The 52,859-nt window shown below is 65.7% G+C and carries 47 protein-coding genes and 5 pseudogenes; 35 read left to right on the forward strand and 17 right to left on the reverse strand.

What is annotated here, in order from left to right:
- The 3 genes from A5658_RS12585 to A5658_RS12595 all read left to right on the forward strand — a co-directional run.
- On the forward strand, positions 1–668 hold a 668-nt coding region (locus tag A5658_RS12585), incomplete at its 5' end, for an SDR family NAD(P)-dependent oxidoreductase (protein ID WP_067334962.1).
- On the forward strand, positions 650–2,113 hold the full coding sequence (locus A5658_RS12590) for an NAD(P)/FAD-dependent oxidoreductase (protein ID WP_067334966.1): 1,464 nt from the start codon (positions 650–652) through the stop codon (positions 2,111–2,113). The genes A5658_RS12585 and A5658_RS12590, both read left to right, overlap by 19 nt.
- The gene (locus A5658_RS12595; RefSeq protein ID WP_067334969.1) at positions 2,113–2,991 is read left to right on the forward strand and encodes an alpha/beta hydrolase; all 879 of its coding nucleotides are present in this window, start codon (positions 2,113–2,115) and stop codon (positions 2,989–2,991) included. The genes A5658_RS12590 and A5658_RS12595 overlap by 1 nt, the downstream gene beginning before the upstream one ends.
- Positions 2,992–3,059: 68 nt before the next feature.
- Here the strand turns inward: A5658_RS12595 and A5658_RS12600 are convergent, their stop codons facing one another.
- Positions 3,060–4,166: an alcohol dehydrogenase catalytic domain-containing protein gene (locus A5658_RS12600; protein ID WP_067334972.1), complete on the reverse strand. Its 1,107-nt coding sequence runs from the start codon at positions 4,164–4,166 to the stop codon at positions 3,060–3,062.
- Positions 4,167–4,180: 14 nt separating this feature from the next.
- On the opposite strand from A5658_RS12600, the gene A5658_RS12605 reads away from it, so the two are divergent.
- Positions 4,181–4,651, forward strand: coding sequence for a thioesterase family protein (locus A5658_RS12605; RefSeq protein ID WP_197503108.1), 471 nt, complete (start codon positions 4,181–4,183; stop codon positions 4,649–4,651).
- A gap of 30 nt (positions 4,652–4,681) precedes the next feature.
- A complete protein-coding gene (locus A5658_RS12610) occupies positions 4,682–5,122 on the forward strand; it encodes an SRPBCC family protein (protein WP_067334976.1) in 441 nt (146 codons plus the stop codon).
- A 7-nt stretch (positions 5,123–5,129) separates the two neighbouring features.
- Here the strand turns inward: A5658_RS12610 and A5658_RS12615 are convergent, their stop codons facing one another.
- Complete coding sequence (locus tag A5658_RS12615; RefSeq protein WP_067334980.1) at positions 5,130–5,819, reverse strand: GntR family transcriptional regulator; 690 nt, start codon at positions 5,817–5,819, stop codon at positions 5,130–5,132.
- Between the two features lie 93 nt (positions 5,820–5,912).
- Here A5658_RS12615 and fadD5 point away from each other — a divergent pair, with 93 nt between their 5' ends.
- The 13 genes from fadD5 to A5658_RS12680 all read left to right on the forward strand — a co-directional run bounded on the left by fadD5 (position 5,913) and on the right by A5658_RS12680 (position 20,711).
- On the forward strand, positions 5,913–7,559 hold the full coding sequence (fadD5, locus tag A5658_RS12620; RefSeq protein ID WP_067334983.1) for a fatty-acid--CoA ligase FadD5: 1,647 nt from the start codon (positions 5,913–5,915) through the stop codon (positions 7,557–7,559).
- 305 nt (positions 7,560–7,864) lie between these two features.
- The gene (locus tag A5658_RS12625; RefSeq protein WP_156751437.1) at positions 7,865–8,581 is read left to right on the forward strand and encodes an ABC transporter permease; all 717 of its coding nucleotides are present in this window, start codon (positions 7,865–7,867) and stop codon (positions 8,579–8,581) included.
- Between the two features lies 1 nt (position 8,582).
- On the forward strand, positions 8,583–9,452 hold the full coding sequence (locus tag A5658_RS12630) for an ABC transporter permease (RefSeq protein WP_067334989.1): 870 nt from the start codon (positions 8,583–8,585) through the stop codon (positions 9,450–9,452).
- A gap of 6 nt (positions 9,453–9,458) precedes the next feature.
- Positions 9,459–10,760 carry an MCE family protein gene (locus tag A5658_RS12635; RefSeq protein WP_067335107.1) on the forward strand — a complete coding sequence of 434 codons (1,302 nt, stop codon included), beginning with the start codon at positions 9,459–9,461 and terminating at the stop codon, positions 10,758–10,760.
- The gene (locus A5658_RS12640; protein ID WP_067334991.1) at positions 10,757–11,797 is read left to right on the forward strand and encodes a virulence factor Mce family protein; all 1,041 of its coding nucleotides are present in this window, start codon (positions 10,757–10,759) and stop codon (positions 11,795–11,797) included. Before A5658_RS12635 ends, A5658_RS12640 begins: the two co-directional genes overlap by 4 nt.
- Complete coding sequence (locus A5658_RS12645) at positions 11,794–13,371, forward strand: virulence factor Mce family protein (protein WP_067334995.1); 1,578 nt, start codon at positions 11,794–11,796, stop codon at positions 13,369–13,371. The genes A5658_RS12640 and A5658_RS12645 overlap by 4 nt, the downstream gene beginning before the upstream one ends.
- On the forward strand, positions 13,368–15,008 hold the full coding sequence (locus A5658_RS12650; RefSeq protein WP_067334998.1) for a virulence factor Mce family protein: 1,641 nt from the start codon (positions 13,368–13,370) through the stop codon (positions 15,006–15,008). The genes A5658_RS12645 and A5658_RS12650 overlap by 4 nt, the downstream gene beginning before the upstream one ends.
- An 11-nt stretch (positions 15,009–15,019) precedes the next feature.
- Positions 15,020–16,177 carry a virulence factor Mce family protein gene (locus A5658_RS12655; RefSeq protein ID WP_067335104.1) on the forward strand — a complete coding sequence of 386 codons (1,158 nt, stop codon included), beginning with the start codon at positions 15,020–15,022 and terminating at the stop codon, positions 16,175–16,177.
- Positions 16,171–17,736, forward strand: coding sequence for an MCE family protein (locus A5658_RS12660; RefSeq protein WP_067335001.1), 1,566 nt, complete (start codon positions 16,171–16,173; stop codon positions 17,734–17,736). The genes A5658_RS12655 and A5658_RS12660 overlap by 7 nt, the downstream gene beginning before the upstream one ends.
- Complete coding sequence (locus A5658_RS12665) at positions 17,706–18,392, forward strand: Mce protein (RefSeq protein WP_067335004.1); 687 nt, start codon at positions 17,706–17,708, stop codon at positions 18,390–18,392. Before A5658_RS12660 ends, A5658_RS12665 begins: the two co-directional genes overlap by 31 nt.
- Complete coding sequence (locus A5658_RS12670) at positions 18,389–19,420, forward strand: RDD family protein (protein WP_067335008.1); 1,032 nt, start codon at positions 18,389–18,391, stop codon at positions 19,418–19,420. The genes A5658_RS12665 and A5658_RS12670 overlap by 4 nt, the downstream gene beginning before the upstream one ends.
- Positions 19,417–20,022, forward strand: coding sequence for a mammalian cell entry protein (locus A5658_RS12675; RefSeq protein WP_067335011.1), 606 nt, complete (start codon positions 19,417–19,419; stop codon positions 20,020–20,022). The genes A5658_RS12670 and A5658_RS12675 overlap by 4 nt, the downstream gene beginning before the upstream one ends.
- Positions 19,989–20,711, forward strand: a complete 723-nt coding sequence (locus A5658_RS12680; RefSeq protein WP_067335014.1) for a mammalian cell entry protein — start codon at positions 19,989–19,991, stop codon at positions 20,709–20,711. Before A5658_RS12675 ends, A5658_RS12680 begins: the two co-directional genes overlap by 34 nt.
- Before the next feature lie 93 nt (positions 20,712–20,804).
- On the opposite strand, the gene A5658_RS12685 is transcribed toward A5658_RS12680, so the two are convergent.
- The 4 genes from A5658_RS12685 to A5658_RS12700 form a co-directional block, all read right to left on the reverse strand.
- On the reverse strand, positions 20,805–21,926 hold the full coding sequence (locus A5658_RS12685) for a phosphodiester glycosidase family protein (RefSeq protein ID WP_067335017.1): 1,122 nt from the start codon (positions 21,924–21,926) through the stop codon (positions 20,805–20,807).
- Positions 21,927–22,000: 74 nt separating this feature from the next.
- Positions 22,001–23,299, reverse strand: coding sequence for an ABC transporter permease (locus A5658_RS12690; protein ID WP_067335110.1), 1,299 nt, complete (start codon positions 23,297–23,299; stop codon positions 22,001–22,003).
- A 90-nt stretch (positions 23,300–23,389) separates the two neighbouring features.
- Complete coding sequence (locus A5658_RS12695; RefSeq protein WP_067335021.1) at positions 23,390–24,109, reverse strand: pirin-like bicupin family protein; 720 nt, start codon at positions 24,107–24,109, stop codon at positions 23,390–23,392.
- A gap of 4 nt (positions 24,110–24,113) precedes the next feature.
- Positions 24,114–24,992, reverse strand: coding sequence for a MarR family transcriptional regulator (locus A5658_RS12700; RefSeq protein ID WP_067335024.1), 879 nt, complete (start codon positions 24,990–24,992; stop codon positions 24,114–24,116).
- A 61-nt stretch (positions 24,993–25,053) separates the two neighbouring features.
- Here A5658_RS12700 and A5658_RS12705 point away from each other — a divergent pair.
- Positions 25,054–26,198 (forward strand): annotated as a pseudogene (locus tag A5658_RS12705) (dihydrodipicolinate reductase).
- Here the strand turns inward: A5658_RS12705 and A5658_RS12710 are convergent.
- Positions 26,195–27,277: a sigma-70 family RNA polymerase sigma factor gene (locus A5658_RS12710; protein WP_067335028.1), complete on the reverse strand. Its 1,083-nt coding sequence runs from the start codon at positions 27,275–27,277 to the stop codon at positions 26,195–26,197. The pseudogene A5658_RS12705 and the gene A5658_RS12710 sit on opposite strands and share 4 nt — an antisense overlap.
- Between A5658_RS12710 and A5658_RS12715 the strand changes: the two genes are divergently transcribed.
- From A5658_RS12715 to A5658_RS28760, 8 genes and pseudogenes are all read left to right on the forward strand, one after another.
- Positions 27,225–28,064: an alpha/beta hydrolase gene (locus A5658_RS12715; protein WP_067335031.1), complete on the forward strand. Its 840-nt coding sequence runs from the start codon at positions 27,225–27,227 to the stop codon at positions 28,062–28,064. The two genes, A5658_RS12710 and A5658_RS12715, sit on opposite strands and share 53 nt — an antisense overlap.
- Positions 28,065–28,158: 94 nt before the next feature.
- A complete protein-coding gene (locus A5658_RS12720) occupies positions 28,159–28,908 on the forward strand; it encodes a DUF2786 domain-containing protein (RefSeq protein WP_067335035.1) in 750 nt (249 codons plus the stop codon).
- A complete protein-coding gene (locus A5658_RS12725; protein WP_067335046.1) occupies positions 28,905–29,402 on the forward strand; it encodes a TIGR04338 family metallohydrolase in 498 nt (165 codons plus the stop codon). The genes A5658_RS12720 and A5658_RS12725 overlap by 4 nt, the downstream gene beginning before the upstream one ends.
- Before the next feature lie 707 nt (positions 29,403–30,109).
- The gene (locus tag A5658_RS12730; protein ID WP_082993123.1) at positions 30,110–31,177 is read left to right on the forward strand and encodes a radical SAM protein; all 1,068 of its coding nucleotides are present in this window, start codon (positions 30,110–30,112) and stop codon (positions 31,175–31,177) included.
- A 23-nt stretch (positions 31,178–31,200) separates the two neighbouring features.
- Entirely contained in the window at positions 31,201–32,106 is a 906-nt protein-coding gene (locus A5658_RS12735) for an isocitrate lyase/phosphoenolpyruvate mutase family protein (protein WP_197503109.1), read from the forward strand.
- A gap of 38 nt (positions 32,107–32,144) precedes the next feature.
- On the forward strand, positions 32,145–33,137 hold the full coding sequence (locus A5658_RS27530; RefSeq protein ID WP_197503110.1) for an Ldh family oxidoreductase: 993 nt from the start codon (positions 32,145–32,147) through the stop codon (positions 33,135–33,137).
- 301 nt (positions 33,138–33,438) lie between these two features.
- Positions 33,439–33,798 (forward strand): annotated as a pseudogene (locus A5658_RS29365) (Gfo/Idh/MocA family oxidoreductase); the annotation flags it as partial.
- A 180-nt stretch (positions 33,799–33,978) separates the two neighbouring features.
- Complete coding sequence (locus A5658_RS28760; RefSeq protein WP_231997300.1) at positions 33,979–34,830, forward strand: hypothetical protein; 852 nt, start codon at positions 33,979–33,981, stop codon at positions 34,828–34,830.
- A gap of 121 nt (positions 34,831–34,951) precedes the next feature.
- Here A5658_RS28760 and A5658_RS12750 read toward each other — a convergent pair whose 3' ends face one another.
- Both A5658_RS12750 and A5658_RS12755 read right to left on the reverse strand, forming a co-directional pair.
- On the reverse strand, positions 34,952–35,608 hold the full coding sequence (locus tag A5658_RS12750) for a dTMP kinase (RefSeq protein WP_067335062.1): 657 nt from the start codon (positions 35,606–35,608) through the stop codon (positions 34,952–34,954).
- Between the two features lie 129 nt (positions 35,609–35,737).
- The gene (locus A5658_RS12755; RefSeq protein WP_067335113.1) at positions 35,738–35,881 is read right to left on the reverse strand and encodes a metallothionein; all 144 of its coding nucleotides are present in this window, start codon (positions 35,879–35,881) and stop codon (positions 35,738–35,740) included.
- Between the two features lie 115 nt (positions 35,882–35,996).
- Between A5658_RS12755 and A5658_RS12760 the strand changes: the two genes are divergently transcribed.
- The gene (locus A5658_RS12760; protein WP_067335065.1) at positions 35,997–36,650 is read left to right on the forward strand and encodes an O-methyltransferase; all 654 of its coding nucleotides are present in this window, start codon (positions 35,997–35,999) and stop codon (positions 36,648–36,650) included.
- Between the two features lie 4 nt (positions 36,651–36,654).
- Here the strand turns inward: A5658_RS12760 and A5658_RS28765 are convergent.
- The 3 genes and pseudogenes from A5658_RS28765 to ilvD form a co-directional block, all read right to left on the reverse strand.
- Positions 36,655–37,197, reverse strand: a pseudogene (locus A5658_RS28765) (MMPL family transporter); the annotation flags it as partial.
- Positions 37,198–37,200: 3 nt separating this feature from the next.
- Positions 37,201–38,067, reverse strand: a pseudogene (locus tag A5658_RS28770) (nitronate monooxygenase); the annotation flags it as partial.
- A gap of 15 nt (positions 38,068–38,082) precedes the next feature.
- Positions 38,083–39,786 (reverse strand): dihydroxy-acid dehydratase, encoded by a 1,704-nt coding sequence (ilvD, locus tag A5658_RS12770; protein WP_067335068.1) that lies wholly within the window; start codon positions 39,784–39,786, stop codon positions 38,083–38,085.
- 199 nt (positions 39,787–39,985) lie between these two features.
- Here ilvD and A5658_RS12775 point away from each other — a divergent pair, with 199 nt between their 5' ends.
- The 3 genes from A5658_RS12775 (at position 39,986) to A5658_RS12785 (ending at position 42,764) form a co-directional block, all read left to right on the forward strand.
- Positions 39,986–40,276 (forward strand): metal-sensitive transcriptional regulator, encoded by a 291-nt coding sequence (locus tag A5658_RS12775; RefSeq protein ID WP_067335117.1) that lies wholly within the window; start codon positions 39,986–39,988, stop codon positions 40,274–40,276.
- Between the two features lie 44 nt (positions 40,277–40,320).
- Entirely contained in the window at positions 40,321–41,559 is a 1,239-nt protein-coding gene (locus tag A5658_RS12780) for an MFS transporter (protein WP_369830518.1), read from the forward strand.
- Positions 41,560–41,687: 128 nt separating this feature from the next.
- Entirely contained in the window at positions 41,688–42,764 is a 1,077-nt protein-coding gene (locus tag A5658_RS12785) for an Ig-like domain-containing protein (RefSeq protein ID WP_067335075.1), read from the forward strand.
- Positions 42,765–42,783: 19 nt separating this feature from the next.
- Here A5658_RS12785 and A5658_RS12790 read toward each other — a convergent pair whose 3' ends face one another.
- Positions 42,784–44,769 carry a M13 family metallopeptidase gene (locus tag A5658_RS12790; RefSeq protein ID WP_067335079.1) on the reverse strand — a complete coding sequence of 662 codons (1,986 nt, stop codon included), beginning with the start codon at positions 44,767–44,769 and terminating at the stop codon, positions 42,784–42,786.
- A 132-nt stretch (positions 44,770–44,901) separates the two neighbouring features.
- On the opposite strand from A5658_RS12790, the gene A5658_RS12795 reads away from it, so the two are divergent.
- Both A5658_RS12795 and A5658_RS12800 read left to right on the forward strand, forming a co-directional pair.
- Positions 44,902–45,528 carry a hypothetical protein gene (locus A5658_RS12795; RefSeq protein ID WP_067335082.1) on the forward strand — a complete coding sequence of 209 codons (627 nt, stop codon included), beginning with the start codon at positions 44,902–44,904 and terminating at the stop codon, positions 45,526–45,528.
- Positions 45,525–46,214 (forward strand): hypothetical protein, encoded by a 690-nt coding sequence (locus A5658_RS12800; RefSeq protein ID WP_067335085.1) that lies wholly within the window; start codon positions 45,525–45,527, stop codon positions 46,212–46,214. The genes A5658_RS12795 and A5658_RS12800 overlap by 4 nt, the downstream gene beginning before the upstream one ends.
- Here the strand turns inward: A5658_RS12800 and A5658_RS12805 are convergent.
- The 3 genes from A5658_RS12805 to A5658_RS12815 are packed head-to-tail and all read right to left on the reverse strand — an operon-like array spanning position 46,211 to position 50,147.
- Positions 46,211–46,627: a CoA-binding protein gene (locus A5658_RS12805; protein WP_067335088.1), complete on the reverse strand. Its 417-nt coding sequence runs from the start codon at positions 46,625–46,627 to the stop codon at positions 46,211–46,213. The genes A5658_RS12800 and A5658_RS12805 overlap by 4 nt on opposite strands.
- Entirely contained in the window at positions 46,627–47,157 is a 531-nt protein-coding gene (locus A5658_RS12810; protein ID WP_067335091.1) for a hypothetical protein, read from the reverse strand. Before A5658_RS12810 ends, A5658_RS12805 begins: the two co-directional genes overlap by 1 nt.
- A complete protein-coding gene (locus A5658_RS12815) occupies positions 47,154–50,147 on the reverse strand; it encodes an MMPL family transporter (protein WP_067335094.1) in 2,994 nt (997 codons plus the stop codon). The genes A5658_RS12810 and A5658_RS12815 overlap by 4 nt, the downstream gene beginning before the upstream one ends.
- Positions 50,148–50,477: 330 nt before the next feature.
- Here A5658_RS12815 and A5658_RS12820 point away from each other — a divergent pair, with 330 nt between their 5' ends.
- Complete coding sequence (locus tag A5658_RS12820) at positions 50,478–50,996, forward strand: hemophore (protein ID WP_067335098.1); 519 nt, start codon at positions 50,478–50,480, stop codon at positions 50,994–50,996.
- A 19-nt stretch (positions 50,997–51,015) separates the two neighbouring features.
- Here the strand turns inward: A5658_RS12820 and A5658_RS12825 are convergent.
- Positions 51,016–52,059 (reverse strand): annotated as a pseudogene (locus tag A5658_RS12825) (YbhN family protein); the annotation flags it as partial.
- Positions 52,060–52,168: 109 nt separating this feature from the next.
- Here A5658_RS12825 and A5658_RS12830 point away from each other — a divergent pair.
- Positions 52,169–52,859: AI-2E family transporter (locus A5658_RS12830; RefSeq protein WP_156751435.1), on the forward strand; the 691-nt coding region annotated here is incomplete at its 3' end.

Below are 52,859 nucleotides of genomic sequence, written 5' to 3' on the forward strand. Positions count from 1 at the left end.
AGGGCCTGGCCATCACCCAACGGTTGCGCGCGGACGGGTTTTTCGTGGCGGCGTGCGACATCGAGGCGGTCGACGGTCTCGACGACGACGGGGTGATCGGAATACGGCTCGACGTGACGTCGGAATCGGGTTGGCAGCAGGCCGTCGCTCATACCGTCGACCGCTTCGGGTCGCTGACCACGCTGATCAACAACGCCGGCGTGCTACACCGCGCCTCAATCGCCGACGAGACGGCCGAGGCGTTCGAAAGGTCATGGCGGATTAACTGTTTGGGCGCATTCCTCGGTATCCAGGCCGCGCTGGAGCAGCTGCGCGCCGCCGACGGCGCGGCGATCGTCAACACCTGCAGCACGGGTGCGATCCGGCCGTTCCCCAACCACATCGCCTACGGGTCGGCGAAATGGGCGCTGCGTGGCCTGACGCAGGCCGCCGCCGGCGAGCTTGCTGCAGCGGGCATTCGCGTCAACGCGGTGTTTCCCGGGCCGATCGCGACACCGATGCTGGACGCGGACACCCAGTCTCGGCTGGCGGCCTCGGCGCCGTTCGGCCGGATCGGGGAGCCGTCCGAGGTGGCCGATGCGGTCGCGTTCCTGGTGTCGAGCCAGGCCTCGTTCATCACCGGCTCCGAGCTCGTTATCGACGGCGGCCAATGCCTCAAGATCCAATGAGGGTCGGCATCATCGGTGCCGGGCCCGGCGGTATCGCCTTGGGGATCTTGTTGACACGGGCGGGCTTTCACGACTTCACCATCTTCGATCGCGAAGACGGGGTCGGCGGGACGTGGCGGATCAACACCTATCCGGGGCTGGCGTGCGACGTCAAGTCGCACCTGTACTCGTATTCATTCGACCTGAACCCGAACTGGTCGCGGCTGTGGTCGGGTCAGCGTGAAATCCTGCAATACTTCGAACGCTGCGCGGTTGACAGTGGATTGCATCCCCATCTGCGGCTCGGCACCGAAATCCGTTCCGCGCATTGGCTTGAGGAGTCGCGCCAGTGGCGCCTCACTACGGCAGCGGGGGACCAGCACGACTTCGACGTCGTGGTGTCGGCGGTCGGACTGTTCACCCAGCCTGTGTCGCCTGACCTGGTCGAGCAGGAGCCGTTCACCGGGACGGTGATGCACTCCTCGCGATGGGACCATTCGGTCGATATGAGCGGCAAGCGGGTCGCCGTGCTGGGCACGGGGTCGACGGCCTCACAGGTGGTGCCCGAGTTGGTGGAGGTCGCCGAGAAGGTGTACTCGGTGCAGCGCTCACCCACCTGGATCTTGCCCAAGCCCGATCGGCCCTACAGTGCAAGGGAGCGTTGGGTATTCGCGCATGTGCCGTTTGCCAAGAAGATCTACCGCACCCGGCTGTGGCTGCGCAGCGAGGCCAATATTTCGGTGATCGAGCACGGCAGCGAGAAGACCCAGGACTTCACCGCGATCGCGCACCGGCTGTTGGAGAGTTCGGTTCCCGACGAGCGGTTGCGCCGGGCACTGACACCGGATCACCCGATGGGCTGTAAGCGGTTGGTGTTCTCGTCGGACTATCTCGCCGCGTTGACCCGGCCGAACGTCGAGGTGCTGAGCAGCCCGGCGCGGTATCTGCGAGAGCGCTCGCTGGTGATGGAGGACGGCACCGAACGCGACGTCGACGTGGTGGTGTGCGCCACCGGATATGCGGCCGCCGACTATCTCGGCGAGATCGACGTCACCGGCGAAGGTGGAGTGGCGTTGCGCGACGTCTGGCGCGACGGCGCACACGCGTATTTGGGCATGGCAGTGCCCGGGTTCCCGAATTTCTTCATGCTTTACGGGCCCAACACGAATGTCGGCTCCAACAGCGTGATCTTTGTGCTCGAGGCGCAGGCCCGCTATGTCGTGCGGGCGCTGCGCTACCTGCGGCGCAAGCGCAAAAGCTATCTGGCTGTTCGGCCCGAGGCGATGGCGAGCTTCCTGGCCAAGATCGACGAATGGATGCAGGGCACGGTGTGGACAACCCAGTGCAGCAACTACTTTCGAGCTGCCAATGGCCGGGTGGTGACGCAGTGGCCGCGCAGCGCCCGTGCGTTCTGGGGGATGACCCGCCGATTCAAGTCGGCCGACTTCACGTTCGAACCCTCGTGATGGACGAGCGGCTCGACCCCGTGCTGCGCGCCGTGGCGGCGACGCGTACCGACCTGTCGAACCTCGGCCCCGTCCGCGCCGGTCTGGACGAACGTCGCCGCGCCGCCGTCGCGGATGTCGACACCACGGGAGTAGCGATCAGCGATGACGTTGCCGACGGCGTGCCGGTGCGGATCTACCGCGGCGCGGCCTCGCCGGCACCCACCGTGATCTATTGCCACGCAGGTGCATTCGTCCTCGGCAATCTGGATACCGACCACCGACAATGCGTGGAACTGGCCCGTCGCGGGCAATGCACGGTGGTCTCGGTGGATTACCGGCTCGCGCCCGAACATCCATACCCGGCCGCGCTCGACGACGCCGTGCGCGTGCTCGACTGGTCGATCGCCAACGCCGACGACGCCTCGCGCGTCGCGGTGGCCGGCAGCAGCGCCGGCGGCGCATTGGCGGCGTGCCTTGCCCAACGCTATGCCGACAGGCTGGTGTTCCAGCTGTTGCATCAACCGGTGCTCGACGACCGGGTGACCGGATCGAAGACGGAGTTCACCGAGACGCCGGCGTTCGATGGGCCCGCCACCGAGCTGATGTGGCGCTACTACCTCGGGCCGACCGAAGCGTCGGCGGAATCCGCCCCGGCCCGGCGCGACCAATTGCACGGCTTACCAACGGCATTCATCAGCTGTGCGGACGTCGACCCGCTGCGCGACGAGGCGCTCGACTACGCGCAGCGGCTGCTGCGTGACGGGGTCGCCACTGAACTGCACGTCTTCCCCGGCACCTGCCACGGGTTCGACTCGCTGCTACCCGACTGGGAGGTCTCCGAGCAGCTGTTCGCCCTGCAGGGCCGCGCGTTGCGGCGGGCGTTCTACGGGGCATAACGGCGTCGAGTGTGAATGAGACGACGCGACACGCCGCGATGGCGTCGTCAGATTTACACTCGGCGGGCTCAGAAGCTGATCAACTGCCGGACGGCAACGCCGTCGGCCAGGTTGTCCATCGCCGAGTTGATGTCGTCGAGCGTGATCCGCGACGACACCAGCGACTCCACCGGCAGCCGCCCCGACCGCCACAGCTCGACGAACTGCGGGATGTCGCGATCTGGCACCGCTGAGCCCAGGTAGCTGCCGATCAGCGAACGGCCTTCGGCCACAAAACCCAACGGCGACACACTGATTCGCGCGTCCGGCCCCGGCAGTCCGACGGTGATGGTTCGCCCGCCGGGGCCGGTGAGCGCGATCGCCGTCTCCAGGGCCGCCGGGTGGCCGGCCGCCTCGACGACCACGTCCGCCTTCACGCCGGCGTCGGCGGCCTGTTGCGGCGTATAAGCCGCGTGCGCACCGAGAGTGATTGCACCGGTGAGCTTTTCGGGTAGCTGATCGACGCCGACCACCTGGACGCCCGCGTAGGACAGCGCGGTCATCACCGCCGCCATGCCGACGCCGCCGAGGCCGACCACCGCCACCGTCTGCCCGGGTTGCGGCTTGCCGACGTTGAGCACCGCGCCGCCGCCGGTCAGCATCGCGCAGCCCAGCAGCGCGGCGACCGGGGGAGGGACATCCGCGGGCACCGGAACGACGCTGGCCCGGTTGACCACCGCGTGCGTCGCGAAGCCCGACACCCCCAAATGGTGAAAAATGTTGTCGCCGCCGCGGGTCAGCCGCATTCCGCCGCCGAGCAGGGTGCCGGCATTGTTGGCCGCGCTGCCCGGTTTGCACGGCGTCAGCCCGTCGGTGACGCAGGCCGCGCAGTGGCCGCATCGCGGCAGGAACGTCATCACCACACGCTGGCCGACCACCACGTCGTTGACGCCGTCGCCCGCTTGCTCGATGATTCCGGCCGCCTCGTGCCCGAGCAGCATCGGCGTCGGGCGCACCCGGTTGCCGTCCACCACCGATAGATCCGAATGGCATACGCCGGCGGCTTCGATACGGATCAACAACTCGTCGGCGCCGGGCGGGGCCAACGCGACGTCGGCGATGGAGATGGGCCGGGATTGGGCATACGGCCGAGGCAATCCGATCTGCTCCAGTACCGCACCCCGGATTTCGAGCATGGTCGAATACAACCATGAGTTCGATTCCGCCCACACCCGACGGCCTGACCAGTCGTGACTTTCCCGTGCATTGGCCGGTGCTGACCCGATGGGCCGACAACGACATGTTCGGTCACCTGAATAACGCGGTGTACTACCAACTTTTCGACACCGCGATCAACGGCTGGATCCAAACAGGCGTCACGCTGGACCCGGTGACGACGTCGGCGCAGGGCATCGTCGCCGAATCGGGCTGCCGGTACTTCTCCGAACTGCACTTCCCGGAACGACTTGTCGTCGGCGTGGCTGTCACCCGGTTGGGCAAAAGCAGCGTGACCTATCGGCTCGGGGTGTTCCGCGGCGACGACACATCAGCGGCCGACGAGCCGCAGGCCATCGCCGCGGTCGGGCACTGGGTGCACGTCTACATCGACAAGGTCACCCGCCGGCCGACGCCGATCCCCGACGACATCCGCGCGCTGCTGTCCACCGCCCGCGTCACTTAGGCATCCGGGCGTTCTCGGTAAGCTCGGCGAATGCCTTTTGTCAGCAAGACCGTTGAGGTCGCCGCCAACGCCGACTCGATCCTGGCCATCGTCGGCGACTTCGAGCGCTACCCGGAGTGGAACGACGGAGTCCAGGGCCTGTGGGTGCTGGCCCGCTACGACGACGGGCGGCCCAGCCAACTGCGCCTCGACGCGAAATACGAAGCGCTCGAGGACAGTCTGATCCAGGCGGTCTACTACCCGAGCCCGACGCAGATCCAGACCGTGCTGCAGCAGGGCAATCTCTTCAAGAAGCAGGAGCAGTTGTTCAGCGTCGTCGACACCGGCTCGTCGTCGCTGCTCACCGTCGACCTGGACGTCGAACCGTCGATGCCGATCCCGGCCCCGATGGTCAAGCAGTTGGCCGGCAACGTCATCGACTACCTCGCCGAGAACCTCAAGAAGCGCGCCGAAGAGCTTGCGGCTTCCTAAATACCAGCTAGTCCCAGATCCCGGTACTGGCCAGCCGCTCGGTAAGGCGTCGAGCTCCGTCGTCGAACCCCCACGCGGTGTGCTCCACCACCGCGGCCGTGTCCCGGCGTCGCAGCGCCGCGATCACTTCGCGATGGTTGCGTATTGCGGCGGCGCCCCACTCCGGGTCCGTCGCGTAGACCATCAAGGGCATGTACCGGGCAACGTGAAGCAGAAACCACGCCAACTTGATTCGCCCGGTGGAGCGATTGAAGGTGCGGTGAAAGGCGAACTCCGTCGTTGCTATCGCTTCGACGTCGGCGGCGGCGACGACTGTGGTCAGCACATCGGTGAGGTGTTCGAGCTCCTCGATCTCGGCGTCGGTGATGAGCTCGGCTGCCGACTTTGCGAGCTCCCTGGCGATGGTCGACTGCACCCAGAAGATGTCGTCGACGTCCTGGCGGCTCAGCGGCAACACCACATGTCCGCGGTGCGGCTCGAGTTGCACCATGCCCTCGCCGCGCAGTTTCAGCAGCGCCTCGCGCACCGGCGTCGCGCTGACGCCCAGCTTGGCGGCGGTCTCGTCGAGCCGGATGAATGTCCCGGGCTTTAATACTCCCGACATGATCGCTGCACGCAGGTGGCCGGCGACCTCGTCGGACAACTGCGCCCGGCGCAGCGGGAGCCGCGTTGCGGCGAGTGCGCTCGGGGGTGTCACCGGGGTTGTCTTCCTGAAGCCAAGACCATAGTGTGACCCAGACAACACGAAGTTTTATCAAATATCAACTTCTAGGAGAGGGGAAGCGAGCAGTTGACCGCGCAGTTGACCGGCCACGGCGCCCATGACACCCACGACGCCGCGAGCGAGCAGCCATATCTGGCGCGACGGCAGAATTGGGTCAACCAACTCGAGCGGCATGCATACATGCAGCCGGGTGCGACTGCGTTGAGGTTCCTCGGTAACACGATCACGTGGGCCGGCCTGCGCGAGCGCGTCGCGAAGCTCGCCGGAGCCTTGACTCGACGCGAAGTCGGCCCGGGCGACCGGGTGATGATCCTGATGCTGAACCGGACCGAGTTCGTCGAATCGGTCTTGGCGGCCAACATGATCGGAGCGATCGCCGTCCCGGTCAACTTCCGCCTGACCCCGCCCGAGATCGCCTTCCTGGTCGACGACTGCGAGGCCCGGTTGATGATCACCGAGCCGGTCCTCGCCCCGGTGGCGTCGGCTGTTCGCGGTGTCACCTCGGTGCTCGAAACCATCGTGGTCGCGGGCGAGTCGGCCGACGAGGGTCTGCTGGCCTACGAAGATCTGATCAACGAACCGGGCGAGCCGGCCTCGCCCGCCGACGTTCCCAACGACTCGCCGGCGCTGATCATGTACACCTCCGGCACCACCGGCCGCCCGAAGGGCGCGGTGCTGACCCACACCAACTTGAGCTGCCAGACCACGGCCAACCTCTACACCCACGGGTTCGCCGCCGACGACATCGGCTTCATCGGGGTCCCTTTCTTCCATATAGCCGGAATAGGCAACCTGTTGACCGGAATGTTGATGGGGCTTTCGACGGTGATTCACCCGCTCGGGGCGTTCGATCCCGGACATCTACTCGATGTGCTGGCCGCCGAGAAGGTCACCGGGATTTTCCTGGTCCCCGCGCAGTGGCAGGCGGTATGCAATGCGCAGCAGGCCAATCCACGCGACGTGAAGCTTCGGGTCATCTCTTGGGGAGCCGCACCCGCGTCGGATACCCTCCTGCGACAGATGTCGGAAACCTTCCCCGGATCGCAGATCTTGGCCGCCTTCGGTCAGACCGAGATGTCTCCGGTGACCTGCATGCTGCTCGGCGAAGACGCGATCCGAAAGCTCGGCTCGGTGGGCAAGGTGATCCCGACGGTGGCCGCCCGCGTAGTCGACGAGGAGATGAACGACGTGCCAAGAGGCGAGGTCGGTGAAATCGTCTATCGGGCACCCACATTGATGAGCGGCTACTGGAACAACCCGGAAGCCACCGCCGAAGCGTTTCACGGCGGCTGGTTCCATTCCGGCGACCTGGTCCGGATGGACGACGAAGGCTATGTCTGGGTCGTCGACCGCAAGAAGGACATGATCATCTCCGGCGGCGAGAACATTTACTGCGCGGAGGTGGAGAACGTGTTGGCCAGTCACGCCGCGATCGTCGAGGTCGCGGTTATCGGGCGGCCGCACGAGAAATGGGGCGAGGTGCCGGTCGCGGTGGCGGCTGTCACCGACGCAAACCTGCGCATCGAAGACCTCGACGAGTTCCTCCACGAGCGGTTGGCGCGCTACAAACATCCCAAGGTGCTCGAGATCGTCGACGCGCTGCCGCGCAACCCCGCCGGCAAAGTCCTGAAGACCGAATTACGGACTCGGTACGGCGGCTCACCCGTCCCTCAAAGCGGTTCCGCATCAACGGATCCGGCGCAAGGCGGATGAAGCTGACATAACGGATAACCCGCAGGTCAACTAGACGAAAGGCTAATAACGCCGATGCCATGCACGCCCGCGAGCCCATCGGGTACAGTCCTGTGGTCCGCCTTACTACTTGCCAGTAGTGAGACAGAGGTCACACACCTAGGGACGGGGCAAGGAGGAGCTGTGCGAAACTATTCGCCGCTCCGCCGGACGGCGCAGGGTTGCATCGGGAGGGGGTGGCAGTGACCACAACGCAGCCGCGGGTTACTGACTACATCCGCGACCAAATCGGGCCGCCGCTCGTCCTTGTCGGTGGCTTCTTCCGAATGTGTGTCCTCACCGGAAAGGCGTTGTTCCGCACGCCATTTCAGTGGAAAGAATTCATCCTGCAGTGCTGGTTCATCCTGAGGGTGGCGCTGCTGCCGACCATGGCCGTATCGGTGCCGGTGACCGCGCTGTTCATCTTCACCTTCAACATCCTGCTGATCCAGGTTGGCGCCGCTGACATCTCGGGCGCAGGCGCGGGCATTGCCGTCATCACCCAGATCGGTCCGATCAACACCGTGCTGGTGATCGCCGGTGCGGTGTCGACGGCCATCTGCGCCGACCTCGGTGCGCGCACCATCCGCGAAGAGATCGACGCGATGGAAGTGCTAGGCATCGACCCGATTCACCGACTCGTGGTGCCCCGCGTGCTGGCCTGCGCCCTGTGCGGGATGCTGCTCAACGCCTTGGTTTCGATGGTCGGTCTGGTCGGCGGATTCCTGTTCGGGGTCTACATGCAGAACGTGTCCGCCGGTGCCTATCTGGCGACCCTGACGTTGGTCACCGGCCTGCCGGAAGTCGTCATCGCAACGATCAAGGCCCTCGCCTTCGGGCTCATCGCCGGCCTGGTCGGTTGCTACCGCGGGCTGACCGTGAGCGGTGGCTCCAAGGGACTGGGCACCGCGGTCAACGAGACCGTCGTGCTGTGCGTGGTCGCGCTGTTCGCGGTCAACGTCGTGCTGACCACCATCGGTGTGCGCTTCGGAACGGGGATGTGACGTGTCGACCGCTCAGGTACTCCGCAGCCGCTTCCCGCGGGCATCCGAAAACCTCGCCAGGTACGGCAGTGCGGCCAGCAAGCCGCTCGACGAGGCCGGCCGGATCGGCTGGTTCGCGGTCATCGGTGTGCGCGACATGGCGTGGGCACTCACTCGCTACCGCAAGGAAGTCCTGCGGCTGATCGCCGAGGTCGGCATGGGTACCGGCGCGATGGCGGTTGTCGGGGGCACCGCGGTGATCATCGCCTTCGTGACGCTCTCGGCCGGTTCGCTGGTCGCCATCCAGGGTCTTGCGTCGTTGGGCCACATCGGTATTGAGACCTTGCTGGGATTCGTCGCCGCCTTCATCAACGTGCGTCTGGTCGCACCGATCGTCACCGGGATCGCGCTGGCGGCCACGGTCGGGGCCGGCGCCACGGCCGAGCTGGGCGCCATGCGGATCAGCGAAGAGATCGACGCGCTCGAAGTGATGGGCGTCAAGTCCACGGCGTACCTGGTGTCGACCCGCATGCTCGCCGGCCTGGTGGTGATCATCCCGCTGTACTCGATTGGTCTGATCCTGTCGTTCCTGTCGCCGCAGATCGTCACGACGGCCCTGTACGGGCAGACCTCGGGAACCTACGAGCACTACTTCCGAACGTTCCTGCGTCCTGACGACGTGTTCTGGTCGTTCGTCGAAGTCATCATCATCTCCATCGTGGTGATGCTGTCGCACTGCTACTACGGGTACAACGCCAGCGGCGGTCCGGTCGGTGTGGGCGAGGGCGTCGGCCGGTCGATGCGTTTCTCGCTGGTGGCTAACCCCATCGTCATCCTGCTGGCCGAGATGGCGCTCTACGGCGTCAATCCCAACTTCAACTTCACGGTGTAGGTGGCGATGACGAGTCCACGAGGGAAGGTCAACAAGGCTCCGTTCCAGCCCTATCGGGTGGCCGGGTTCATCGTGTTCATCATCTTCGCGTTGGTGCTGTGGCTGGTCTATCTCCAGTACAAGGGTGACTTCACCGACAAGACCAAGCTGACCATGCTGTCCGACCGCGCCGGCCTGGTGATGGACCCCGGCTCGAAGGTCACCTACAACGGCGTGCAGATCGGCCGCGTCGACAAGATCGACGAGATCCAGCGCGACGGCAAGCCCGCGGTCAAGTTCACCCTGGACGTCTATCCCAAGTACCTGCACCTGATCCCGGCCAACGTGGATGCGAAGATCGTCGCCACTACGGTGTTCGGTGAGAAGTACGTGTCGATGACCGCACCGGAAAACCCACTGCCGCAACAGATTACGCCGTCGACAGTGATCGACGTGCGATCGGTGACGACGGAAATCAACACGCTGTTCCAGACCATCACCCAGATCGCCGAGAAGGTGGACCCGGTCAAGGTCAACCTGACGCTGAGCGCGGCCGCGCAGGCGTTGAGCGGACTGGGCGACAAATTCGGACAGTCGATCATCAACGGCAGTGCCGCACTCGACGATGTCAACCCGCGGATGCCGATCATCCGCCACGACATCCAGCAGTTGGCTCGGCTCGGCGACACCTACGCCAACGCATCGCCGGACCTGTTCGACTTCCTGAACAACGCCTCGACGACGGCGCACACCGTGCACGCCCAGGAAAAAGACCTCGACCGTGCGTTGCTGGCCGCCGCCGGATTCGGGGCCACGGGCGCCGAGATCGTCAACCGCGGAGGGCCCTACTTGGCACGTGGAGCTAAGGACCTGGTACCGACCGCTCAGTTGCTCGACACATACAGTCCCGAGCTGTTCTGCACCGTGCGCAATCTGCACGACGCCGAACCAAAGGTTGCGGCGTTCACCAGCCCGTACTCGCTGCGGTCGGAGAGCGAGCTCTTCTCCGGGCTCGGCCTGTCGCTGGGCTTGCCCGGCCTCGGCCTCACCCTGGCCACCGGGGGCCTACTCGCACTGGGCGGACTGGTCGGTGGCGCGCCGAACCCGTACATCTACCCCGAGAACCTGCCCCGCATCAACGCGCACGGCGGCCCGGGTGGCGCGCCCGGGTGCTGGCAGACCATCACCCGTGAACTGTGGCCCGCGCCGACGCTGGTGATGGACACCGGCGCCAGCCTCGCTCCTTACAACCACATCGATACCGGTTCCCCGTATGCAGTCGAGTACGTCTGGGGCCGCCAGATGGGAGACCACACGATCAACCCATGAAAATCACCGGAACCCTCGTCAGGCTCGGCATCGTCGCGACGGTGCTGCTGCTCTTCACCGCGCTCATCATCGTGGTGTTCGGCCAGATGCGCTTCGACCGGACGAACAGCTACACCGCTGAGTTCAACAACATCAGCGGGCTACGGAACGGTCAGTTCGTGCGGGCCTCCGGTGTGGAGATCGGCAAAGTCAAGAGCATCAAGTTGGTCGACGGCGGGCACCGGGTGCGCGTCGATTTCGACGTCGACCACGACGTCCCGCTGTATCAGTCGACCACCGCTCAGGTGCGCTACCTCAACCTGATCGGCGACCGCTACCTGGAGCTCAAGCGGGGCGAGGGTGAAGGCTCCGACCGGGTGCTTCCGGCGCGCGGATTCATTCCGATCTCGCACACGTCGCCCGCGCTGGACCTCGATGCGTTGATCGGTGGGTTCAAGCCGCTGTTCCGCGCGCTCGACCCGGAGAAGGTGAACAACATCGCGACGTCGATCATCACGGTGTTTCAGGGGCAGGGCGGCACGATCAACGACATACTCGACCAGACGGCCGCGTTGACGTCCAAGATCGCCGAGCGCGACCAGGCGATCGGCGAGGTGGTCAAGAACCTCAACATCGTCCTGGACACAACGGTCAAGCACCGCAAGGACTTTGACGAGACCGTCGACAATTTTGAGAAGCTGATCACCGGGCTGAACAACCACGCCGATGGTTTCGCGGCAGGCGTCGCGAACATCAGCAACGGCGCCGGAACGGTCGCCGAGTTGCTAGCCGACAACCGGAACCTGCTGCACAAGACGCTGAGCTATCTGGAGCCCATTCAGCAACCGATCATCGACCAGCAGGACCTCTACGACGACCAGATCAAGCGGACGCCGGCTGGGGTCAACATGGTCGGTAACGCCATCGGTAACTATGGCGACTGGATCAACTTCTACCTGTGCGACTTGACCCTGAAGACCAACGGCCTACAGGCCGGCGGCCCGGTCCGCACGGTCCGTATCTGGTCCCAGCCGACGGGTAGGTGCACCGCGCAATGAGGACGCTGGAACCCGCCAACCGGAAGCGGATCGGCCTGATGGGCCTGATCGTCACCGTGCTGACCGTCGCGGTCGGGCAGACCCTGACCAGCATTCCGCAGATCTTCGCGCAGCCCAGCTACTTTGGTCAGTTCACCGACTCGGGACAGCTGAACAAGGGTGACAAGGTCCGCATCGCCGGCGTGGATGTCGGCCAGGTCGAAAGCATCGACATCCGGGACGACCACGTCGTAATGAAGTTCTCGACCGGCAGCGACACCATCGGCACCGAGAGCCGGCTGGCGATCAAGACCGACACCATCCTCGGTAAAAAGGTGCTCGAGATCGAGCCGCGTGGCACCACGACGCTGCGTCCCGGCGGCACGCTGGCGCTCGGTCAGAGCACCACCCCGTACCAGATCTACGACGCGTTCTTCGACGTCACCAAGGCCGCGGCCGGGTGGAACATCGACACCGTCAAGCAGTCGCTAAATGTGTTGTCGCAGACCATCGATCAGACTTACCCGCACCTGAGTGCCGCACTGGACGGGGTGGCGAAGTTCTCCGACACGATCGGCAAGCGCGACGAGAAGATCACGCACCTGCTCGCCCAGGCCAACCAGATCGCCAGCATTTTGGGCGACCGTAGCCAACAGATCGACCGGTTGTTCGTCAACTCCAACAACCTGCTGGCCGCGTTCAACGAGCGCAGCCGCGCGATCAGCGCGCTGCTGAGCAACGTGGCCGCGTTCTCCGCTCAGGTGGAGAACCTGATCAACGACAACCCGAACCTGAACCATGTTCTGGAGCAGCTGCGCACGGTCAGCGACCTGCTGGACAGGCGCAAGGACGACCTGGCGGCTGTGGTAAAGACACTGGGCAAAACCGTTTCGGGTCTCAACGAAACCGTGGCGTCCGCGCCGTATTTCAAGGTGCAGCTGTCCAACCTGCTGCCGTACTGGATCCTGCAGCCCTGGGTGGACGCCGCGTTCAAGAAGCGCGGCATCGACCCCGAGGACTTCTGGCGCAGCGCCGGCCTGCCGGCGGGCATGTTCCCGGATCCGAACGGCACGCGGTTCCAGAACGGTGCGCCGCCACCGGCGCCGCAGCTGCTGGAAGGAACCGCGGATCACCCGGGTCCGGCTATCCCGCCGGGATCGCCGTGCTCCTACACGCCTCCGCCGGAGTTGCTGCCGCGGCCGGGCAACCCCATGCCGTGTGCGGGCATCAACCAGAACGTGGGTCCGTTCGGGCCGAACGGTCCATACCCGAACGCCGACATCGCGTCATCGCCGGCGAACCCTAACGGGCTGCCGCCGACCCCGGGCATTCCGATCGCCGGCCGACCCGGAACGGCCCCACCCGACGTGCCGGGCACCCCGGTGCCGATCGCCCCGGGTCCGCCCGGGGGACGCACCGAGCCGCTCGGACCGCTCCCAGGTCCGGCTCCGGCGAACCCGGCGGCGGCCCCGCCACCAGGGCCGATGGCGTTGGCCCCGGCACCGCCGGGACCCGGCAATAACCTGCCTGCGCCGTTCATCCCGGGCACGGGCGGAGCTGGAGGCAGCGGTGCGCAAGGAGGTAACCAGAATTGAGCACCGTCTTTGACTTCCGTAACCTCCGGATGCCGAAGGTGTCCCGGGCGGCGATTATCATCGGCACGCTCGCGATCGTGGCGGCGCTGGTGCTGGGCTACCTCGGCCTTCAGCTCTACAAGAAGCTGACCACGAACACCGTCGTCGCCTACTTCCCGGTGGCCAACGCCCTGTACAACGGCGACAAAGTCGAGATCATGGGCGTCAAGGTCGGCGCGATCGACAAGGTCGAACCGGCCGGCGACAAGATGAAGGTCACCTTCCACTACGCGAACAAATACAAGGTGCCCGCCGACGCGCAGGCGGTGATCCTCAACCCGACGCTGGTGGCCTCGCGGCTGATCCAACTCGAGCCGGTCTACAAGGGCGGCCCGGTGCTTGCCGACAATGCGGTGATCCCCGAGGAGCGCACCCAGGTACCCACCGAGTGGGACGAGCTGCGCAACACGATCACCCACGTCATCTCCAAGCTGGGCCCGACCAAGGAGCAGCCAAAGGGTCCGTTCGGTGACGTCATCGAGGCCTACGCCGACGGTTTGGCCGGCAAGGGCAAGCAGATCAACACCACGTTCAACGACCTGTCGCGCGCGCTGACCGCGCTCAACCAGGGTCGGGGTGACTTCTTCGCGGTGGTGCGCAGCCTGGCGTTGTTCGTCAACGCGCTGCACGCCGACGACCAGAAGTTCGTGGCGCTCAACAAGAACCTGGCGCAGTTCACCAGCAGCCTCACCGGATCTGATCAGGATCTGTCGAACGCGATCCAGCAATTCGACGGGCTGCTGACTACGGTGCGGCCCTTCCTGGGCAAGAACGCCGAAGTGCTGACGCATGACATCAACACCCTGGCCGACACGACCAATGCACTGGTCCAGCCCGATACCTTGACAGGACTGGAACAGAGCCTGCACATCCTTCCGACGGCGCTGGCCAACGCCAACCTGATCTACCACCCGGCGCACAGCGCCGTTGTCGCCCAAGCGCAGAGCTTGGAGACAATGGGCTTTGCCAATCCGATGGAGTTCTTCTGCAGCGCTATCCAGGCTGGCAGCCGGCTGGGATACCAGGAATCCGCCGAACTCTGCGCGCAGTACCTGGCGCCGATCCTCGACGCGATCAAGTTCAACTACCCGCCGTTTGGCCTCAACTTGTTCAGCCTTGCCGCGACTCTGCCGAAGGAAGTCGCCTACTCGGAGAACCGGCTGCACCCGCCGCCCGGCTACAAGGACACCACCGTGCCGGGAATTTGGGTTCCTGACACCCCCACGTCGCATCGCAATACCCAGCACGGCTGGATCACCGCGCCCGGCATGCAGGGCGTGAAGGTGGGACCGGTGACGGCCGGGCTGCTGACCCCCGACTCGCTGGCCGAGTTGATGGGTGGGCCGGACATCGCGCCCGTGCAGTCGCAGTACCAGACCCCGCCGGGCTACCCGAACGCCTACAACGAAGAGCCCGGGCCGGCGCCCTTCATCGGCGTGCCTGGGAACCCGGCACCGATACCGCCACCGCCGCCCGGACCGAACGTGATTCCCGGTCCCGTCGCCCCGACGCCGGCACCCGGACCGTCGCCGCTGGGAGCGCCGGTGCCGCCGCCCGGACCCCCGCTGCCCGCTGAGGCGCCAGGAGGAGGCCAGTGATGCGCGTGATGATGTGCAAAGTCCGCCACCGGATCTGGCAGGGCGTCGTATTGCTGGTCGCCGCAATGGTTTTGAGTTCCTGTGGCTGGAAAGGTATTTCCAACGTCGGGTTGCCCGGTGGTCCAGGTGGTGGTGACGGCGCCTACACGGTGTACGTGCAGATGCCCGACACCCTGGCCATCAACGGCAACAGCAAGGTCATGGTCGCCGACGTCTTCGTCGGCTCGATCCGCAAGATCGAGCTGAAGAACTGGGTCGCGACCTTGACGCTCGGACTGAACAAGAACGTCAAGCTGCCGAAGAACGCCACCGCCAAGATCGGCCAGACCAGCCTGCTGGGTTCGCAGCACATCGAGCTGGCCGCGCCGCGCGACCCGTCGCCGCAGATGCTCAAGAACGGCGACACGATTCCGCTGAAGAACTCGTCGTCCTACCCGAGCACCGAGCAGACGCTGGCCAGCCTGGCGCTGGTGGTACGCGGCGGAGGCCTGCCTAACCTGGAAGTGCTGCAGAACGAAGTCAACAAGATCCTGACCGGTCGGGGGCCGCAGATCCGCGCGTTCCTGGGCAAGCTGGACACGTTCACCCGCCAACTCAACGAGCAGAGCGACGACATCACGCACGCCATCGACTCGACGAACCGGCTGCTGGAGTACGTGGGCACCAGAAACCAGACCCTCGACCGTGCGCTGACCGAATTCCCGCCGCTGATCAAGTATCTGGCGAGCCCGGAGTACACCAAGCACCTGATCGACGCGGTCCAGTCGGTGGGCGCGCTCAGCCAAGCCGCCGCGCAGTATCTAGGCGAGGCGCGGGCACCGCTGCATCAGAACCTGCTCTCGCTGCAGTGCCCACTGAGGGAACTGGGCAAGGCGTCGCCATACCTGCTGGGCGCACTGAAGCTGATCTTCACCGCGCCGTTCGACCTGGACACCGTGCCGAAGCTGATCCGCGGTGACTTTATGAACTCGTCGCTCGAGATCGACACGACGTTATCGGCGGTCGACAACGCGTTCCTGACCGGCACCGGGTTCTCCGGCGCACTGCGCGCACTGGAGCAGTCGTACGGCCGCGACCCCGCGACGATGATCCCCGACGTGCGCTACACCCCGAACCCGCTCGACGCGCCCGGTGGGCCTCTGGTTGAAAGGGCGGACCGGCAATGCTGACCAAGTTCATCCGGCGGCAGCTGGTCATCTTCGGTATCCTGACCGCGGTGGCACTGCTGGTGCTGGGCGTCTACTACCTGCGCATCCCGTCGCTGGTCGGTATCGGGCAGTACCAGCTCAAGGCCGAGTTGCCGGCCTCGGGCGGGTTGTACCCGACGTCGAACGTGACGTACCGAGGTATCACTATCGGCAAGGTGACCGCCGTCGAGCCGACGAAAAAGGGCGCCGAGGCGACGATGAGCATCGACAGCCAGTACAAGATTCCGCTCGATGCGTCGGCCAACGTGCACTCGGTGTCCGCGGTTGGCGAGCAGTATCTGGACCTGGTGTCGGAGGGCAAGGCGCACGGCTTCTTCTCGCCCGGGCAGACGATGACAAAGGGCACCGTGCCCAGCGAGATCGGACCGGCACTGGACACCGCCAACAAGGGGTTGACGGTGCTGCCCAAGGACAAGATCGGTCAGCTGCTCGACGAGACCGCGGAAGCGGTCGGCGGGCTGGGACCGGCGTTGCAGCGGCTGGTCGACTCCACGCAGGCGATCGTCGGCGACTTCAAGGGCAACATCAACCAGATCGACGACATCGTCCAGAACTCCGCACCGATCTTGGACAGCCAGTCGGTGTCGAGCAACGCGATCGAACGGTGGGCGCACAACCTGAACATCCTAGGCGGCGAGGCGGCCAGCCAGGACTCGCACATCAAAAGCGTTCTGACGCAAGCGGCCCCGACCGCGGACCAGGTCAACTCAGTATTCAGCGGCGTGCGGGAGGCGCTGCCGCAGACCCTGGCCAACCTCGAGATTGTCATCGACATGCTCAAGCGCTACAAACCCGGTCTTGAGCAGACGCTGGTGTTTTTGCCGCAGCTAGGATCGATCATCCAGGCGATCTCTGCGCCGTATGAGAAGGACCGGATGGCCGCGCTGGACCTGACATTTGCGATCAACTACCCGGCGCCGTGTCTCACCGGATTCCGTCCGGCGTCCGAGTGGCGCTCGCCCGCCGACACCAGCATCGCTGCCCCGCGCGACGATAACTACTGCAGGATCCCGCAGGACTTCCAGGCCAACGCGGTCCGCGGCGTACGCAACATTCCGTGTATGGACGTGCCGGGCAAGCGGGCCCCGTCGCCGCAGGAGTGCCGCAGTAACAAGCCGTACGAGCCGCTGGGCACCAACCCCTGGTACGGGGACCCGAACCAGATCCGCAACTGTCCGGCTCCCGGCGCCCGGTGTGACCAGCCAGTGGACCCCGGTCACGTGATACCGGCCCCCTCGGTCAACAACGGCCTGAACCCGTTGCCGGCCAACCGGCTCCCACCGGGCGGCCTGACGCCGCCGCCGATCAGCGACCCTCTGCAACGCCCCGGCTCGGGTTCGGTGCAGTGCAACGGGCAACAACCCAACCCCTGCATCTACACTCCGGGCGGCCCGCCAGCGGCCGTCTATAGTCCGATGAGTGGCGAGGTAGCGGGCCCCGACGGTTCTAAGTACTCCGTCAACAACTCACGCAACACAGGAGATGACGGATGGAAGGAGATGCTGGCGCCAGCCGGCTGACCCCGAACGACACGGATGATCCATCGTTGGAACATTCGCTAACCGACGATTTGTCCGCTGAGGAAAATGCCGAGGATTCAACGGAATCCGACGCTGCGGAGGAATCGGACGCTGACGACGAATCGGCCACCGAAGTCGAGGACGACCCGCGCGGTGACTCACGCCTGGGCCGGCGCTGGTTCATCGGCATCGCGGCGGCGCTGGTCGTGCTGGCCGGCGGTGTCGGTTACGGCGGTTACCTGGCCCTGCGCGGGCACCAGGACAGCCGGGCCACCGCGCGCAACGACGCCGCCGCACTGGAGGCGGCCAAGGACTGCGTCGGCGCCACCCAGGCCCCCGATATCGGGGCGATGGCCTCCAGTGCGCAGAAGATCGTCGAGTGTGGCGCCGGCGCATTCCGGTCGCAGGCGATCCTGTACAGCGGCCTGCTGGTCGAGGCCTATCAAGCCGCCAACGCCCACGTCGAGGTGTCCGATCTGCGGGCGGCGGTCGAACGCAACAATCCCGACGGCTCCGTCGAGATCCTGGTGCCGTTGCGGGTGAAGGTGTCCAATGCCGAGACGCAGAACCAGGAAGCCGGCTACCGCTTGCGGGTGACGATGGTGCGCGAAGAGGGTAAGTACCGCATTTCCAAGCTCGACCAGGTGGCGAGGTGACGGTGCTGGTCGAGCAGGCCACCGACAGTAACGTCGCACCGGCGGTTGACGAACCAGCGCCGAATGGGTTGGCGGGCTGGCATATTCGCGCGGCCGCGTTCGCCGTCGACGTACTGCCCGGTCTTCTCGTCGTAGCGACGATGGCGCTGGTGTGGTTGGCCGTGCCGCCGCAGAGCCTGTGGTGGTGGGCGTCGCTGTCGATACTCGTGGCCGCAGCGCTGGCGACGATGGCCAACCGGGCGATCCTGCCGGCGTACGCCGGATGGAGCCTGGGCCGCGCGCTCCTCGGCATCGAGGTCGTGCAGTCTGACGGTTCCGCCGTCGGGCTGGGACGGCTGATGCTGCGCGAGCTGGCGCACCTGCTCGACACGTTGTCGGTGTTCGTGGGATGGCTATGGCCGCTGTGGGATTCGCGCCGACGCACGTTCGCCGACCTGTTGCTGCGGACCGAAGTGCATTGCGTCGACCCCGCACGGCGGCCCGCGAACATCAAGCGGCACACGGTGATCGCGGCCGCGGTCGCCGTGGCGCTTTGCGTCGCCGGCGCAGCGGTGAGCGTGTTCGCGATTTACCTGCCGGACCGGGCGGCCGACAAGACCCGCAGCGAGGTCAACGAGCAGGGGCCCAAGATCGTGGCCCAAATGCTCACCTACGACCCGAAATCGTTGCAGCAGGACTTCGCCCGGGCCCGGTCGCTGACCACCGACAAGTATCGACCGGAGTTGGTCAAGCAGCAGGAGTCGGTGCAAAAGGGTCACCCGGCGATCAACGAATACTGGGTCACTGACAGAACAGTGCTGTCGGCCAACCGGAACAGCGCGACGATGTTGCTGTTCATGCAAGGCCACCGCGGCGGCGGCGACCAAGAACGTTTCATCACTGCGACAGTTCGGGTTTCGTTCGTCAAGGGCAAGGACGGCCACTGGCTGGTCGACAACCTGGACGTCGTGACGAAGCCCAAGCCGGCCCCGCCCAAGGCCCCGGTACCCGCTCCGCCGGCTCCGGCTCCGCCGAAGGGCCAAAAATGAGTCCCCGCAGACGCATTCAGCCCGGCGAAGAGCCGCTGTTGAAGGTGCCGAAGCCGACGCTGTGGTCGAGGTTGCCGTGGCGACCGACGCTGAAGGCGCAATGGTGGAAGCCGTCGCGGAGCTGGGCCATGCCCGCAGCGGTAACCGGCGCGACGGTGCTCACCGCGGGTGCCGTCGCGGCGTCGTCGCTCGTCTTGGTCGATCAGCGCTCGCATCATCGGGATGCCATGCAAGAGGTCGACGTGCTCGGCTACGTCAAGGCCTTCATGACCGGGTTCACCACGCTGGACCCGTTCCACGCCAACGCCTACTACGACCGGGTAATGGCCAACGCGACAGGCGATTTCGCCAAGCAATACCACGACAAGCACAACGAGATCCTGGTTCAGATCGCGCAGGCCGAGCCGACCAAGGGCACCACCTTGGCGGCCGGCGTCGAGCGATGGAACGACGATGGCAGCGCCAGCGTGATGGTGGCGACTGACATCTCGATGAAATCGCCGGACGGAAAAGAAAAGATCGAGAGCACAAATCGCTGGGTGGTCGTGGCCCAGCGGGAAGGTAAGCAGTGGAAGATCAGCAGCCTGCAACAGGTGATCTGACTTTAGCGTCGGCCGTCGACGCCGCCGCTGAGACCGAAGCCGCGCCCGTCGACGCGGATGGCTCGGATGCCCCGACGGCTGATGCCCCTTCGGCTGAGGCGTCGGAGGACAGCGAAAACGCCGACGAGACAACCGAAGACGACCAGGGCGTCGTGCGCTTCCGGGAACGGCGGCCGGCCACCAAGTGGTCAGTCATCGCCGCCGCGGTGGCGGCCGTGCTGTTCGTCGGCGCCGGTGCATTCGCGGGAGCGATGATGCAGCCTTATCTGACCGATCGCGCCACCGTGGCCACCAAGCTGAACGTCGCCCGCACCGCTGCCAACGCGATCACGACGTTGTGGACCTACACCCCGGAGAACATCGACAAGCTTGCCGATCGGGCATCGCAATACCTCAGCGGCGACTTCCAAGCGGCCTACCGCAAATACCTCGACGCGCTGATCGCGCCCAACAAGCAGGCGAAGATCACCAACACCACCCAGGTGGTCGGCGCGGCCGTGGAGTCGCTCAGCGGATCGGATGCGACCGCGATCGTCTACACCAACACGGCGTCGACGAGTCCGAACACCAAGGACGTGCCGTCACTGAAGTACCTGTCCTATCGCCTTGTCCTGCAACGGGACCACACGCGCTGGCTGGTTACCAAGATGACCACGATCACCTCGCTGGACCTGACGCCGAAGTTCTAGCGTCGTAAGTCTGTACGGCGCCGATTGTGCAGTTTCTGTTCGTGGAAATGACGTTTTCACACCCACAACGTGCACAGTCAGCGGCTGGACACTCTAGTTGAACGCCAGCCAGCCCGGCAGCGATCGCTCGTGCGCGTCGCACAGCACCTCGTAGGTGTCGCAATTGCCTTTGGGCACACCGGCGCCGGCCCACATGCCGCCGGTGTCGCGGCGCAGCACGATAGCCGACGAGCCGCCACCGTCGAGCAGTACCGCGGTGTCGCTGCCGAGGCCGCGGAACAGGTCCTGGATGTTGTCCGGTGTATAGCTACCGCCCTGGAAGACATACATCTCGTCGCGCGGCTTGGAGTACGCCAGCGCGGTACGGGCCGCGCTCGGGCCACCGTCGTTGAGCTGACCGGTGTTTCCCGGTGACAGCAATCCCAACCCGCTCACCGCAACGAACGGATCGCCCCGTTCGACCAGGCCGGTGACCACCTGGGTGGCAGCATCGTAGTCGTGTCCGTCGCGACCGCCCCGCGGCCACAACACCGATGGGGCGCCGTGTTTGGGTAACACCATGGTGGCCAGCGCACTCCAGTTCTCGTTGCCACCGGACAAGCCCTGCTTACCGGCATAGGGGATGGTGCCGGTGACCGCCTGATTGGCCCGGCCCTGCCCGCGGGTGTTATCGACGTAGGTGCCCAGCGGCGAGCTGCATCCCGTCGATCGCCACGAGCCGCCTTTCTGGCCGCGGATGTCGAAGAAATTCGCGTTGATAGCGATCGTCGGCTTGCCCAGCACCTGCCACGCCTGCACCGGGGCATAGGTTTCCGAGGCCTGCATCAGCCCGTCGCTGGTCCGGGCATGCGGATTGCGTTCACACCGCGACTGGTAACCCTGATGGCTGTCCACCAGCAGATGCGGCTCGAGCCGTTGCGACGCGGCCTTGATGATCATCAGGTGGCCGCCACCGCCCCCGTCGTACCAGTTGCCGCCGGCATTAAGCATCGGCGCCGGATGGCCGCCGCCGAAGTTGTAAACCAGGTACGAGCCTTGGGTATTCGCGATGGCGGCGGCCAGCAGTTCGCGGGCTTCGGCGCGGGCGACCGGCTGGCCCGTGCTGGTCGCCAGGGTCAGGCACAGTGCGCCGCTGGCGAGGCAGGCTGCGGCACGCCGGAAGGCGGCAGCGAGGTGTGGCACGGTTGCCCCTTCGGCCCGAACGTCATTACTCAGGTATTACACAGCAACATGCATAACAGCGGAGTGACGGATCAGCCGCAGTCCAATGACGTTCGGCCGCTGGACGTTTAGTCCTGCGGGTGCGCAACCTCGGCGGGATCGGCGACCGGGCCGGCCGGGGCTTCGGCAGCCGGGACCGGTTGCGATCGATCGCGCCGGTCGTAGAGTCGGGTGACGACGGCGCCGAACAGCACACCGATCACCAAACCACCGGCGGACCATTCCAGTGATTGGGACAGGCCGGCGTCGGCGAGACCGCCGAGATACAGCAATGACCGTGCGCCGACGAATACTTGGTGCAGCGGTTCAAAAGTCGCCAGCCATTCGAACCACGCCGGGGTGGCCTCCAGCGGCACCGTAGCGCCCGCCGCCGGAATACCGAGGATGACGAACACGAACACGCCGACCAAAACCCCGATTGCGCCCATGGCCGCAATCAGCGACGTCGACACAACACCTACGGCCAGGATTGCGAAGGAGCCGAAAAGCCATAGCGCCAGCGCGTTTTGGACGGGCATGCCCAACTTGGCGCCGATCAGGATGTAGGCGGCCGACGCCAGCAGCGCCACGACGGCGATCATCGCCCACTTGAACACCAGGATGCGGAAGCGTGAAACGTTCTCGGCCGGCCGGGTGACCGGGAGGAATTCAGTCGGCGCTATGCCAACCATCGAATTCACTACCATGCTGACGACGACGCTCCCGACGAAGCCGGCAAGCAGCAGCAACAGCGAATAGTAGAAGGCGGACAACCCATTTCCAGTGCCGTCCGGCAACGCATTGTGCACCGTCGACTTGACCTCGACGGGGTTGGCCAGCATCAGCGCCACGGCTCCGGGCTCGGGCTTCTTACCGGTTTGCTCGGCGACCTCTTGCGAAAGGCGTTGGCCGACGCGCTGGTCGATCACGGCGACCTCGCGCTGCAGGCTCTGGCCGGCGATGCTGGCACCCAGGGTCCCCGCCCGCGGATTCGTCGAGACGACGATGACCGCTCGCTCGACCCGGCCGGGCGTCAGCGCGCTTTTCGCGTAGGCCTGCAGCTTGGACGAGAAGTTGGGCGGTATGACGGCGATGCCGTAGATCTGCCCGGTGTCCAGCTGTTTCCTGGCCTGTTCGGGGCTGAGCACCCGCACGTCGTAGGCATCGTGGTCGAACCCCGCCAGCATCCCCTTGACGACCTGTGCGCCCGTCGGCCCGGCATCTTCGTTGGTAATTGCGACCGGGAAATGCCGCAGATTGGTCATCGGCTGCAGGATTCCGCCCAGGTAGAACACGGACAGTGCCGAAAGCAACACCAGCGTGACAAGAATCGGAAGAGTCCAAAACCGCACGGTGCGAGTCGATTTCGGCTTGGTTATCCGGTAGATGGCGGAGTCGTCATCGCTGTACGCAACATCAGGCGATGCGTGACGGGCTTGCGGTTCAGACACGTCGGCTCCTGTTCATCCGCGCCCACCCTAGTCGCCGAGGGCTGCGTGCATCTCCCAGACGAGCAATTCCGCGGGCTTCCGGGCGGTAACGACGCCGTTCGAGGCGGTGAGCCGGACCGCATCGCCTTGGCTGAGCTCGGTCTGCCCGAACGCCACCTGCCCGCGGGCGATGTATAGGTGCAGATACGGCGCGGCCGGAAGCGCCACCGCATCGCCGGGTTGTAGCCGCGCGACGTGCAGCGCCGCCGACCGGTTGTGGATGCTGATCGCGGCGTCGCGGCCCGGAATCCCCGAGGCGATCGTGGCCAGCCGGCCGTTCAGCTCGTCGTCCGCGACGGCCTGCTGCTGGTAGCCGGGATCGATTCCGGCCACGTCGGGCTGCACCCACATCTGCACGAAGCGAACCGGTTCGGTGTCCGATGCGTTCTTCTCGGAGTGCGTGATTCCCGAGCCGGCCGACATCCGTTGCGCCAAACCGGGATAGATCACTCCCGCGTTGCCCGCCGAGTCGCGGTGCGCCAGCGATCCGTCGAGCACCCAGGTGACGATCTCCATGTCGCGATGCGGGTGAGTATCGAAACCTCCACCGGGCGCGACGATGTCGTCGTTGCTGACCAGCAGCACGCCGTGGTGGGTGTTGCCCGGGTCGTAGTGATCGCCGAAGGAGAACGAATGCCGCGAGTTCAACCACGACGTGGTGGTGGCCGCCCGGTCGGCGGCGCGTTGGATGTCGACAGTGGCAGGCACGTTGTCACGCTACCCCGGGTCGAAGCAGCGCCTGGGCATGCTGGAGGGCGGCCTCGAGATCCGGCAGCGCCAGTGCACTGCGGCCGCCCAGGTGGATCTCGATCTGGTACTCCGGCTGGCCGTCTCGTCCAAAGATCGGTAGCACCACGAATTCGGTTGATGCCAGGTCCGTTTCGAGTGAGCTGGTTACCGATTGCAGCGTCACAATGGTCATCAGGGTGTTGAGTTCGCGCGTCACCTGCGCGGTTGGTTCCAGCGAGGCGAGCACCGTGGACAGTCGGTCGTGCAGCGAGTTATGGGCGGCGTCGAATCGCCAGGCGCCGTAGCCACGGTCGCGAATCTCGGCGAGCACCTGGCGATGTCCGGCGATGTCGGCGTCGGTCAGCCGTGGTTTCACCTGTCGCAGCCAGCCGTCGATGGTCTCCTCGTCGCGCCAGGCCATCGCTACCAGGCCGAACGGCGGGCCTATCGGGAAGCGCTGCCCGACAGCGTGCTCACCGTCGGTGCCGTGGCCGACGGCGTCGACGGTGGTCAGGTGTGTCTGGCCGATTTTGGACATCGAACAGCCGGCCCCGAGCGCGCCATGCAGGAACGTGAGCGCGTCGCGGCCCCGGTCCAGCAGCGGGAACTGTGCGCGCAGGCCGTGCACCAGTCCGAACAGCCCGCTGCCCAGCGTGTAGCGGCGGTCGTCGCGTCGGGTCACCCAGCTACGCGCTTCGAGCTCGGCCAGCACCAGCGCGCAGGTCGACGTGCTGATGCCGCAGCGCTTGGCCAGCTCGGCCGAGGTGCGGCCGGCGGGCGAATCTGCCAGCGCCGCAAGCACATCCATCACGCGGCCGGTGGGCGGCGACTTGGCCGGCGGCGTCGCTGTTGACGAATCCATCGCGACCTTCTTACCATGCGTCCGAAATATGATTTGCTGATTCCTAATATTAGGAGACATCGTGTACAAGGTCGGCGTGTGGGGGCCCGGGTCGATGGGGTTGATCGCCCTGCGTGGGGTGATCGATCACCCGCATCTGCAACTGGTCGACCTGGTCGTGCACAGCGACGCCAAGGCCGGCCGCGACGCGGGGGAGTTGTGCGGCGCCGCGGAGACGGGCGTGATCGCCACGCAGGATCCCGCGGCGCTGTTGGCCGGCGATGCCGACGTCGTGGTGTACGCCGCGGCGGCCAACCTGCGTCCGGCCGAGGCGATCGAGGACATGGTGTCGATCCTGCGGGCCGGCAAGAACGTGGTGTCGTGTTCGGTGGTGCCGCTGGTGTACCCCGACGGCGTGGACGCGGGATTCACCGCGCCGCTGCGGGAGGCGGCGGCGGCCGGCGGCGCGTCGTTCTTCACCACCGGCATCGACTCCGGGTTCGCCAATGATGTTCTGCCGCTGGCGCTTACCGGTGTGTCACGGGTGATCGAGTCGATCCGGATCACCGAGATGTTCAACTACGCGACCTATCCCGACAAGGACGCGGTCTACGAGATTCTGGGATTCGGCAAGCCGCCGGAGTTCGTGGCGTTCGCCGCGGCGCCGGGGATGTTCACGTTCGGCTGGGGGCCGGTGGTGCACCAACTCGCCGCGGGGCTGGGCGTGAAGGTCGACAACATCGAGGAGAACGTCGAGCGGTTGGTCGCCGATGAGTCGTTCGACACGCCCACCGGACGCATCGAGGTGGGCACGGTCGGGGCGATGCGCTCGACGTTGACCGGATATGTCGGCGGTAAGCCAACTTTCGTGATCGACCACGTGACGCGGATGCGCGACGATCTGGCACCGGACTGGCCGCAGCCGCACATCTCGATCCCCCCGCGCGACCTCGGCTACGGGGCGGCGTCGGGTCGCGGGCTCTACCGCGTCGAGATCGAGGGCTCGCCGACCATGCGGTGTGAGTTCGAGATGGCCGACGACCACGACCATGACCTCGGCGCGCGGATGCCGGCGCGTCGCGGATGGTCAACGCGATCCCGGCGGTCTGCCAGGCGCGGCCGGGACTGCTGTCGGCGCTGGACCTGCCGCTGGTCACCGGCGTAGGACTGGTCGGAGCGGTGACGGGCCCGCCGCCGGACAGCCGCCTGTTCCAGGGGCGCTTCTAAAGTCGCTCAGGCAGGCCGAATTTCGCGAACAGTGCGGTGTCGAGGAAGGCCACCACCCGGGTGACGCCGTGGTCGGTCACGTCCAGCACATGAAGCTGGAACGGCACGTGGCCGTCGCCACTTCGCATGTACATCGCCGCGGCGGGCTGGCCGTTGGCGGTCAGCGGAAGCAACCGCATGTCGCCCGGCAGCTCGGCGGGGCACTGCTGGTGAATCAGCGTGATGATGGCCTGCGGTCCCTGATACCAGCCGGTGAACGGCGGCATCTCCCAGATCGCCTCGGTGGTGAAAATGTCCACCAGACGCTCGATGTCGTAGGCCTCGAACGCGGCGATGTAGCGGCGCAACTGCTCCTGCGCGGCCGTCGAATCGGGCGCGGCCAACCGGTCGTCGCCGCTCGGCCCGACGGCGTCGAGTTGTGCGCGGGCCCGCTGCAGCAGGCTGTTGACCGCTGCCGTGCTGGCACCGATGGCGTCGGCCACTTCGGCGGCCTTCCACTGCAACACGTCGCGCAGCAACAACACCGCCCGCTGCCGGGCCGACAGGTGCTGCAGGGCCGCGACGAACGCCAACCGGACCGATTCGCGCGAGCCGACGATCTCGGCCGGGTCCGGCAGCGGCTCGAGCCACGGCACCTCGGCGCTCTCGACCAACTCCGCGGTGGGGTCCGCGCTCGGCGCGCCTAATCCGGTCGGCAGTGGCCGGCGCTGTCGACCCTCCAGCGCGGTCAGGCACGTGTTGGTGGCGATCCGGTGTAGCCAGGTGCGTACCGAGGACTTGCCCTCGAAGCGGTCGTAGGCCTTCCAGGCGCGCAGCAGCGTCTCCTGCACCAGGTCCTCGGCGTCGTGCAGCGAGCCGGTCATGCGATAGCAGTGCGCGAGCAGTTCGCGCCGGTAGGGCTCGGCCGTCTTGGTGAAATCCGTCTGGCCGTCGTCGGCTAATTCCCGGGCGAGCACGCTCACGCGACCGAGCTTACGGACCGTCTCCGACACGGGGTCCGCGGGCGATCGGGCTACGCTGCCCCTGATGACACTCACGCATGCCGAACATGCCTTCGACGGCGTCGACGACGTGCGCATCGTCTACGACGTCTGGACCCCGGACACCACGCCGCGTGGGGTGGTGATCCTCGCGCACGGGCTGGGCGAGCACGCCCGCCGCTACGACCACGTGGTCGCCCGGTTCGGCCGCGAAGGCCTGATCACCTACGCCCTCGACCACCGCGGCCACGGCCGCTCAGCCGGCAAGCGGGTGTTCGTCAGGGATATCTCCGAGTACACCGACGACTTCGCCACCTTGGTCGGCATCGCCGCCAAGGAACACCCCGGGCTCACCCGCATCGTGCTCGGCCACAGCATGGGCGGCGGCATCGTGTTCGCCTACGGCGTGGAGCACCCCGACGACTACCACCTGATGGTGCTGTCGGGCCCGGCCGTCGCGGCTCAGCTCGCGGTCTCGCCGCTGCTGGGCTGGGTCGCCAAGACGATGGGGAGGATCGCGCCCGGCCTGCCGTTGCAAGCCCTCGACTCCAGCGCGGTGTCCCGCGACCAGGCTGTGGTGGACGCGTACAACGCCGACCCGCTGGTCTACCACGGCAAGATCCCCGGCGGCGTGGCCCGCGCGTTGCTGCTGGTCGGCGAGACGATGCCGCAGCGGGCGCCCTCGCTGACCGTGCCGCTGCTGGTCGTGCACGGCTCTGAGGACCGGCTGATCCCCGTCGAGGGCAGCCGGCGACTGGTCGACGCGGTGGGCAGTAGTGACGTCGAGCTGAAGATCTACCCGGGCCTGTATCACGAGGTGTTCAACGAGCCGGAGCAAGAGCAGGTGCTCGACGACGTGGTGTCGTGGATCAACGCGCGACTGTGAATGGCTGCGGCGCAACGTCACCGGGTTCGCCTAGGTTGGTCTCGTGCGCGCCGGCGACGATGCAGAGCGCAGCGATGGGGAGGAGCGGCGCTAAATGAGTGACGACAAGATGCTGGCGCGGATCGCCGCGCTGTTGCGTCAGGCCGAGGGCACCGATAACGCGCACGAGGCCGAGGCGTTCATGTCGGCCGCGCAACGGCTGGCCACTGCGACGTCCATCGACCTGGCCGTCGCGCGGTCGCACGCCGACAAGCGCACACCGGTGCAGACGCCGGTGCAACGCACGATCACCATCGGCAACGCCGGCACCCGGGGCCTGCGGACCTACGTCCAGTTGTTCGTGGTGATCGCGGCCGCCAACGACGTGCGCTGCGACATCGCGTCGAACTCGACGTTCGTCTATGCCTACGGGTTCGCCGAGGACATCGATGCCACCCATGCGCTGTACGCCAGCCTGGTCGTGCAGATGGTCCGCGCGTCCGATGGCTACATCTCGTCCGGTGAACACCGGCCGACCCCGACGATCACCGCCCGGCTGAACTTCCAGCTGGCGTTCGGCGCGCGGGTCGGTCAGCGGCTGAGCGAGGCCCGCGAGCAGACCCAACGGGAAGCCAAGAAGGACAAGCGCCGCCCGCCGGGAACTGCAATTGCTTTGAGGAACAAAGAATTAGAGCTTCGCGACTACTACAAGACCGCGTCGAAGGCCCGTGGCACGTGGCAGGCCAGCCGGGCCACCGCCGGATATTCCTCGGCCGCGCGACGGGCGGGGGACCGCGCGGGTAAGCGGGCGCGCCTGGGAAGCGGCCCAGAGTTGTCCGGCGCACGGACCGCGCTGGAACGGTGAACGCCGAGCGCGACGCGCAACGCTCCAAGGTCTATGCGGCCGAGGAATTCGTGCGGACGCTGTTCGACCGCGCCGCCGAACACGGCTCCAGTGTGGAGTTCTTCGGCACGCAGCTGACCCTGCCGCCGGAGGCGAAGTTCGGGTCGCTGAGTGGGGTGCAGCGTTACGTCGACGACGTGCTGGCGCTGCCGGCGGTGCGGCGGGAGTGGCCAAGGGTGGCGCCGCTGCGGGTGCGGGCCCGTCGAGCCGCGACCGCAGCGCACTACGAAAACCAGGACGGCACAGGGGTTATCGCGGTGCCCGACGATCGCGACGCCGACTGGGCGCTGCGCGAACTGGTCGTGCTACACGAGATCGCGCACCACCTCTGCGACGAGCAACCGGCGCACGGTTCGCAGTACGTCACGACGCTGTGCACCTTGGCCGAATTGGTCATGGGGCCCGAAGTCGGGCACGTACTGCGGGTCGTCTACGCGAAAGAGGGTGTGCGCTAGCCGATTTAGCTGGCGACCTCGACCATCTCGTCGCCGCACTTGCAGAGCGGACATCGCGACGAGCAGACGGTTGACGGTGAGCAGGTCACAAACAGTCCGATCATGCTAAGCAAGGCGAAACTCTGAATTTCGCAAGGCCGTTGGCGACCGTAGTCAGCATGACGTCGACTTGAAGAATTTGGTAATTGTTCAGAGAAAGGTGCGCAGCGTGACGGTAGACATGAATCCTGACATCGTTACCAATCCGTTGACCGATACTCGCTGGGAAGTAAGCGTTCGAAATATTCAGCGACATATTCGTGGGCATAGACAGCTGTCACGACCCCCAGCATGACGTCACGACAGCGAATACCCGACGGATTGGCGAGCACCGCACGTTGGGCTGCGCGGGTTGGATGTCTGGAACCGCTTGGCCCGCTTGACCCAATGAGGACTGCGGGGTTATCGGCATTGATTTTGGTCTGAAATGACGAGTTCAGCAGGATTGGTGTGCCACACTACCGGAGTCAGTCGTGAATCGCGCGACTGACGAGGAGGACTCCGATGGCCGGACTGAAGTGGACGCCTGGATATGCAATTCAACTTTAGCCTCGCCGCGAACCGGAATGTGAACGCTAGCAGCGCGTAAGCGGGCCGGGCCCATTGAAACATCCGCTGGCTAGGCCATACCGGTTTCGTTCGACGCTTGAGCATTTAGACAAGGAGTCATGGTCGAGGTGGATACTAATCCGGCGCCAGTACCGACAAAGCCTTTGCCGTTGCGGCACATGCGCATAGCGGTGTCGTACTACTGCAACTTGCGCTGCCAACACTGCTATGTCCCAGAGATGAACCGGGTCGAATATCGGAAGACACTTGAGCCGACAGAGCTCGCGGTGGACAAGATTGTATCTTTCATCGACCAGCTCATCGCCGAATGTGGTCTTGAGAAAGTATCGATCACGGGAGGAGAAGCGCTGCTGAATGTGGTGTGGCCGCGCACCGCCGCAGTACTGAGGCACGCTCTTGACCGGGGGCTCAAGGTACAGCTGAACACGAGTGGTTCTGGTCAGGTCGAGATGAATAAGATCGCCGACCTTTGTGGAGACGACCTCCGACTTCTTACGATTCAGCTAAGCCTTGACGGCGTGGATGCTGAGGCTGTCGACAGGTTCAGAGGCCGAAAAGGCGCCATGCGTCGGGCGGTGACATTTCTCGAAGACGCGGTATCGCACGGCGTCGCCGTACAGGCGCGAATGACTATGACAGAAAGCAACGCCGAGCAGGTCGTGCCGTGCTACGACTTTGTCTCCGACAGCGGCGCAGAGTCATTTCACGTGAAGCCGATGTTTGCTGCAGGCACAGCGCGCGAGCATCAGGATTTGCTCGTTTGGTCTCGCGAGCGGGTACGCGAGATTCAGTTACAGTTGCTCAGCCGCAGTGTCGGTCGGGCGACGCGTCTTGGTTTGCCTGAACCGGTCTATGTTCCCGAATCGGATTTCCCGCAAGGTGCCAACGCTCACACCATCACGTGCACGTGTGGCGATGCTACCGGGTACATCAGCACGAATGGAGACGTTTATCCGTGCACGTATCTTGTTGGCGCGCCTAACGACGAGTCGTGGATCCTAGGGAATCTTAGTGATCCCAATTTCGACTTTGTGTCGGCATGGACCGAGCCAACCACCTACTCCAGTTTTCGATACGGATCGAAGAACGGGCAGTGTCCGGCGCAAAATGCTCTCAGCGAAGGACTCGAGCTTGATCTCGGTCCGATTATGTCGGAGTGCGACTGAACAGCTAAGGGGACATATACAACGTGCCAAATCTCCGGGCTCGATTAGAACATGGGCCGATCGCGAGGTTTGCGGGGGCTTACGACGCCATTAGCACCCTGCTCGCTGAGGATGCTGGATTTGATGCCATCTGGGCCAGTGGCTTGTGCATTGCGACCGCCCTCGGTCTGCCAGATACCGATGTCGTCAGTCACGACGCCTACGCCAACTCAGTTCGGTCGATATGCGCATCGACGTCATTGCCTGTCTTGGCTGACTGCAATACCGGGTTCGGAGGTATCGATTCCATCCCGTACGTAGCACGCAGCCTCGCGCGTACAGGAGTGGCGGGGATGTGCATCGAGGATAAGAAATCGCCTCGCGTCAACAGCCTGGTCTGCACCACCGGACACGCTCTCGAATCGCCCACGGTGTTCGCCGAAAAGCTTCGCGCGGCGACGCTGGGTCGTCAGAACAGCGACATGGCTATCGTTGCCAGACTGGAATCGCTGGTCGCTGGTGAAAGTCTTCAATCCGCGCTAGAACGTGCGCGCTGCTACGCAGAAGCCGGAGCAGACGCCTTGATCATTCACTCGGCATCAGACGATTGCGGTGAGGTCTTCGACTTTGTGGACGAACTGTCCCTCGCGCTGCCGGTGATCGTCATTCCTACGACGTACCCGCAACTGTCCATTCGCGAGGCATCTCAGCGGGGGATAGCCGGCGTAATTTATGCAAATCAGATTTTGCGGGCAGCGGTTCTGGCGATGCGGTCGTTCTTACGAGAATCGCGCGACGCCGACCGACTGGCCGATTGCCGCACCGCACTGTGCTCGATCGATGAGATTCTCGCGCTACAACCGACCGACCCGTTCACATCGACGCAGTTACCCGACCGCGGTGAAAGCGGGCGAGGCCGTGTGAACGTGGTCGACGACCGGATCGCATGAGCAGCGCGGGAGGGCCCCCCCGTTTTCCATTAGAGATGGTGACCGAAGGTCTCGCGCGTGCACTCCTGGCGCAGGGCATTATCGAACGAGATGCCAGAATTGCTGCCGAACACATGGTTGAAGGCACCGCACGTGGCTATCTTGGGCACGGGGTCGAGCGTGTCTTGGACATGCTCGATGGCCTACGCGGTGGAACGATCAACGCCAATCCCAATCGCACGATCGTCCGTGAGGGTGTTGCCTTTTCAGTGATGGACGCCGACCACGGGCTTGGTGCCCCGGCGATGGACGAGGCAGTCGTTCGCGCGCGACGGCACGCCAAGCATTGCGGCATTGGGATGGTCGGCGTCGTCAATGCCGGACATATCGGTGTCCTTGGTCCATGGGCAGAAGCCTTGGCGTCGGATGGTTTGTTCGGAGTTGTGATGAGTTCGACCGAGCCTGCTGCGATCATCCCCGGCGGACGCACAGCACTTCTCGGAACCAATCCTGTCGCGTATGCATTCACCACCTCGGACGGACCTGTTTGTGCAGACTTCGCGACCGTCTCAAGCACTCGCAGCCAACTCCTTGCGCACGCATCTGGCGACCTGCCCTTGGCACCAGGAGTGGCTGTTGACGAACACGGTAAACCCACAGTGGACGCCAGTGCCGCGCTGAGAGGAGGGATCCTCCCCCTGGGCGGCGGGCTGAGGGGGACCTGGATCACGTTGCTCGTCTCGCTGCTCGCTGGGCCGGTAATCGGTGCCCCGGCCAACCATGAGGTGACTGGCACGCGCTGGCTAACTGCGCCACCGGCGAAAGGAGACCTACTCGTCGCCATCGACCTCAGCCGGACTGCCGACCACTCTCAGTTCATGGAATCGACCCACGAGTTGTTCGAAGCGATTTCAGCTGACGTGCCGTCGGTGCGTCGGCCAGGGACAGCGGGAATCAGTCGGCGTTCGGAAGCCTTTCGGGTCGGAATCCCAGTGAGTCACCGCCTTGCCGCGCTACTGACTGGCCTTACCGCTGGTGATTCGCAGGCTTAATCACGCTGCGATTCGACGGATTCTGATGCGGGCAGGCGGACAAATTCAACCTAACGAGACGTGAAGTATGGCGTAAAATACCGGAAGAACTTGGTATGCGCAGAATTCCGCGGCTTTCTCGAAACCCTGAAAGCCGAGGTTAGTCCCACGGCTGACGCTAGATGGCCAACATTGGAATGAGACAACTTGGTGGAGGATGGGCGGCTGCTGCCATTACTTCGCGCCAGCGGTGCGGAACTCGCACTCTCAATCCTGCGCCCCTTATCGGGCGTTGTGGGCGGCCTGAAGCCGGGATTCATCTGTGCGTGAGTCACGTCGATACATCGCGTTGGCGGGTATCGGGCCTCACGCTAAGAATAACCACCTTCCGTTATTTGCTGAAGACGCCACAATTCAGCTCGCAGCCGTCGTCGAGCTTCGCAGCCGAGAGGATGACGCGCGCGCCGCTGTTGCGGGTCATCCCGGGTACACACGCTTCATCTGGTGTCCAGACGAAGCTTCATACAACGAGCAGTTGCCACTAGAGGTCAGTAGTTCGTTAGACCGGCTCGTAGATGCAAATCGACTCGATGGGTTAGTCGTCGCAACACATCCGCGTGCTCACGCTGCCTACCTGCGCTGGGCGGCAAGCCGCGGTGTCGACGTTCTCGTCGATAAGCCCGTGACTGCACACCAACTGGTTGATGACCAATCAGCTCGTGACCTAGAACTCGTCTATGACGACCTCCGGAGCTTGTTTGAGGCTAGTTCGGCATCCGCGGCGGTTATGACGTCGCGACGTGCGCACCGTGGTTATTCCTTCGTTAAGGAATACGCTACGACGTTTGGCACGGAGCATGGGGTGCCGTTGACTTCCATCGAAAGCTCGTTCGCCCACGGATATTGGAACATGCCCGACGAATTCTTCATGCGGGAAAATCACTCCTACCGTGACGGCTACGGTGTGTTACTGCACGCTGGTTACCACGCCATCGATACCGTCTGCTGGCTCCTGGACGCCAATGATGCGCTTGGGTACAACGCGGCCTACGACGAGATGCGAGTCTCAACTCGTCACGTCAATGCGGCGGACTTCTTCTGCCAAGTCAACGAGCAAGCGTACGAACTCGCCTTCGGCCCAACGGATGTCGGTCGTTGGATGACACCTGACGCAATCGCGGCCGCCGCGGGGTTCGGGGCGACCGATGTCTGGTTGTTGTTCCAGCGCCGACGATCAGGACGGACTATCACTACAGGAGCGATTCACGTCGGTGAGTCCGCCGTCTGCATGCGCGCGTCTCGGCAGCTGCCGGCAGACACTTACCGTGGAAACGGGCGCGTGACCCGCGACCGCATCACTCTGCAGTTTGGACACCTGCTCGCGATCGAGGCTCGGTCGCGTCGGGGTTTTGGTACGTCAGCGGACGCAGAGGACGGCGTCTTTAGCGTCGATATCATGAGAAATAGCTCCCTGCTCGGAGGAAATGCCGTGGAGCAACACGTGTTTACGGCGCGTGACACAGGGTCCCTCTGCGCCGATGGGCGGCGCGAGATCTTTCGACGCTGGATTGCGCGGCTTGAGACGGGTTCTGAACTTGGCTCACACAGTGATGCGATAAAGCTTCTGTCGGCGGCGGAAAGAAGCATAATCAGGGACCGTTCGGGTCTTCCGGCCGAGGTTCAGGTGCACGTCGATACCGTCACCAATGGCTGACGGCTCACCAGCCGTGGATCAGTTTCTTCGGCGCATTAGATCGCAAACGGCACGATGTGGCCCAAAGCGGTTGGCCCAGTGGACAAACGTGTGGCAGCGCAATTGGCGGCCAGCCGCGTTCTCACGGTTGCATCGTCTTCAGCCGCCCTGACATAACGTCTCGGGTTGCCTCAAGGACTCGGTCTCGTAGGTCGGCGGGAGACGCATCCGCGTCGACGAGAACGACCGGCGCATAGTCCGGTGAGGTGGCCAGGCTTTGCATCTTATCGCGACACTGCTGCAAATATTGCAGGCCTGCGCCTATGCCCTGGTCGCCGCGCTTATCGATGCGCTGTTGCGCGATTTCTGGCGGTAAATCGAGAATCAGATGGAGATCTGGGGTCGGGGCTGATTTCAGAAGCGGAAGCCATGGCGCCATGTCAATGCCCAGTGTGAGCTGAATTGCATGGTGGTCCAGCGTCCACCGATCGGTGACGACCCACGTTCCGGCGGCTATTGCCGGTGCGATCACTGCGGACACGTTGTGCAAAAGCACCAGCGCAAAGTATCCGGCGATCCAGGATTCTCTGGATGGCTTCGCAGCGCTCGGGAAGTTGATTCCTTTCAGCAACGTAAAAGGGGAAAACTGCGGCGATTTCAGCGCCGCTACCGCCTCCACAGATGCGCCTGAGGACCGCAACGACTGCGCGAAGGCACTGACCAATGTGCTCTTGCCGCTGCCGTCGATGCCGCTCACAGCGATGAGGCCGCCGAGTGCCGTACTGTGTGCGGAACTCATGTGGCGTCCTCCCGGCATCCGCAACGATGGCTTTTGAAAATATACTGCCAGCCCGCAACGGGATACAGAGATTGAACTTCGCGGTCGCTGCGAGTCGTCTACGCGAAAGAGGGTGTGCGCTAGCCAGATTTAGCTGGCGACCTCGACCATCTCGTCGCCGCACTTGCAGATGTAGGCGTGGTCGCCTTCGCAGTGGCAGGCGACCTCGATGCGAACCCGGCAACCGCAGCCGTCGTGACCACAGCTCAACAGGGTTCCTGCTTCGTTAGACATCTTCTCCACCTCTCGGGTTGGGGTCGGACATTCCCAATGTATACCCCTGGGGGGTATACGGCAAGGACGATTAATCCGGTGGCGGCTGCCGCCGAAGCCGGGCTACTTTTGACGGATGAGCCAAAACCCCAGCCCCGCCGACGTTGACGAATTCCTGGACGACACCGTGCTGGTCGACGATCCCGTGCTGACCGCCACCCTCGCGGACAGCGACGCGGCGGGCCTGCCGAAGATCGCCGTCTCGTCGCAGCAAGGCAAGTTCCTGAGCCTGCTGGCCGCCGCGATTGGGGCCCGTCGCATCCTGGAGATCGGCACGCTCGGCGGCTTCAGCACGATCTGGCTGGCCCGCGGCGCCGGCCCCGACGGTCACGTCACGACGCTGGAGTACGAGCCCAAGCACGCCGAGGTCGCGCGCGCAAACCTAGACCGCGCCGGCTTGAGCGACCGGGTCGAGGTGCTGGTCGGTGCGGCCCTGGACAGCCTGCCGAGCGTCAAAGGACCCTTCGACTTGGTGTTCATCGACGCCGACAAAGAGAACAACCCCAGCTATCTGGAATGGGCCGTCAAGCTCACTCATTCTGGCTCAATGATCGTGGTGGACAACGTGATTCGCGAGGGCGCGATCCTGTCGCCGGGCGACGACGCCGTGCTGGTCGGGACGCGCAAGGTGCTCGAGTTGATGGGTGAGCACCCGCAGCTCGACACCGCGGTGTTGCAGGTGGTGGGCGCCAAACACTGGGACGGTCTGGCGTTCGCGCTAGTGAAGTGACCGCTCAGCGACGACGCCGAAGCTCTGGCCACCAGCTGTTCTCGCCCAGCAGCGTCGCCAGCGCGGGGACGGTCAGGGTTCGGACGACGAAAGTGTCCAGCAGAAGACCGCATCCGATGATGAGTCCGGCTTGGACCATGATGTCGACTGATCCGATCGTCAGCCCGAACATGCTCGCGGCGAAGATGAGGCCGGCTGACGTGATCACCGATCCGGTGCTGGCAACGGTGCGCAGGACGCCGACCCGCGTGTTGGATGTCGATTCCTCGCGAAGACGCGAGATGACCAGCATGTTGTAGTCGGCACCAACCGCCACCAGCAAGATGAAAGCCAAAAGTGGTACTGGCCAAGCGATTTCATGGCCGAGCCCGAATTGGAACACCAGCACCCCGATGCCCAACGCCGCAAGATAGTTCAACACGACCGTGCTGAGTAGATACAGCGGTGCGACCACGGCGCGCAGTAGCAGAATCAACACGATCCCCACGATCAACAACGTGGCGACGGCGATACGCGTGAAGTCAGCCGAAAGTAGATGCTGCAGGTCTTTCAGCGGCGCCAGCGGTGTGAATACCGGGAGCCGCGGTGACTGAAAACGGATGAGCGCGCCGGCGTCGAAATACCCCAGCACCGCCAGCCAGCGGCCGCCGGCGTTCAATGCGGCGGGCAACGCTTTGGCGGTTCCGTCGCTGCGGCACCACCGCCGTGTGGCGGCATTGGGGATCACGCGATGCCGAAGCGGCCAGCTGAGTCCGAAAAGTGTGGTCTCCATGGTCATTTCGGCGTCGAGGATTCGTCGCTGATAGTCCGGATGCGCATTGGCCTCACGCGTCATGAGGAACCGCGTTTCGGCGACGACGCCGTCGGCTCCGATGTCCAGCGCCCGGCGAGTGTCGGCTCCAGCGGCGATGCCGCCGGCGACGAAGACGGGCCGTCGGTCGGCCACCGCTCGCACGCGTGGCAAAAACTCAAGTGCGGGCACGGTTCCGACCAAATGGCCCCCCGCCTCTCGTCCCTGGGCGATCAAACCGTCAGCGCCCCAACCGATTGCCTGCCGCGCTTGAGCTTCGGTACCGACCATCACAAAGACGAAGATTCCGGCAGCGCGCAGATGCTCGACGACGCCGCGGTCGCCGCCGAAGGCCACCACCACAACCTCGACGCGCTCGTCGACGCAGACCGCGATGTGGCTGCGACGGGCGAAGTGCATCAACAGGTTCACCGCGACAGCGCGGCCCGGGGCCTCGTCGCGAACGTGCTTGATCGCCTCTCGCAACTGACCGGGACCCGCCAATCCCAGGGTGCCCAGGCCGCCCGCTTTCGCCACCGCTGCGGCCAGCGGCCCGCCGGCCAGACCGCCACCCATGCCGGCCTGAGCGACCGGGACGTCGATGCGAAGTCGATCCGCGATGTCCACGACTGCGGCCGTGCGTCAGCCGCAGATCGCCCCGTTGGCCGCCGAGCCGACCAGCTTGACGTACTTGGCCAGCACACCGGAGGTGTAGCGCGGCGGTAACGGGGTGAAACCCTCACGACGCGAAGCGAATTCGTCGGCGTCGACCAATACGTCGAGGGTGCCATTGGCGACGTCGAGCCGGATCCGGTCGCCGTCGCGCAGGAACGCGATCGGTCCGCCGTCGGCCGCCTCGGGGGCGATGTGCCCGACGCACAAGCCGGTGGTGCCGCCGGAGAACCGGCCGTCGGTCAACAGCAGCACGTCCTTGCCGAGGCCGGCGCCCTTGATCGCGCCGGTGATCGCCAGCATTTCGCGCATGCCCGGGCCGCCCTTGGGGCCTTCGTAGCGGATGACCACCGCGTCTCCGTGGGTGATCGTGCCGTCTTCCAGGGCGTCCAGCGCTGCTCGCTCACGCTCGAAAACCCTTGCGGTGCCTTCGAATACATCGGAGTCGAAGCCGGCCGACTTGACCACCGCGCCCTCGGGTGCCAGCGACCCGTGCAGGATGGTGATCCCGCCGGTGGGGTGGATCGGGTTGTCCAGCGCGCGCAGCACCTTGCCGTCCGGGTCCGGAGGGGCGAGGTGCGCGAGGTTCTCGGCCATCGTCTGACCCGTCACGGTCAGGCAATCCCCATGCAGCAGACCGGCATCCAGTAGCGCCTTCATCACCACGGGCACACCGCCGATGTGATCGACGTCGAACATCACGTGCTTGCCGAACGGCTTGACGTCGGCCAGGTGCGGCACCTTGGCGCCGATGCGGCTGAAGTCGGCGAGTGACAACTTCACGTCGGCCTCATGGGCGATGGCCAGCAGGTGCAGCACCGCGTTGGTCGAGCCGCCGAACGCCATCACGACCGCGATGGCGTTCTCGAAGGCCTCCTTGGTCAAGATGTCGCGGGCGGTGATGCCGCGGCGCAACAGGTTGATCACCGCCTCACCACTGCGGCGCGCATACCCGTCGCGTCGGCGGTCCGTGGCCGGGGGAGCGGCGCTGCCCGGCAGCGACATGCCGAGCGCCTCGGCGGCACTGGCCATGGTGTTGGCGGTGAACATGCCGCCGCAGGCGCCCTCACCGGGACAGATGGCCCGCTCGATCGCGTCGACGTCCTCGCGCGGCATCAGGCCGCGGGCGCAGGCGCCGACCGCTTCGAAGGCGTCGATGATCGTCACGTCGCGCTCGGTGCCGTCGGACAACTTGGCGCGACCCGGCAGGATCGAGCCTGCGTAAAGGAAGACGGCGGCCAGGTCGAGCCGCGCTGCGGCCATCAGCATTCCGGGCAGCGACTTGTCGCAGCCGGCCAGCAGCACCGAGCCGTCCAGTCGCTCGGCCATCATCACGGTCTCGACGCTGTCGGCGATGATCTCGCGCGACACCAGCGAGAAATGCATGCCCTCGTGGCCCATCGAGATGCCGTCGGACACCGAGATCGTGCCGAACTCAAGGGGATAGCCCCCGGCGGCGAACACGCCTTCCTTGACGGCCTTGGCCAGCCGGTCCAGCGACAGGTTGCACGGCGTGATCTCGTTCCACGACGAGGCCACCCCGATCTGCGGCTTGGCGAAGTCGTCGTCGTCCATGCCTACCGCCCGCAGCATCCCGCGCGACGCGGCCTTTTCCAGGCCGTCGGTGACCTCGCGACTGCGAGGTTTGATGTCGATCGAGCTGTTGTCCGCCATGGCGTAAGTATTGCGCGCCGTTGCAGGTCGGCCAAAATCATTAAATACCCCCTCGGGGTATATGCGCCGACAGGCTAAAATGTGCGTTTACCAGGGTGGCGTGGCGCGCAGCTGGCCTGATCGTTGACAATGGTGACAACACCGGCGCCGTCGCGATGGCCCGAGCACGATCTTCACGACCAGAATGTTGGAGGGGCAGATGGCACCCACACACGGCTATTCGTCGCAGAAAGACAACTACGCCAAGCGTTTACGGCGTATCGAGGGCCAGGTGCGTGGCATCGCCAAGATGATCGAAGACGACAAGTACTGCATCGACGTCCTCACCCAGATCAGCGCGGCCAACAACGCACTGCAGTCGGTGGCACTGAATCTGCTCGACGAGCATCTCGGACACTGCGTCACCCACGCGGTGGCCCAGGGTGGCACCGAGGCCGAGCAGAAGCTCGCCGAGGCGTCGGCGGCCATCGCGCGCCTCGTCCGGTCCTGATCTTTGACGGAATGCTTGCCACGCGTGGTTGAGTAATGGCCGTGGTGCCTGCTCGTACCGCCGAAGGGCGAACCGCTACCAGCGGGCCCTGGACTCCGAAAATTGCCCTGCAGCTGGCTGTGCTGGCCGCGGCGGCCTTTACCTATGTCACCGCCGAGCTGCTGCCGGTCGGCGCGCTGCCCGCGATCGCGCGCGACCTGCACGTCAGCATTCCGATGGTCGGCACGCTACTGGCCTGGTACGCGCTGGTCGCCGCCGTCACGACGATCCCGATGGTGCGCTGGACCGCGCACTGGCCGCGCCGCCGTGCGCTGCTGCTTTCGCTGATGTGCCTGACCGCGTCGCAGCTGATCTCCGCGCTGGCGCCCAACTTCGTCGTCTTGGTCTGCGGTCGGGCCCTGTCGGCTGTCACCCACGGCCTGATGCTCTCGGTGATCGCGCCGATCGCCACTCGGCTGGTCCCGTCGAGTCATTCCGGACGCGCGACCACGTCGATCTATGTCGGCATCAGCTTGGCGGTCGTGGTCGGCAGCCCCGTGACGGCCGCGATGAGCCTGGCGTGGAACTGGCGGGTCGCCGTCGCGGCGATAACCGCATTGGCCGCCGCGGTGACGCTGGCCGCCTGGGCCGTCCTGCCGCCGATGACACTGCGTGACGACCAGCTGGCGTCGGTCGGCCGCGGCGCTCGGCATCACCGAAACCGGCGGCTGGTGATCGTGAGCCTGCTCACCATGATCGCGGTCACCGGCCACTACATCTCGTTCACCTTCATGGCGGTGATCATCCGCGACGTCGTCGGTATTCGCGGACCGGATATCGCCTGGTTGTTGTCCATCTATGGCATCGCCGGCCTGCTGGCGATGCCACTGGTGGCCCGGCCGCTAGATCACCACCCGCGGGTCGCGGCGATCAGTTGCATGGTCGGTCTGTACGTGACGCAGCTCGTGTTGACCATGTTGACCTTCCACCGGCTGCCCGCGTTGGCGACGGCCCTGGTCGGCGTCGTCACCATCGCGTTGTGGGGCGCCTTCGCCAACGCCGTGTCGCCGATGCTGCAGGCTGCGGCGATGCGAGCCGGCGCCGACGATCCCGACGGCGCGTCCGGCCTGTATATGGCGGCTTTCCAAGGGGGCATCATGGCCGGCTCGTTCGCCGGCGGCCTTTTTTACGAGCACGGTGTGCTGGCGATGTTCGCCGCGTCGGCGGCTCTTATCGGCATCGGAGCGGCCGGAATGACGTTCGTGAGGCACCTGTTCGACGGGCCTGTGACAAACCAGCGCTAGTTGGCAGAAACCCCAGGTCGAGGGCCTGCGTGAAACCCTCGGCCCTACTTAACGGTGATCGCTGGATTAATAGTCGGGCGCCGCGCTGCGGCATACTGGCGTCTGATCCGTGACTTGGAGGGAATCAAATGTCGCGCTTGCCCAAGGGTCCTCTGGCCGCAGCATGCGGCGCAGTGGGGGTGGTTGCTGCGCTGATGATGGGAAGCGGCCTGGCGCTCGCCGACCCGGAGCCACCGCCGCCGCCCGCACCCGGAGTGGATGCCCCTGCACCGCCGCCGCCCGGCGACCCGGCACCGCTGCCGCCCCCGCCCGCCGACCCGCTGGCAGGCCCGCCGCCCGTGCCCGCGCCACCGGCTCCCGGTGCGCCCGCGCCCGGTGACCCGGCCGCCACTGTTCCGGGGGCAACCGTTCCCGGGGCAACGGTTCCGGGGGCGACCCCGGCCGCCGCGCCGTCCGGCCCGGTGGTGGGACAGAACCCGGAGCCGTTCACCGGCCCGCCGCCGTTCGTCCCGCCGACCTTCAACCCGGTGAACGGCTCAACCGTCGGCGTGGCCGAACCGATCATCATCAACTTCGCCCGGCCGATCGCCGACCAGCACATGGCCGAGCAGGCCATTCACGTGTCGTCGACGCCGCCGGTGTCCGGCAAGTTCTACTGGCTGACCCCCAGCCAGGTGCGCTGGCGTCCGCTCAGCTTCTGGCCCGCCCACACCGCGGTGCACGTCGACGCGGCCGGCACCCAGAACAACTTCGTGACCGGTGACGCGCTGCAGGCCACCGCCGACGATGCGACGCACCAGTTGATCATCACGCGCAACGGCACCGTCGAGCAGACCTTCCCGATGTCGATGGGCATGGCTGCCGGCGGACACCAGACGCCGAACGGCACGTACTACGTGCTCGACAAGAAGGCCAAGGTCGTGATGGATTCGTCGACCTACGGTGTTCCGGTCAACTCGACCTACGGCTACAAGGTGGACGTCACGGACGCCGTGCAGTTCGACAACAGCGGCGACTTCGTGCATAGCGCGCCGTGGTCGGTGGCCGACCAGGGCAAGCGCGATGTCAGCCACGGCTGCATCAACATCAGCCCGACGAACGCGAAGTGGTTCTTCGCCAACTTTGGTGCTGGCGACCCGATCGTCGTGAAGAACTCCGTCGGCACCTACAGCAAGAACGACGGCTCCAACGACTGGCAGCTCTAACTAGCTTTTCGCGGCTGTTCTAGTTCCAAATGCGAACGCGCCGCGCAGGATCGAGGTACAGCTCGTCGTCCTCGGTGACGCCGAACGCCTCGTGGAACAGATCGAGGTTGCGGATCACGCCGTTGCAGCGGAACTCCGGCGGTGAATGCGGGTCGATGGCCAGCCGCCGAATCGCCTCGGCCTCACGGGATTTGGTGCGCCACACCTGCGCCCAGCCGTAGAACACCCGCTGTACGCCGGTCAACCCGTCGATCACCGGCGCTTCCGCGCCCTTGAGCGACAGCTGGTAGGCGAGCAGCGCGATCGACAACCCGCCGAGGTCGCCGATGTTCTCGCCGACGGTGAACGCACCGTTGACGTGATACGAGGCGTCCAGGCCCCGCGGCGTGAAGACCTCGTACTGGTCGATCAAAGCCTTTGTCCGCAGCCCGAATTCGGCCCGGTCGTCGTCGGTCCACCAGTCGACCAGGTTGCCGTCGCCGTCGTACTTGGCGCCCTGGTCGTCGAAGCCGTGGCCGATCTCATGGCCGATCACCGCGCCGATGCCGCCGTAATTCGCGGCGTCGTCGGCCTCGGCGTCGAAGAATGGGGGCTGCAAAATCGCTGCGGGGAACACGATCTCGTTCATCCCCGGGTTGTAGTACGCGTTGACGGTCTGCGGCGTCATGAACCACTCGTCGCGGTCGACCGGCCCGCCCAGCTTGGCCAGGTCGCGGTCGTACTCCACCGCATAGCCACGCTGGTAGTTGCCGTACAGGTCGTCGCGGGCAATGACCAACGCGGAGTAGTCGCGCCACTTCGCCGGATAGCCGATCTTCGGGGTGAACTTGTCCAGCTTCTCCAGTGCCCGCTTCCGGGTCTCCGGCGTCATCCACTCCAGGTCGGTGATGCTGACGCGGTAGGCCTCGCGCAGGTTGGCAACCAGCTCGTCCATCCGGGCCTTGGCGTCCGGCGGGAAATGCCGTTCGACGTAAAGCCGGCCGACAGCGTCGCCCATCAGGCCCTCGACCAGCGCGACGCCGCGCTTCCACCGGTCGCGCAGCTGCTCGGTGCCCGACAGCGTGCGCCCGTAGAACGCGAAGTTCTCGTCGACCAGGTCGTCGGTCAGCATCGACGCCCGACCGCTGATCACGCGCCAGCGCAGCCAGCGCCGCCAGTCCTCGATGTCCTCGCTCTCCCACAGCGACGCGAACGCAATCAGGGCGTCGGGCTGGCGCACGACCACTTCCGCGGCTTGCCCGCCGGAAGCGCCCAGAGCGTGGAACCACATTGGCCAGTCGAAACCGGTTGCCTTGGAACGTAATTCGTCGAAGGTGAACAGGTTGTAGGTCAGGTCGGCGTCGCGGCGCTTCACCACGTCCCAGTGGGCGGCGGCGATCTTGGTCTCCAGCGCGACGATCTGCACGGCGGTCGCCGCCCAGTCGCCGTCGTGCTCGCCGTAGACCAGCGCGAACATCCGCGCGATGTGCTTCGGGTACTCGGCGAGGATCGCCGCATGCTGCGGATCGCGGTAGTAGGACTCGTCGGGCAGCCCGAGCCCGGACTGGTTCAGGTGAATGAGGTAGCGGGTGGAGTCCTTGGAGTCGGTGTCGACGTAGAGGCCGGTGCCGCCGCCGATGCCGGTGCGCTGCAGCTCGCCGAGCTCGGCCGCCAGCTCGGTCTTCGTCAGCGCGGCGTCGACGCCGGCGAGCTCGTCGAGCAGCGGGCGTACGCCCAGGCGGGCAATGGTGCCGGTGTCCATGAAGCTGGCGTACAGGTCGCCGATGCGCTGGGGGTCGGTGCCGTCGGCGCCCTTTGACGCGGCGGCCTCGGTGATGAGGTCGCGGACCTGCTCCTCGGCGCGGTCGGCCAGCGACCGGAACGCCCCGTCGGTGGCCCGGTCGGCCGGGATCGCGTGGTCCGCCAGCCAGCGACCGTTGACGTGACCGAACAGGTCGTCTTGGGGGCGGGCAGCGTCGTCGACATAGCTCAGGTCGAGGCCCGAGCGAATAGCTTCTACCGTCACGCGTCCATTCTTACCGGAGCGCCCGGGTCTGTCCGATTAGCCCGCGAGCGTGACGGCTCAGTCACAGCGGGTGACGACCGTGACTGCGGCGTCACGACGGCACGGCGCAGTCGCCCGGCTAGGCTCACGCTCATGCCCGACGACGAGCAGACCGAGCCCACGGACGACACAGCCGAGCCCGACCAGACGTCGACCGACGACACCAGCGGCCGGATGTTCTCGCCGTATGGCATCGCCTCGGCCGTGCTGGGCGCGCTGTGCGTCGCCGCGATCGCGCTGGGCGTGGTGATCTGGACCGACCACCGCGACGACGCCGACGAGCTCTCCTACCAGACCCGGGCCATGCAGGCCGCCGCCGACTGGACCGGCGTGCTGATCAACATGAACACCGACAACATCAAGCAAAGCCTGCAAAAGCTGCACGACGGCACCGTCGGCGAACTCAACGCCGACTTCGAATCGTCGATCCAGCCGTATCAACAGGTGGTCGAGCGGCTGCAGTCACGCAGTCGCGGCGAGGTCGAGGCCGTCGCCTTCGAAGCCGTGCACCACGACCTGGACGCTCAACCGGGTGGCCCCAAGCCTTCCGCGCCATTGCCGGCCGGTATCGCGCGCCGCAGCGACACCGTCATGGTGGTGGCCACCTCGGTCAGCGAAAACGCCGGCGGCAAGCCGACGACCGTGCACTGGAATCTGCGGCTCGGGGTGTCCGACGTCGACGGCAAGCTGATGATCTCGCGGGTGGAGTCCATCCGATGAGAAACGCTTGGCGGGTACTGGCTTTCGACATCGCGGCGCCGCTAGCCGCGATCGCCGCGCTACTGGCGATCGGGTACGTGCTGACCTGGCCGGCGTGGTGGGTGTCGCTGTGTTCGGTGCTGATTCTGCTCATCGTCGAGGCCGTGGGGGTGAATGTCTATCTGCTGCGCCGTGATTCGGTCACGGTCGGCACCGACGACGACGCGCCCGGCCTGCGCCTCGCGGTGGTCGCCTTGACGACCGCGGCCGTCGTCGCGGCGGTGGTCACCGGATATCGGCACTGGGCGACGCCGGACCACAACCTCAAAGTCGACTCGGCGGAGGTGGTCCGCATCGCCGTCGACGTGTCCCAGGCGACCGCGACCTTCTCGCCGTCCGAGCCGATGGCAGCCATCGACAAAGCGGCCGCGATGATGGTGCCCGAGCAGGGCGCTACGTTCAAGGAGCAATTCGGCAAGGTCACAACGGATTTGGCGCACCGCAACATCACCGCGACCGCGGCGACGATGTCTGCCGGCGTCGAGGCGATCGGACCCACCGCGGCCGCCGTCGCGGTGGTCATGCGCGCCACCCAGAACGAGCCGGGCCAGCCGCCCGACAACGCGGTGCTGGCACTACGGGTGACGCTGACCAAGCAGGGCGGTCACTGGCTGGTGCTCGGCGTCTCGCCGCTCAACCCGCGCTAGCGAAGCCGGGCGTGCTCGACCATCAGGCAACGGTCCATGACCACCTGCAGGCCGGCCGCTTCGGCCTTGCGACCCACCTGGTCGTGCCACAAACCCTCTTGCAGCCACAGGGTTTTCGGGTGCGGTGTCAACGCCAAAACATCGTCCAGTACCGACGGCAGATCGTCGCGGCGGCGGAACACGTCGACCATGTCGGGGATCACCGGCAGGTCGGCCAAGCGCGAAAACACCTGTGCGCCATCGATTTCGGTGATCATCGGGTTGACCGGAAAGACTTGGAACTGGCCGGTTCTGACGAGATAGGTGTAGATCTCGTTGCTGGGCCGAGTCGGTTTGTCCGACGCGCCGACGACGGCGATGGTCCGCGTCTCGGCCAGGATCTGCCGCAGGGTCTGATCGTCGGGGTTGGCCATCAGTGGCGGCGCGGTGGCCGCTGCGGGGCCGGCTGCGGCGGCGGTTCGTGGGAACGGGCCTTGGCGAAACGATCCGATAGCCGGCGCATCCGGATCATCAGCGACGCCGACGGGCTGGTGCTCGCCTCCAGGTAGGAGCGGAGTTCGTCGTCGGGCACACCGATTCGGGACGCGAACTCGGGCAGCTTGAGGCCGGACCGTTCGATCAGGACCCGCACATGGCGCGACACCTCGTTGCGCTCGTTGGCCTCGAGGTGGGCGCGGGCGCGGTCAAGGACCTCGGCGAGGGCCTTGGAGATGCCGTAGGGGTGCGAGCTTTCCAGCACCTCTTCGACCTGCCGCGCGGTGCGACCGTAGGGGTCACGCTTGATCGCCACCGCGATCTGCTTCCAGGTGGCGATGTCGCCACCTTCCAGCGCCTGACGGATCGCTGAGGTCGGCCAGAATTCGACGGGCCGGTCGCCGTTGCGGGGGCGGGCCGGCGGCCGGTGCGGCGCCTGACCATGGCGTCGGTCCGCTGCCAACGTCACCTCGCCTCCTCCAACATCGCCACCGCTACGGCCAGGCAGCGTTGCCTGACACTTTCCCAGTCTGCCTTCGTATCGGACTCGGGCCAACCATCGTTATCAACATCCGACGGATGAGGGTCAGCGAGGCGACGAACCAACTGGCTAGCGATCCATTGCCGCCGAGATGATTGACCAGAGTAATACCTGTCCATCCCGGCCAGCACGACCGCGGCATTCTCGGCGTCCATCGTGTCCACCAGCTCAGCAAAGTCGGCGTAGTCCCGGCTGCTGTTCCGGCTCATGATCAGGTAACCCTTGAGCCGCAGCGTCTCGGCGCCGGTCGGGATCTGCAGCCGGTCGCCGGTCGGCAACTGGACATGCGTGGTTTCCACCGGGCTGCGCCGCTCGAACCGCGGCTGCTCGGCTTCATCGTCTGCGGCCTGCGCCGCGAGGGCATCCAACGCGACCGCGAGCCGTCCCCGCCACAGCGTGACGGGGTGAACGGGTCGTATCGCGCGCGGCGCCGCCCGGCCGGCGCTGCCGCGGTGCGACAGGTTGCCCACGAACTTGCGGGCCGCCGACTGGGTGCCGTTGTTGCCGTTCGGCGTTCCGATCACCGCCAGCTGGCGGGTGGCGGCGCTGGCGACGTAGGTGCTGTCCTTGAGCTTCGCTGGCTCGCCCTGCCCGCAGCCGATGAAGGCCAGCGGATCGGCGACGGTGATCGCGTCGGGCGCCATGTTCTTCAGCCGGGCCGCGGACTTGAGCACGATTCGCAGGTCGGCGCTCGGCACTGCGGGCGCTGAGATGTTGTCCGGGATCATCAGTACATCGCCGAGATCGACTGCGGGCAAAGGCTTTTCGAAGTCGACCGAGGGCAGGATGCGTTCGAGCCAGGCGGGCAGCCACCAGTTCCACTCGGCGAACACCGCCATCAGCGCGGGCACCAGCACCAGTCGCACCACGGTGGCGTCGACCGCGATCGCCACCGCGCAGGCCACCCCGATCTCGGCCACCAGAGGCATACCGGCGAACGCGAAGCCGATGAACACCGCGATCATGATCAGCGCCGCGCTGGTGATGGTTCGCGCGCTGGTGCTCACGCCGTAGGCCACCGCGTCGTGTGTGTTGCCGGTCTGCAGGAAGCGTTCCCGGATGCGGGTCAACAGGAAGATCTCGTAGTCCATCGACAGACCGAACGTCATCGCCAGCACCAGCGGCGGGACCGTGCTGTCGATCGAGGTGATCGGCGCAAAGCCGAGCTTTTCCAGCCAGCCCCACTGGAAGACGACCACCAGGCTGCCGTAGGCCGCGGCCACCGACAGCATCGTCATCACCACGCCCTTGAGGGCCAGGAACACCGACTGGATCGACAGCAGCAGCATCACGAACGCGATCGCCGCGACGAAGACCAGCACCAGCCATTGGGTCTTGGAGACCTCGTCGTCGAAGTCTTTGATCAGCGCGGTCGGTCCGCCGACACTGACCTCTGCGGTGCCGGTCGCGGCCTGGGGCAGATGGTCGCGCATCCAGGTGATGGTCCGGCGGGCGCCGAGATCTTCGGGGTCCACCGACAGCATCGCGGTAAGCATCGCGCTGCTGTTGTTGTCGGCGAATACCGGCGGGGCCACCGAGAGGATGTTGGGCGACTTGGCGATCTGGTCGCGGATCGCGGCCAGGGTCTGGGTGTGTGTGGCCGACGACGCGTCGCCGTCGGGGAAGCTCACCAGCACCTGCACCGGGCCCAGCGCTCCGGGACCCAGCGCCTCGGAGGCCGCGGACACCCCGGCGCGGATCTCGTGTGAGGAGTTGAACTGGCGAAGCAGGCTGTTGCCCAACACCATTGACAGCGCCGGTATCGCCATTGCCAGCAGCACGGCGGCCGCCGCCGACGCCGACGCCCACGGTCGGTGCATCACCCCGCCGATCCAGTGCGTCCAGAACCGCGACTGCGTGGTCTCGGCGCGACGCGACCAGTGCAGCGCCGCCGAGCGCTTGGCGGCCGAGCGGCCGAACGTCGTCAGCACCGCCGGGGTCATGGTCGTCGACGTCAGCATGGCGACGGCCACCGCGAGGATCGCGCCGGTGGCCATCGACGTCAGCGCCGGAGTATTGATCAGGTAGATGCCGGTCAGCGACGCCACCACGGTCATCCCCGACAGCGCGACGGCCAACCCCGAGGTCGCCATCGCCGCGTCGATCGCCTCCTGCGGCTGGCGTCCGGCGCGCAGTTCCTCGCGGAACCGCATCAGGATGAACAGCGAATAGTCGACGGCCAGCGCGATGCCGAACATCGACACCGTCGACGTCACGAACACCGACATCACGGTGTACGCCGACAGCAGGTAGACCAGGCCCATCGTGATGATCACGGTGATGACGCCCAGCGCCAGCGGGATCGCGGCGGCGGCCAGCGAACCGAACACCGCCAGCAAGACAATCAGGATGATCGGAAGGTTCCACTGCTCGGCTTTGGCGATGTCGTGTTTGGTGTTGGCGGCGGCGGCCGTGCTGAGCGCACCCTGGCCGATCACGTACAGCCTGACTCGGCCGTTCTGCATCTGGCCGGGCCGTTCGCCTTGGACGCCGACCTTGACCCGCAGCTTCTTGGCGGCGTCGCTGGCGCTGTTGTTGGTGGTGCCGTTCAACCGCAGCGACACCACATACGGCCGGTCGGGCTGTGGCGACTGCTGGGTCGGGTTGGGCACCACCACCACGTCGGGCTGCTGCTTGGCGACCTGCTGCAGGAATCCGGCGGCGGCGTTCATGTCCTCGTAGCTGGCGTCCGCGCGCGGGGCCGCAACCAGTGCCAACGGCGACGTGCCCTGGTCGGGGTAGTGCGCCTCGAGCGCGTCGTGCACTTGCAGCGACTGGGATCCGGGCACCTCGAAGCCGCCACCGGTGAGGTGACCCGACTGGGTCAGCACCAGGTAGAGGGCGGGGACCAGCGCCAGCAACCAGCCAGTGAAGACCAGCCAGCGACACCTGCGCAGGCTGCTGCTCAAGCGCATCATGAAGTGCTGGATTTCGGTCTCCCCGCATTCGTTGTCTCGCGCCGACCCGCTGCGCCCGGCTTCGCCGCGCTTGCGATCGCCGACGAGGCGTTGCGTGCCCGCGAGCCTACCCCAGCCAACTGTTTGCCGAGACGGCTTCCGGCTCGCTGAGCTGCAACAACTCCGTAACGGCGTCGATTCCCGCACAGGATTTCCATAGGTGTGACGAGATCCCCGCCCGCGAAGTGGCGACGCCGTCGAATTCGATGGCAGGATGACGACAAGTGCCGGCCTTGGGCCGGCAGTTGTCTGCGGGGCGACGGTCTCCTCGCGAGCGACGAGGAGCTACGAATGACGTCCCTGACTGCGAACGCCGCGACCCTGCGCCGTCGACTGATCGGCGTCCTTGCCGCGACCGGTCTAGGCGGCACCGCCGCCGTTGTCTTGCTGTCAGCGCCGTCGGCCGTCGGTGCGTCCGACCCGTGTGCGGCCAGCGAGATGGCGCGCACGATCAGCAACGTGGCGCGGTCCGCGGGTGACTACCTCGACGGGCACCCGGAGACCAACCAGGCGATGACGTCGGTCATGCAGCAGCCGGCCGGCCCGCAATCGGTCAACTCGCTGAAGGGTTACTTCGACGCAAACCCCAAGGCGGCCAGCGACTTACAGACCATCGCGTCGCCGCTGGCGGGACTGTCCAGCCGGTGCAAGATGCCGATCAGCCTGCCGCAGGTGCTCGGGTTCATGCAGTCGGCGCAGGGCGCGATCCCGGGCGGCGTGCCCGGTGGGTTGCCCGGTGCCGCGCAGGCAGTCTCGGGCACCCAGAACGCGGTGCCGGGCGGTGCCGGCGCCTTCAGCGCGTTCAAGTAAGCCCGTCGACCGCGGCGCGGTCGAGGTGGTTCTCGCTGCGGAACATGAAGAAGAACACCACCCAGCCGATCGCGGCCAGCATCAGCCAGCTGATCAGCCGGTAGATCAGCATTGTCGAGACCGCGCTCGGCAGCGACATCCCGCTCGACACCAGGCTCGGCACCAGAACCGCCTCGACCATCAGTAATCCGCCCGGCATCAACGGGATCGTCCCGACCGCGCGCGCCGCGGCGCAGGCAACTGTCAACCCACCCAGCGATACATGCGACGCGCCCGCCGCGTAGGCGGCGAAAGTCAGGCAGGCGACGTCGGCGAACCGGTTGATCACCGACCAACTGAACGCGGCCGCCAGGTCCCGGCGGCTCAGGCTGACCGATTCCAGTTGGCAGAGCATCTCGCGCCATTTGGCCAACCCGACGTCGGACGGCTTGCCGCGCAACGCGTTGAACCGCGCCAGCACCCGGCAGCCGATGCCCTCGATCAACTCGGGTCGTGACGCCACCGCCTGGGCCAGCAGCAGCAGCGCGACGAAGCCGCCCAACGTGAACAGCAACGAGAACGGGTTGTTTCGAGCGCCGAGGAAGAACGCGCCGCCCAGCCCGAGCAGCGCCAGCCCGACCGCCTGCAGCACTCCCGACATCACCAGCTGCCAGGACGCCACCAACGTCGACGCGCCCCAAAGTCGTTGCTGCCGAAGCAAAAACGTCGCCGCGATCACCGGGCCGCCGGGCAGCGTCGTGCTCACCGAGTTGGCCGCGTAGTAGGCGGCCTCGGATCGCAGCTTGTGTACGGGCACCCCCGCCGAGGCCAGCAGCGTTCGCTGCACCTCGGCGAAGCTGTGCATCAACACGATCGCGGCACCGGCCGAGGCCAGCAGCCACCACCAGTTGGCGGAGTACAGACTGCGCGCGGCTTTGGCTAGCTGATCCCACGCCAGCGCCACCTCGACGGCCAGCACGATCGCCACCACGGCCAGCGTCACCCACCGCAGCCACCAATACCTGCCGCGGGCACGCTCGGGAACCTGGCCATCGACGTTCTTGGCCGGTGCGTCGTGCGACACGGGGTCAGCGTAGCTCCGTAAGTCGCGTCCGGATCGCTGCATGACGCCGGTGTCCGCACCTGGCTTCGTTTGCCGGGCTCTGCGTCGTCGCCCGGCTACGCTGGCCGGTATGCCATCGAAGGCCTCGGCCGATTACGCCGATTCGGTAGAACCGATCGTCCGCAAGACCGCAGCCTGGGCCTGGCGGCTGTTGGTGATCCTGGTCGCCGTCGTGGTGCTGCTCTGGATCGTCAAGCGGCTCGAAGTCATCGTCGTCCCGCTGCTGCTCGCGCTGATGCTGAGCGCGTTGCTGGTTCCGCTCGTCGACGGGCTGGACCGCCGCGGCGCGCCCCGCGGTGGCGCGGTGGCGCTGGTGATGCTGAGCGGCTTCGCGATCCTGGGCGGAATTCTGAGCTTCGTGGTCAGCCAATTCATCGTCGGCGTACCGGATTTGGTGAACCAGGTCACCCGCAGCATCGACACCACCAAGAGGTGGCTGATCGAAGGGCCGCTACATCTGAGCCGCCAGCAGATCGACCACGCCGGCAACTCGGCGGTCCAGGCGCTGCAACACAATCAGGAAAAGCTGACCAGCGGTGCCCTGTCGACCGCGACCGCCATCACCGAAATCATCACCGCCGCACTGCTGATGATGTTCACGTTGATCTTCTTCCTCTATGGCGGTCGCAACATCTGGCATTACGTCACGAAGATGTTCCCGACCGATCATCGGGAACGGGTACGCGCCGCGGGCGGTGCCGGCTTCCGCGCTCTGACCGGCTACGTGCGGGCCACGTTCCTGGTCGCGTTGGTCGACGCGG

It is taken from the genome of Mycobacterium sp. 1245111.1 (assembly GCF_001673405.1).
In the GTDB taxonomy this organism is placed as follows: Bacteria; Actinomycetota; Actinomycetes; order Mycobacteriales; family Mycobacteriaceae; genus Mycobacterium.

What these genes read in the sequence shown, in the direction of transcription:
- A5658_RS12590 (WP_067334966.1), top strand. Translation starts at nt 650, where the DNA reads ATGCCTCAAGATCCAATGAGGGTCGGCATCATCGGTGCCGGGCCCGGC.
- A5658_RS12595 (WP_067334969.1), top strand. Translation starts at nt 2,113, where the DNA reads ATGGACGAGCGGCTCGACCCCGTGCTGCGCGCCGTGGCGGCGACGCGT.
- A5658_RS12600 (WP_067334972.1), bottom strand. Translation starts at nt 4,166, where the DNA reads ATGCTCGAAATCCGGGGTGCGGTACTGGAGCAGATCGGATTGCCTCGG.
- A5658_RS12605 (WP_197503108.1), top strand. Translation starts at nt 4,181, where the DNA reads ATGAGTTCGATTCCGCCCACACCCGACGGCCTGACCAGTCGTGACTTT.
- A5658_RS12610 (WP_067334976.1), top strand. Translation starts at nt 4,682, where the DNA reads ATGCCTTTTGTCAGCAAGACCGTTGAGGTCGCCGCCAACGCCGACTCG.
- A5658_RS12625 (WP_156751437.1), top strand. Translation starts at nt 7,865, where the DNA reads ATGTGTGTCCTCACCGGAAAGGCGTTGTTCCGCACGCCATTTCAGTGG.
- A5658_RS12635 (WP_067335107.1), top strand. Translation starts at nt 9,459, where the DNA reads ATGACGAGTCCACGAGGGAAGGTCAACAAGGCTCCGTTCCAGCCCTAT.
- A5658_RS12640 (WP_067334991.1), top strand. Translation starts at nt 10,757, where the DNA reads ATGAAAATCACCGGAACCCTCGTCAGGCTCGGCATCGTCGCGACGGTG.
- A5658_RS12645 (WP_067334995.1), top strand. Translation starts at nt 11,794, where the DNA reads ATGAGGACGCTGGAACCCGCCAACCGGAAGCGGATCGGCCTGATGGGC.
- A5658_RS12655 (WP_067335104.1), top strand. Translation starts at nt 15,020, where the DNA reads ATGTGCAAAGTCCGCCACCGGATCTGGCAGGGCGTCGTATTGCTGGTC.
- A5658_RS12660 (WP_067335001.1), top strand. Translation starts at nt 16,171, where the DNA reads ATGCTGACCAAGTTCATCCGGCGGCAGCTGGTCATCTTCGGTATCCTG.
- A5658_RS12665 (WP_067335004.1), top strand. Translation starts at nt 17,706, where the DNA reads ATGGAAGGAGATGCTGGCGCCAGCCGGCTGACCCCGAACGACACGGAT.
- A5658_RS12675 (WP_067335011.1), top strand. Translation starts at nt 19,417, where the DNA reads ATGAGTCCCCGCAGACGCATTCAGCCCGGCGAAGAGCCGCTGTTGAAG.
- A5658_RS12700 (WP_067335024.1), bottom strand. Translation starts at nt 24,992, where the DNA reads ATGGATTCGTCAACAGCGACGCCGCCGGCCAAGTCGCCGCCCACCGGC.
- A5658_RS12715 (WP_067335031.1), top strand. Translation starts at nt 27,225, where the DNA reads ATGACACTCACGCATGCCGAACATGCCTTCGACGGCGTCGACGACGTG.
- A5658_RS12710 (WP_067335028.1), bottom strand. Translation starts at nt 27,277, where the DNA reads ATGCGCACGTCGTCGACGCCGTCGAAGGCATGTTCGGCATGCGTGAGT.
- A5658_RS12720 (WP_067335035.1), top strand. Translation starts at nt 28,159, where the DNA reads ATGAGTGACGACAAGATGCTGGCGCGGATCGCCGCGCTGTTGCGTCAG.
- A5658_RS12730 (WP_082993123.1), top strand. Translation starts at nt 30,110, where the DNA reads ATGGTCGAGGTGGATACTAATCCGGCGCCAGTACCGACAAAGCCTTTG.
- A5658_RS12750 (WP_067335062.1), bottom strand. Translation starts at nt 35,608, where the DNA reads ATGAGTTCCGCACACAGTACGGCACTCGGCGGCCTCATCGCTGTGAGC.
- A5658_RS12755 (WP_067335113.1), bottom strand. Translation starts at nt 35,881, where the DNA reads ATGTCTAACGAAGCAGGAACCCTGTTGAGCTGTGGTCACGACGGCTGC.
- A5658_RS12760 (WP_067335065.1), top strand. Translation starts at nt 35,997, where the DNA reads ATGAGCCAAAACCCCAGCCCCGCCGACGTTGACGAATTCCTGGACGAC.
- ilvD (WP_067335068.1), bottom strand. Translation starts at nt 39,786, where the DNA reads ATGGCGGACAACAGCTCGATCGACATCAAACCTCGCAGTCGCGAGGTC.
- A5658_RS12775 (WP_067335117.1), top strand. Translation starts at nt 39,986, where the DNA reads ATGGCACCCACACACGGCTATTCGTCGCAGAAAGACAACTACGCCAAG.
- A5658_RS12785 (WP_067335075.1), top strand. Translation starts at nt 41,688, where the DNA reads ATGTCGCGCTTGCCCAAGGGTCCTCTGGCCGCAGCATGCGGCGCAGTG.
- A5658_RS12795 (WP_067335082.1), top strand. Translation starts at nt 44,902, where the DNA reads ATGCCCGACGACGAGCAGACCGAGCCCACGGACGACACAGCCGAGCCC.
- A5658_RS12800 (WP_067335085.1), top strand. Translation starts at nt 45,525, where the DNA reads ATGAGAAACGCTTGGCGGGTACTGGCTTTCGACATCGCGGCGCCGCTA.
- A5658_RS12805 (WP_067335088.1), bottom strand. Translation starts at nt 46,627, where the DNA reads ATGGCCAACCCCGACGATCAGACCCTGCGGCAGATCCTGGCCGAGACG.
- A5658_RS12815 (WP_067335094.1), bottom strand. Translation starts at nt 50,147, where the DNA reads ATGATGCGCTTGAGCAGCAGCCTGCGCAGGTGTCGCTGGCTGGTCTTC.
- A5658_RS12820 (WP_067335098.1), top strand. Translation starts at nt 50,478, where the DNA reads ATGACGTCCCTGACTGCGAACGCCGCGACCCTGCGCCGTCGACTGATC.